General features: G+C 68.5%; 52 protein-coding genes (1 of these 52 running past the window's edge). 25 read left to right on the top strand and 27 right to left on the bottom strand.

The features are described from left to right. Together ACAG26_RS02470 and ACAG26_RS02465 are read left to right on the top strand one after the other, a co-directional pair. Positions 1–260 carry the 3' portion of a hypothetical protein gene (locus tag ACAG26_RS02470; RefSeq protein ID WP_370478982.1) on the top strand. It extends 97 nt beyond the left edge of the window, so the window shows 260 of its 357 coding nt (coding positions 98–357); the start codon falls outside the window, past its left edge; the stop codon is at positions 258–260. A gap of 17 nt (positions 261–277) precedes the next feature. After that, positions 278–586 carry a DUF732 domain-containing protein gene (locus ACAG26_RS02465; RefSeq protein WP_370478980.1) on the top strand — a complete coding sequence of 103 codons (309 nt, stop codon included), beginning with the start codon at positions 278–280 and terminating at the stop codon, positions 584–586. Here the strand turns inward: ACAG26_RS02465 and ACAG26_RS02460 are convergent. The 15 genes from ACAG26_RS02460 to ACAG26_RS02390 form a co-directional block, all read right to left on the bottom strand. After that, positions 583–1,263: a hypothetical protein gene (locus tag ACAG26_RS02460; protein ID WP_370478977.1), complete on the bottom strand. Its 681-nt coding sequence runs from the start codon at positions 1,261–1,263 to the stop codon at positions 583–585. The genes ACAG26_RS02465 and ACAG26_RS02460 overlap by 4 nt on opposite strands. An 80-nt stretch (positions 1,264–1,343) precedes the next feature. Further along, entirely contained in the window at positions 1,344–2,249 is a 906-nt protein-coding gene (locus ACAG26_RS02455) for an MlaD family protein (protein WP_370478975.1), read from the bottom strand. Further along, on the bottom strand, positions 2,246–3,301 hold the full coding sequence (locus tag ACAG26_RS02450; RefSeq protein ID WP_370478972.1) for an MlaD family protein: 1,056 nt from the start codon (positions 3,299–3,301) through the stop codon (positions 2,246–2,248). Before ACAG26_RS02450 ends, ACAG26_RS02455 begins: the two co-directional genes overlap by 4 nt. Beyond that, positions 3,298–4,458, bottom strand: coding sequence for an MlaD family protein (locus ACAG26_RS02445; protein ID WP_370478969.1), 1,161 nt, complete (start codon positions 4,456–4,458; stop codon positions 3,298–3,300). The genes ACAG26_RS02450 and ACAG26_RS02445 overlap by 4 nt, the downstream gene beginning before the upstream one ends. A 1-nt stretch (position 4,459) precedes the next feature. Then, positions 4,460–5,482, bottom strand: coding sequence for an MlaD family protein (locus ACAG26_RS02440; protein ID WP_370478967.1), 1,023 nt, complete (start codon positions 5,480–5,482; stop codon positions 4,460–4,462). Continuing rightward, positions 5,479–6,489 carry an MlaD family protein gene (locus ACAG26_RS02435; RefSeq protein WP_370478964.1) on the bottom strand — a complete coding sequence of 337 codons (1,011 nt, stop codon included), beginning with the start codon at positions 6,487–6,489 and terminating at the stop codon, positions 5,479–5,481. Before ACAG26_RS02435 ends, ACAG26_RS02440 begins: the two co-directional genes overlap by 4 nt. Next, complete coding sequence (locus ACAG26_RS02430; RefSeq protein ID WP_370478962.1) at positions 6,486–7,517, bottom strand: MlaD family protein; 1,032 nt, start codon at positions 7,515–7,517, stop codon at positions 6,486–6,488. Before ACAG26_RS02430 ends, ACAG26_RS02435 begins: the two co-directional genes overlap by 4 nt. A 3-nt stretch (positions 7,518–7,520) precedes the next feature. After that, the gene (locus ACAG26_RS02425) at positions 7,521–8,393 is read right to left on the bottom strand and encodes an MlaE family ABC transporter permease (RefSeq protein ID WP_370478959.1); all 873 of its coding nucleotides are present in this window, start codon (positions 8,391–8,393) and stop codon (positions 7,521–7,523) included. Further along, on the bottom strand, positions 8,393–9,250 hold the full coding sequence (locus ACAG26_RS02420) for an MlaE family ABC transporter permease (protein WP_370479599.1): 858 nt from the start codon (positions 9,248–9,250) through the stop codon (positions 8,393–8,395). The genes ACAG26_RS02425 and ACAG26_RS02420 overlap by 1 nt, the downstream gene beginning before the upstream one ends. Before the next feature lie 101 nt (positions 9,251–9,351). Further along, on the bottom strand, positions 9,352–10,359 hold the full coding sequence (locus ACAG26_RS02415; protein WP_370478956.1) for an alpha/beta hydrolase: 1,008 nt from the start codon (positions 10,357–10,359) through the stop codon (positions 9,352–9,354). Between the two features lie 83 nt (positions 10,360–10,442). After that, a complete protein-coding gene (locus ACAG26_RS02410; RefSeq protein WP_370478954.1) occupies positions 10,443–12,008 on the bottom strand; it encodes a flavin-containing monooxygenase in 1,566 nt (521 codons plus the stop codon). Further along, entirely contained in the window at positions 12,005–12,868 is an 864-nt protein-coding gene (locus tag ACAG26_RS02405; RefSeq protein ID WP_370478951.1) for an SDR family NAD(P)-dependent oxidoreductase, read from the bottom strand. Before ACAG26_RS02405 ends, ACAG26_RS02410 begins: the two co-directional genes overlap by 4 nt. Beyond that, a complete protein-coding gene (locus ACAG26_RS02400) occupies positions 12,865–14,427 on the bottom strand; it encodes a flavin-containing monooxygenase (RefSeq protein WP_370478949.1) in 1,563 nt (520 codons plus the stop codon). The genes ACAG26_RS02405 and ACAG26_RS02400 overlap by 4 nt, the downstream gene beginning before the upstream one ends. A 23-nt stretch (positions 14,428–14,450) precedes the next feature. Further along, a complete protein-coding gene (locus tag ACAG26_RS02395) occupies positions 14,451–15,005 on the bottom strand; it encodes an SRPBCC family protein (RefSeq protein WP_370478946.1) in 555 nt (184 codons plus the stop codon). Further along, positions 14,995–16,551 (bottom strand): flavin-containing monooxygenase, encoded by a 1,557-nt coding sequence (locus ACAG26_RS02390; protein WP_370478944.1) that lies wholly within the window; start codon positions 16,549–16,551, stop codon positions 14,995–14,997. Before ACAG26_RS02390 ends, ACAG26_RS02395 begins: the two co-directional genes overlap by 11 nt. Positions 16,552–16,700: 149 nt before the next feature. On the opposite strand from ACAG26_RS02390, the gene ACAG26_RS02385 reads away from it, so the two are divergent. Next, positions 16,701–17,399 (top strand): TetR/AcrR family transcriptional regulator, encoded by a 699-nt coding sequence (locus ACAG26_RS02385; protein WP_370478941.1) that lies wholly within the window; start codon positions 16,701–16,703, stop codon positions 17,397–17,399. A 7-nt stretch (positions 17,400–17,406) separates the two neighbouring features. On the opposite strand, the gene ACAG26_RS02380 is transcribed toward ACAG26_RS02385, so the two are convergent. Both ACAG26_RS02380 and ACAG26_RS02375 read right to left on the bottom strand, forming a co-directional pair. After that, a complete protein-coding gene (locus ACAG26_RS02380; protein WP_370478938.1) occupies positions 17,407–18,003 on the bottom strand; it encodes a TetR/AcrR family transcriptional regulator in 597 nt (198 codons plus the stop codon). Continuing rightward, entirely contained in the window at positions 18,000–18,692 is a 693-nt protein-coding gene (locus ACAG26_RS02375; protein WP_370478935.1) for a TetR/AcrR family transcriptional regulator, read from the bottom strand. Before ACAG26_RS02375 ends, ACAG26_RS02380 begins: the two co-directional genes overlap by 4 nt. A gap of 14 nt (positions 18,693–18,706) precedes the next feature. On the opposite strand from ACAG26_RS02375, the gene ACAG26_RS02370 reads away from it, so the two are divergent. After that, entirely contained in the window at positions 18,707–20,191 is a 1,485-nt protein-coding gene (locus tag ACAG26_RS02370; RefSeq protein ID WP_370478931.1) for an ABC1 kinase family protein, read from the top strand. Here the strand turns inward: ACAG26_RS02370 and ACAG26_RS02365 are convergent. From ACAG26_RS02365 to ACAG26_RS02355, 3 genes are read right to left on the bottom strand one after another with little or no spacing between them, the layout of a single operon-like run. Next, a complete protein-coding gene (locus ACAG26_RS02365; RefSeq protein WP_370478928.1) occupies positions 20,176–20,802 on the bottom strand; it encodes a lactate utilization protein C in 627 nt (208 codons plus the stop codon). The two genes, ACAG26_RS02370 and ACAG26_RS02365, sit on opposite strands and share 16 nt — an antisense overlap. Then, a complete protein-coding gene (locus tag ACAG26_RS02360; RefSeq protein ID WP_370478924.1) occupies positions 20,799–22,295 on the bottom strand; it encodes a lactate utilization protein B in 1,497 nt (498 codons plus the stop codon). The genes ACAG26_RS02365 and ACAG26_RS02360 overlap by 4 nt, the downstream gene beginning before the upstream one ends. Continuing rightward, positions 22,292–23,095 carry a (Fe-S)-binding protein gene (locus ACAG26_RS02355; RefSeq protein ID WP_370478922.1) on the bottom strand — a complete coding sequence of 268 codons (804 nt, stop codon included), beginning with the start codon at positions 23,093–23,095 and terminating at the stop codon, positions 22,292–22,294. The genes ACAG26_RS02360 and ACAG26_RS02355 overlap by 4 nt, the downstream gene beginning before the upstream one ends. 200 nt (positions 23,096–23,295) lie before the next feature. Between ACAG26_RS02355 and ACAG26_RS02350 the strand changes: the two genes are divergently transcribed. The 5 genes from ACAG26_RS02350 (at position 23,296) to ACAG26_RS02330 (ending at position 34,044) form a co-directional block, all read left to right on the top strand. Continuing rightward, the gene (locus ACAG26_RS02350; protein ID WP_370478920.1) at positions 23,296–24,588 is read left to right on the top strand and encodes a lipase family protein; all 1,293 of its coding nucleotides are present in this window, start codon (positions 23,296–23,298) and stop codon (positions 24,586–24,588) included. Between the two features lie 98 nt (positions 24,589–24,686). Further along, positions 24,687–25,241, top strand: coding sequence for a TetR/AcrR family transcriptional regulator (locus ACAG26_RS02345; RefSeq protein ID WP_370479597.1), 555 nt, complete (start codon positions 24,687–24,689; stop codon positions 25,239–25,241). Positions 25,242–25,646: 405 nt separating this feature from the next. Beyond that, complete coding sequence (locus ACAG26_RS02340) at positions 25,647–29,132, top strand: DNA-directed RNA polymerase subunit beta (RefSeq protein WP_370478917.1); 3,486 nt, start codon at positions 25,647–25,649, stop codon at positions 29,130–29,132. Between the two features lie 36 nt (positions 29,133–29,168). Next, the gene (locus ACAG26_RS02335; protein WP_370478915.1) at positions 29,169–33,119 is read left to right on the top strand and encodes a DNA-directed RNA polymerase subunit beta'; all 3,951 of its coding nucleotides are present in this window, start codon (positions 29,169–29,171) and stop codon (positions 33,117–33,119) included. A 172-nt stretch (positions 33,120–33,291) separates the two neighbouring features. Beyond that, entirely contained in the window at positions 33,292–34,044 is a 753-nt protein-coding gene (locus ACAG26_RS02330) for a deoxyribonuclease IV (protein WP_370478913.1), read from the top strand. On the opposite strand, the gene ACAG26_RS02325 is transcribed toward ACAG26_RS02330, so the two are convergent. Continuing rightward, on the bottom strand, positions 34,041–34,925 hold the full coding sequence (locus ACAG26_RS02325) for a LysR family transcriptional regulator (RefSeq protein WP_370478909.1): 885 nt from the start codon (positions 34,923–34,925) through the stop codon (positions 34,041–34,043). The genes ACAG26_RS02330 and ACAG26_RS02325 overlap by 4 nt on opposite strands. Positions 34,926–35,019: 94 nt before the next feature. Between ACAG26_RS02325 and ACAG26_RS02320 the strand changes: the two genes are divergently transcribed. The 5 genes from ACAG26_RS02320 to ACAG26_RS02300 all read left to right on the top strand — a co-directional run bounded on the left by ACAG26_RS02320 (position 35,020) and on the right by ACAG26_RS02300 (position 40,705). Next, entirely contained in the window at positions 35,020–36,480 is a 1,461-nt protein-coding gene (locus ACAG26_RS02320; protein WP_370478907.1) for a malate:quinone oxidoreductase, read from the top strand. Positions 36,481–36,530: 50 nt separating this feature from the next. Then, complete coding sequence (locus ACAG26_RS02315; RefSeq protein WP_370478905.1) at positions 36,531–38,159, top strand: acyl-CoA dehydrogenase family protein; 1,629 nt, start codon at positions 36,531–36,533, stop codon at positions 38,157–38,159. A gap of 49 nt (positions 38,160–38,208) precedes the next feature. Further along, positions 38,209–39,147 carry a crotonase/enoyl-CoA hydratase family protein gene (locus tag ACAG26_RS02310; protein WP_370478902.1) on the top strand — a complete coding sequence of 313 codons (939 nt, stop codon included), beginning with the start codon at positions 38,209–38,211 and terminating at the stop codon, positions 39,145–39,147. Between the two features lie 80 nt (positions 39,148–39,227). Next, complete coding sequence (locus tag ACAG26_RS02305; protein ID WP_370479594.1) at positions 39,228–39,944, top strand: PaaX family transcriptional regulator C-terminal domain-containing protein; 717 nt, start codon at positions 39,228–39,230, stop codon at positions 39,942–39,944. Then, on the top strand, positions 39,941–40,705 hold the full coding sequence (locus ACAG26_RS02300; protein WP_370478900.1) for a crotonase/enoyl-CoA hydratase family protein: 765 nt from the start codon (positions 39,941–39,943) through the stop codon (positions 40,703–40,705). Before ACAG26_RS02305 ends, ACAG26_RS02300 begins: the two co-directional genes overlap by 4 nt. Positions 40,706–40,852: 147 nt before the next feature. Here ACAG26_RS02300 and ACAG26_RS02295 read toward each other — a convergent pair whose 3' ends face one another. Both ACAG26_RS02295 and ACAG26_RS02290 read right to left on the bottom strand, forming a co-directional pair. Beyond that, complete coding sequence (locus tag ACAG26_RS02295) at positions 40,853–41,263, bottom strand: DUF3060 domain-containing protein (protein WP_370478898.1); 411 nt, start codon at positions 41,261–41,263, stop codon at positions 40,853–40,855. A gap of 40 nt (positions 41,264–41,303) precedes the next feature. Further along, positions 41,304–41,678 carry a DUF3060 domain-containing protein gene (locus ACAG26_RS02290; protein ID WP_370478896.1) on the bottom strand — a complete coding sequence of 125 codons (375 nt, stop codon included), beginning with the start codon at positions 41,676–41,678 and terminating at the stop codon, positions 41,304–41,306. Between the two features lie 186 nt (positions 41,679–41,864). Between ACAG26_RS02290 and ACAG26_RS02285 the strand changes: the two genes are divergently transcribed. From ACAG26_RS02285 to ACAG26_RS02255, 7 genes are all read left to right on the top strand, one after another. Further along, the gene (locus tag ACAG26_RS02285) at positions 41,865–42,494 is read left to right on the top strand and encodes a TetR/AcrR family transcriptional regulator (protein ID WP_370478893.1); all 630 of its coding nucleotides are present in this window, start codon (positions 41,865–41,867) and stop codon (positions 42,492–42,494) included. A 75-nt stretch (positions 42,495–42,569) separates the two neighbouring features. Next, on the top strand, positions 42,570–43,688 hold the full coding sequence (locus ACAG26_RS02280) for a mechanosensitive ion channel family protein (protein WP_370478891.1): 1,119 nt from the start codon (positions 42,570–42,572) through the stop codon (positions 43,686–43,688). A 254-nt stretch (positions 43,689–43,942) separates the two neighbouring features. Further along, positions 43,943–44,317 (top strand): 30S ribosomal protein S12, encoded by a 375-nt coding sequence (gene rpsL / locus ACAG26_RS02275; protein WP_007167812.1) that lies wholly within the window; start codon positions 43,943–43,945, stop codon positions 44,315–44,317. After that, a complete protein-coding gene (gene rpsG / locus ACAG26_RS02270) occupies positions 44,317–44,787 on the top strand; it encodes a 30S ribosomal protein S7 (protein ID WP_071024158.1) in 471 nt (156 codons plus the stop codon). Before rpsL ends, rpsG begins: the two co-directional genes overlap by 1 nt. A 104-nt stretch (positions 44,788–44,891) precedes the next feature. Beyond that, positions 44,892–46,997 carry an elongation factor G gene (fusA, locus tag ACAG26_RS02265; protein ID WP_370478887.1) on the top strand — a complete coding sequence of 702 codons (2,106 nt, stop codon included), beginning with the start codon at positions 44,892–44,894 and terminating at the stop codon, positions 46,995–46,997. 82 nt (positions 46,998–47,079) lie between these two features. After that, on the top strand, positions 47,080–48,270 hold the full coding sequence (gene tuf / locus ACAG26_RS02260; protein WP_071024155.1) for an elongation factor Tu: 1,191 nt from the start codon (positions 47,080–47,082) through the stop codon (positions 48,268–48,270). A gap of 191 nt (positions 48,271–48,461) precedes the next feature. After that, positions 48,462–49,286 (top strand): mycofactocin-coupled SDR family oxidoreductase, encoded by an 825-nt coding sequence (locus tag ACAG26_RS02255; protein WP_370478884.1) that lies wholly within the window; start codon positions 48,462–48,464, stop codon positions 49,284–49,286. Positions 49,287–49,391: 105 nt separating this feature from the next. On the opposite strand, the gene ddaH is transcribed toward ACAG26_RS02255, so the two are convergent. Continuing rightward, positions 49,392–50,249 (bottom strand): dimethylargininase, encoded by an 858-nt coding sequence (ddaH, locus tag ACAG26_RS02250; RefSeq protein WP_370478882.1) that lies wholly within the window; start codon positions 50,247–50,249, stop codon positions 49,392–49,394. Positions 50,250–50,354: 105 nt separating this feature from the next. Here ddaH and ACAG26_RS02245 point away from each other — a divergent pair, with 105 nt between their 5' ends. The 4 genes from ACAG26_RS02245 (at position 50,355) to ACAG26_RS02230 (ending at position 53,927) form a co-directional block, all read left to right on the top strand. Then, positions 50,355–51,551: an NAD(P)/FAD-dependent oxidoreductase gene (locus tag ACAG26_RS02245; RefSeq protein ID WP_370478880.1), complete on the top strand. Its 1,197-nt coding sequence runs from the start codon at positions 50,355–50,357 to the stop codon at positions 51,549–51,551. A gap of 198 nt (positions 51,552–51,749) precedes the next feature. Beyond that, positions 51,750–52,247 (top strand): hypothetical protein, encoded by a 498-nt coding sequence (locus ACAG26_RS02240; RefSeq protein WP_370478878.1) that lies wholly within the window; start codon positions 51,750–51,752, stop codon positions 52,245–52,247. Between the two features lie 46 nt (positions 52,248–52,293). Further along, positions 52,294–53,457, top strand: a complete 1,164-nt coding sequence (locus ACAG26_RS02235; protein ID WP_370478876.1) for a glutathionylspermidine synthase family protein — start codon at positions 52,294–52,296, stop codon at positions 53,455–53,457. Positions 53,458–53,471: 14 nt separating this feature from the next. Further along, a complete protein-coding gene (locus ACAG26_RS02230; protein WP_071024146.1) occupies positions 53,472–53,927 on the top strand; it encodes a DUF350 domain-containing protein in 456 nt (151 codons plus the stop codon). A 9-nt stretch (positions 53,928–53,936) separates the two neighbouring features. Here ACAG26_RS02230 and speD read toward each other — a convergent pair whose 3' ends face one another. From speD to ACAG26_RS02215, 3 genes are all read right to left on the bottom strand, one after another. Then, on the bottom strand, positions 53,937–55,130 hold the full coding sequence (gene speD, locus ACAG26_RS02225) for an adenosylmethionine decarboxylase (RefSeq protein WP_370478874.1): 1,194 nt from the start codon (positions 55,128–55,130) through the stop codon (positions 53,937–53,939). Next, a complete protein-coding gene (locus tag ACAG26_RS02220; RefSeq protein ID WP_370478871.1) occupies positions 55,111–56,208 on the bottom strand; it encodes a type III PLP-dependent enzyme in 1,098 nt (365 codons plus the stop codon). The genes speD and ACAG26_RS02220 overlap by 20 nt, the downstream gene beginning before the upstream one ends. 100 nt (positions 56,209–56,308) lie before the next feature. Further along, entirely contained in the window at positions 56,309–57,430 is a 1,122-nt protein-coding gene (locus ACAG26_RS02215) for a VOC family protein (protein ID WP_370478869.1), read from the bottom strand. Positions 57,431–57,671 lie beyond the last annotated feature (241 nt).

The raw sequence follows: 57,671 nt of genomic DNA, 5'->3' as shown, positions 1-57,671 counted from the left end.
TGCCGGCGGCGGATCGGCTCGAAACCGCCTTTAACCTGATTACCGCCGACCCGCCGCCGAACCTGGGCACTCAGGTGCAGACCGCGCAGAGTCCGCTGTTCGGGTTGACCAGCCCGGCCGCGATCGATCTGCGGATCTGGTCGAGCACGGTGGCCGATCAGCTCAACGGCGCCAACCCCTATCACGCGGCGGGTCTGGACAGCGATCTGCGCCACGCCCGACAGGCGTTGGTCGAGGCCCGCGAATTCTGTGCGCCGTAACGGAAGGGACCACGTCAGTGATCCGATGGCTCGTCGCGGCGCTGATGGCGCCGACCCTGCTGGTGTTCGCCGCACCGGCGGGCGCCACCCCCGAGGACGACTACCTCAACATCTTGAGCACCACGCCGGGGGCAGTCACGGTGAACTCGTTCAGCGGTCCGCTTCTGATCCAGACCGGGTACGCGATGTGCGCGGAGCTGCGCCGGGGCGCGAGCCCGGACGCGGCGGCGCGACAGCCCTACCCCGGCGCCACCCATAGTGACCTGCTGCGGCTGGAATCCGTCGCGCGGCAGACGCTGTGCCCGGACATGGTGGGTGCGCGCTAGCGCCCCGGGGTCGACGGCGCGGGCCCGGCACCCAGCTCGGGTAGTACACCCTGACCTTCGGTGGGGGTGTGGCTGCCGGGCTTGGGGCCGATATCGGAAACCTGCCAGGTGTCGCCGACCTTGTTGACGGTGACCTGCAGCAGCATCACCGACACCCGAGGCTCCGGGTTCTGCAGATTGCGGGTGGTCTGGTAGGCCGACACCACCACCTCGTACATATCGCCGGGCTGCGCGACCGGATCGGTGGCCACCACTTCGCCGGTCGAGGACACCTGAGCTTGCAGCATCAAGCTCTTCAAAAACCCGGTGGCGTTGACGAATTTGTCCTTCAACGTCGTCGAGACCCCGTCCTCGACCGCGCGGAAGAACGCGTCGGGGTCCTCGAAGCTGTAGGTCAGGGATTTCAGCGCATAGTCTTTCGCCAACTGCGCCACGGCGGTGCGATCGGCCTCGACCTGCCGCATCCGGGCCAACTCGGCTGCGGTGCTGTGGTATCTCAGATAACCGAACACCCCGCCGGCGATGATCGCGGCCGTCACCAGGACCGCCGCCAGAACCCGCAGCCACCGCTTGCGGGCCCCGGTGGGGACGGTGTCCCGGTCGTCCGCGCCGGTCTGTGGGGTCTCGGCCTCATCGGACGTGCGTTCGTCGTCCACCGTCTCGACCGTATCCGTCATTTCGTCCTACCTTCCGATCACGGTTGTTGCCCTTCGGGCACCATCAGATGCACCCGCATGCCGCCGGAGTCGTTGAACGTCTACTCCCAAAAGTCCAGCCAATGCCCCGAGTCGACCTTGACGCCGCGCAGCGGTGCGGTCACCGGCTGCAGCACCGTGGCGAACGTGCCCAACGGACCGGACAGGTCATCGAGGTATTCGCTGATCCTGCCCACGAGGTCGCCGACGGGTTCGTCCGCACCCAGCACGCCCTGGCCGGTGTAGGAGATGCCCTCAAAGGAGTGAATCAGCCGGACGAAGGCGGGCACCGCCGACGGCAGCAGCGTGCCGGTCTCGCTGAACACCTGCCCAACGTGCAGATCACCCATCCCGGTCGTCAGCGTCGACACGTTGCTGAACAACGTTGCCAGCAATTGTTTGTCGTCGCGGACCACATTGGCGAACAACCCGGCCGTGCTGGCCAGCGAGTCGAGGGTGGCGTCGTTGTCGGCGAACGCCGCCGACACGTTGGACGCCACGGTGCGGATATCGTCGGGGTTGAGCGCGGCGAACAACGCCTGCACCTTGGTCAGCAAGTCGCTGACGGTCACCGTCGGCGCCACCTGATCCGCCGGAATCTGGGCGCCGTCGGTGAAGTACGGCGGTGCGATGACCTTTGGGGTGAAGTTGATGAACTGCTCCCCGGCGACCGACAGGTTCTGCACGCTGACCTCGCTGCTGGCCGGGACCGGATGCTGCGCGTCGAGGTCGATGGATACCGCCAGGCCGGTGCGGGTGGTTTGGATGCCGGTCACTCGGCCCACCCGGACACCGCGCATCGTGACCTGCGAGGTCGGCAGCAGGCCGCCGGAGGTGTTCAGCATCAGCGTCACCCGGGTGACCTGTTTGGTCGGGCCCATATCGAGGACCCCCAGCGACATGTATCCCGCCCCCAGCGTGGCCAGCAGCGCCAAGATCGCCAGGGTGATGCCGGCGTTGAACTTCATGGCATCAGCCCCATTGTCTGCATTGCCCGGATCAGGTCGTCGGCCGTCGGGCTGGGGTTGATGCCCAGCGACCCGTCCGGCGGATGGATCTGCGACACGGTGTATTTCGGTCCGCCGTTGCCGAAGAAGGGGACGAGCTTGTCGCGGACCAGCGCCACCACTTTGTCGGCGACGACCGGGATCGTGGTGTCGGCGGTGGCGACGGTCGCGACGAACGGCGAGATGAACGACAGCATCTGCATCAGGTCCGGCATCAGCGGGTTGAGCAAGTCCCCGCCCGCCGTGCCGATGCCGCGGGCGTCGACGATGAGTTGAACGATGCTCAGCACCACGCTGGATAGGCCTTGCAGCTTCGGTGGCCCCTCGGTGACCAGCCGGTCGAAGGTATCGGTGTTGGCCGCCAGGCTGTCGCTGATGTTTTCCATGCTGGCCAGGATCGCGTCCACGGTGTCCTGGTTGGCGGCCAAGTCGTTGAGCACGCCGGTCAGCTTGTTTTTGATCCGGATGAGTTCGGCCGGGTCCTTCGGGAAGGCTTTATTGAGGTCGAGCACCGTCTGCTGCAGCGTCCCGATCGCCCCGCCGGTGACCAGGTTCGATGCCGAGCGGAGCGCATCCTCGACATTGTCGGCCGGCACCGTGTTGCGCAACGGGACGGTGTCGCCGTCGCGCAGCGTCTCCGGGGTGGGGTGTTCCGGCGGAAACAGTGCGATATAGATGTCGCCGAGGATGGTGGCCTGCCGCAGTTCGGCCCGGATGTTCTGCGGCAGTTGCACATCGCCGGACATATCCACATAGGCCACCGCGGTATCACCGACCAGCTGCACGCGGTCCAGCACCCCGACCTGCACGCCGCCGGAGTCCACTTTCGCGCGGGCGGGCAGGTTCAACACGCTGGAGAACTCGATTCCGATGGTGTACTTGCCGACCGGCACAAACGCGCCGGGCACCGGCAGCCGGGTGGGGTCCAGCGAACAGGCCGGCGCCAAACCGATGGCCAGACCGGCCAGCAGCACCGCGGCAGCCCTGAGAACGCTTCGGAGTCGTCGCATCATGGTGACAGCGCCGCCCCCATGATGAGGTCGGTCAAGCCGAGGGTGACCGGGTCCGACGCCGTGCCGGGTGCGCAGGCCGCGCCGGCGCCGGGCACGTCGCGCTGGGTCAGGTTGGCGCAGATCGCACTGGCCTGCGACGGTGTAATCGCCACATGCGGGGGGATATAGGTGATGTTGTGGGTGCCCCACACCGGCTCGTAGATGTCGGACAACCAGTTGATCACCGGCGGCAATGTGGCGATGAAGCTCAGGATGTGCGGGGTGTAGGCGCCCAGCAGATCCCGGATCCACGGGATCAGCTTGTCGCCGATGTTGTGGTAGGCGCGCGGCGCGAACCGGTTCAGGGCGTCGACCAGGATCGGCACCAGGTGGTTGAGATGCTCCAGCGCGGAGGCGAAATTATCCGACAGGCCGGTGATCAGGTCGGTGGTGTCGGGCAGCGTCTGCACCAGCGTGGTGAAGGTGTCCCAATGCTTGAGCCAACCCGAGGCCAGGAGTTCGGAGTTCTCGAACAGCTTGCGGTAGTCGTCGTCGGCCTTATACGGGTCGCCGAGCATGGTGACCAGATCCCGCAGCGTTTGGTTGAGCGCGGGGCCGGTGCTGTCCAGGGAGCGGCTGGCCGCCGCCAGACTGTCGTTGATGGCTTGCACGCCGGGGGCTTTCGCCGGGTCCTGGCCGGATTGCGCGTCGAGGATGTCGTCGCTGAGTTTGCCCAGCGCGGAGAAGGTTTCGCTGACCCCGATCGGGGTTTTGGTGGCGTCCAACGGGATGCAGTGGTCACCAGCGAATTTCGCCCCGCCACCGTAGGGTTTGGTGAGTTCGACGTGCCGGTCGGTCACGATCGACTGGGAATACGTGACGGCGCCGACGTCGTCGGGCAGATCGAGGTCGGCGGGCACGGTGAAGTCGACCCGCACGTGGTCGGGTTGGTTGGCGACGGCGGTCACCGAACCAACCTCGATGCCCAGCAGCATCACCTTGTTGCCCGGGTACAGCCCGATCGCGTCGGTGAATTCGGCGCACAGCGCACGGGTGTCGGTGAACCTGGGCAGCACTACCGTCGCCCCGATTGCGACGGCTGCGTTGAACCCGGTCGCGACCAGCGCCACCAGCACCAGCCCGCGCCGAGTCCGCAACCATCGCCAGATCCGGGTCATGTCAGCACTGCCTGATGAGGTGCGGAAGGCAGAGGTCCTGCCCTGGTACCAGGAAGTGGCCCTCGTCGATGGTGATCCCGTTGCCGGACAGCATCGGCCACACGATTTCCAAGGTCTGGCCCAGGTTGATCGCCGCCTTGCCGAGCCGGTCGGGGTGGGCGACGAGTGTGTCGATCATGTCGTCGATCCCGTTGACGATCGGTGCGACCTCACGGCCGTAGAACACCATGAAGCGGTCGATCATCCGCGCCAGTTCGTCGAGCGCGGTGAAATATTCGACGATATCGACGGCCTTGGCGGTGTACGTCCTTCCGAGCAGCGCGAGCTGTTCGGTCAGGGTGACGATCTGGCTGCGGCCGGCGACCATGGCGCTGATGCCGTTGTTGGCGAAGTCCAGGCCCTTGTGGAAGTCGGTGGTCATCTTGCTCAACGACTCGGTCAGCGCGTGCGCGGAGGCCAGGAGGTCGCGCAGCGCGTCGGGGTGTCTGTTGGCGGCGTTGGCGACCTCGGTGAAGGTGTCGTGGATGACGTGACCGTTGACCTCCTTGACCAGCGGGGTGGCGGTTTGGATGATGTCGCTGATCTCGAACGGAGTGCTGGTGTTCTGCGCGGGCAGCACCGTGCGGCCCAGCGGAATGTCGCCTTTGGGGTCCAGTGCCACGTAGTGACCGCCCAACGGGGTCAACATCTTGACCTCCAGCGTGGACTCCGAGCCCACCGGCACCGAGTGCTCAACGTCGAAGGTCATCTCGACCTCGGTGCCGCGCAGCCGAATGCCGGTGACCGCGCCGACGTTGATGCCCGCGATCCGGACCTCGTCGCCGGGGCGTACCCCGCCGGCGGTGCTCAGATGCGCGGTGTAACTGGCCTTTCCGGTCGGATGGAGGTACGCCAAACCGGTGGCGGCTAGGGCCGCGACGATGACGGCCAGCGCGATGATCCCGTGTCGGCGGTTGCGCGCCGCCGCGGCGTTTTCATCGAGCACCACCGGCCCCTTGCGGCGCATCCGTTCCCCCAACCTCATGGTTGGCACACCACCAGGTTCTGTTGCGCGAACGACACCTGCCCGATGCCGGGCAGGGTGACCTCGCCGTGCGAGCAGGTGAACTTCGGTTTGGCCGGCTGGTCGTCGACGATTGAGTCACGCATCCCCTGGATCAGGGACGGCACCAGCGAGAGGCCCGCGATGATGGTGGGGGTTTGCGGCCACATCCGGCTCAGCAGGTCGTAGAGCGGTGTCGTGGTGCCGTCAAAGATGCGTTCGATGTATTGCAGCAGATGCACGGCGTTGCGGAACGTCGGCAACTCTTGGTCGACCGAGTCGCTGAACTCCTGGGCTTTGGAGGTGAATTTCGCCAGGACGTCGTTGAGGGTGGCGATCAGCCGGAACAACTGCTGCGACTTACCGCCGAGATCGCGAGAGATTTGCGCGAGGTTGCCGATCAACACCTTCAGCACGGTTTGGCGGTCGACGGCCAACTCCGACAGCGCGTCCAGGTCGTGCAGGAACGGCCCCACCCCGGTCTCGTCACCCTGAATGACCCGCAGCAGGTTCTCGCCGAACTGGTTGAACTGGGCGGGGTCAAGCGTTTGGAAGATCGGCCGGAACCCGTTGAACAGTCTGGTGACATCGAACGACGGGATGGTCCGCTCGAGGGGGATTTCCGCACCGGCGGGCAGCCGCCGGCCGCTGGCCGGTTGAATGAGCTCCACGTAGCGCTGGCCGAGCAGATTCTGGTAGCGGACCGCGGCGGAGGTGTCTGGGTACAGCGCGTGGTCGGCAAGCACGGTGAAATCGACCTTGGCGCGGCGGCCGTCGAGCCGGATCGTCTCCACCTTGCCCACCTGCACACCGGAAATCCGGACGTCGTCGCCGACGAACAGCCCGGACACGTCGGAGAAGGTCGCGTGGTACCGGGCGACCGCGCCGGTGACCGGGCTGCGCAGGGCGGTGATCACGATGACCGCGCACACCACGCTGACCGCGGTGAACACGGTCAGCCACAGCACCGCCTTGGTGATGCTTCTCATCGGCCACCTCCGGGTGCCGGCGGCAGCGCGGCGGCCAGCCCGGGCACCGCGTCCAAGATGACTTCGATCTGCATGCGGACCCGGCCGTCCTGGAAGGGAAATGCAGCGCTGGTGCGGTCGAGCAGGCCGGATAGCCGGTCATAGGACGGCGCCAGGCTGCCGAACAGATACGCCGACGGCACCGACAGGTTCATGATCGAGGCAACCAATGGAACCAGCCACGGCAGGTGCTTGGCCAGCAGCCCGCCGACGTCGCCCAGCAGCCGGCCGGCCTGGTGCAGCACGTCGGTCGTCCGCTGTGCCCCACCGGGTTCGCCCAAGAACTGCAATCCGTCGAGCAACTCGTTGAGCAACCCGACCAGCGGGACAAAGTCGTTGAGACCGTTGACCAGTCCCGCCATCACGGCCAGGGTCTGCGAGAACGGCACGGTTTGCGCGTCGGCCAGGATCTTCGCGAAGTCGACGATCGACTTCGCGACCGGTTCGGTCAGATCACCATGCCGGCGCAGCACCGCAACGATGTGGTTGACATCCGGCGAATCGACGATCTGGCCGATGCGCTGGCCCTGCCGCAGCAGCCCGGTGATCGACGCGGCCTGCACCCCGGCACCCATCACCAAGGTCTGGTTCGGCCGCAGCCGCGGGCCCACCCCACCGCTGACCAACTCGACCACCGCGCTGCCGAACACATTCGACGACGTGAATTGGGCTTGGGTATCGGCGGTTAGCGCGGCGGCCTGGCGCGGATCGAGCTCCACGGTCATCCGCTGCTTGTTGTACCCGGCCGACTCCAGCGACGTCACCGTTCCGATTGCCAGCCCATGAAATTTCACCTCCGCGCCCGGGGCTAACCCCTCGCCGATGGTGTTGGCCAGCACGGTCAGTTTGAAGGTGTCGTGATAGCGGCCGGTGGCCAGCTGAGACAACCCGGTGGCGGCGACGGTCACCACCACCGCCACGATCAGGCCGCGGATCCGCAGGGCGCGGGTGCTGGCGCCGCGTCCGCTGGGATCGTGAAAACTCGGCATCGGTTACCCCGATATCTGCACGCCGGCGTTGTTGCCCCAGAACAGCAGCGTGAGCACCATATCGGTGACCACGACGATGATCAGGCTGGCGCGGATCGCCCGGCCCGAGGCCTGACCCACCCCCTCGGGGCCGCCGGTGGCGTAGTAGCCCTGATAGCCGTGGATGGCGATGATCAGCGTGACGAAAATGGCCGCCTTGCCCACCGAGAACAGCACATCGGAGGGCTGGATGAACGAGTCGAAGTAGTGGTAGTAGGTGCCCGAGGACTGGCCGTGCACCACGTTGACCACCAGCGCGCAGGACAGGTAGCTCAGGATCAGCGTCAACAGGTACAGCGGAACGATGGTGATCATGCCGGCGATCACTCGGGTGGTCACCACGAACGGGATCGACCGGATCGCCTGAGCTTCCAGCGCGTCGATTTCCTCCGAGATCCGCATCGCCCCGATCTCGGCGGTCATCCGGGTGCCGGCCTGGGCGGCGAAACCGATCGCGGCGATCATCGGCGCCATCTCCCGGGTGTTGGCGTAGGCGGAGATGAACCCGGTGAGCGGCCCCATGCCAACCATGTTCAGCGCCGAATACCCTTCGATGCCTACCGATCCGCCGACCGCGGCACCCAAGAACACCAGCACGCCGATGGTGCCGCCACCCACGATCAGCGAGCCGTTGCCCCAGATCATGTCGACCAGCAGCGCCCCGGTTTGGCGCCGGTAGTGTCGGAGGGTGCGCGGGATCGCGCCGAGCACCTGCGCACCGAACGTGGCCTGGTGCCCGAGCCGATCCAGTAGCGACATCGGGACGCCGGCGACCGCGGTCGGCACCCGCAGTGCGGCGGGCAGGCCGTGCGGCAGGTGGCGCGACGGGGTGGCCATCAGCCGAGCCTGGTCGGCATGAACATGGTGACCAGCTGAGTGATCACCACGTTGAGGATGAACACCGCGACCACCCCGATGACCACGGCGGCGTTGACCGCGTCGGCCACTCCGCGGGCGCCGCCGTGCGCCTCCAGGCCGCGTTGGCAGGCCACTAGGATCACCACCACCCCGAACAGCCAGGTTTTTCCCAGCGCCACCCCCACATCGGCGATGGTGGCGAACGACGCGAACGAGGCGATGTAGCTGCCCGGGGTGCCGGACTGAAAGCCGACGTTGATCAGGTAGCCGGCCCCCAGCCCCATGAAGATGATGAAAAAACACAACACCGGCGCCACGAACACGATCGCGGCTAGCCGCGGGGTGACCAGCCGCTGCACCGGGTTGATGCCCATCACCTTCAGCGCGTCCACCTCTTCGCGGATAGTGCGCGCACCCAGATCGGTCGTGACCGCCGAGCCGGCCGCCCCGCCGAGCAGCAGCGCGGCCACGATCGGCGCCCCCTGCCGGATCACGCCCAACCCACCGGCCGCCCCCGAGATCGAAGTCGCGCCGACCTGCGCGATGAGGCTGCCCACCTGCACGGCCACGATCACCCCAAACGGAATGGACACCAGCAGCGCCGGGATCGCGGTGACGCTGACGATGAACCAGGCCTGGTTGACGGTGTCGCGCCAGGGATGACGCAACCGGATCAGGTCTGCCACCAGGAAGGTGAGGGACTGCGCGGCCAGATCCAGGAACCGGCCGAGGGATTGCAGCGACGAATCGCTCTGGGTGATGGCGAATCGCAGCGGCCTGCCCAGCAGCGCCAGGAGCTGATCACCCTGGGCCGGCTGGTCCTGGGCGGTGGCGATCGCGGCGTCGGCGTCACTGGGTGCGCCCGCGTCGATAGCGGCCTCGGGCGAGGTGGTGCGCACCCCGCTCGCCGTGGCGGCCGCTACCCGCGTGCCCGCACTCAACGACGGCCTCCTCCCACGCCAACCCTGGTGCGGCGCAGGAAATCACCGATTTCTGCCACCGCACGGCGGGCCGGCGCCAGTACCGGTGCGGCCGCCTGGAACACGTGGAACTGGCCTTCCCACACCTGCAGTTCGCACGGCACCCCGGCGGCCGCGATACCGGTCGCGAGCTCCTCGGCGCCGTCGCGCAGCACCTCCCGGGTGCCGACCTGAATCAGCGTGGGCGGCAGGCCGGTCAGGTCGGCGCCCGCCAACCGCGGCAGCGGCAGCGCGGCGCCCGGCGGGCCGGGCTTAGTGGCGAGCTTGCGGCTTAGCGCCGCCACGCTCGCCCCGGTCAGCAGCGGGTCGCGGGCGCCATCGGCCACCGGGAGATTGGGGTCGACTGAGGTCATCGGGGACATCAGCACGGCGGCGGCGGGCTGGCCCAGCCCCAGCCGGGCCACGGTGAGCGCGGTGGCCACGGTGAGGTAACCGCCGGCCGAGTCGCCGACAATGCTGATGTCGCCCGGCGCGTATCCCCGAGCCAGTAGCGCGCGGAATCCGTCGACCGCGTCGTCGAGGGCTTCACTCAGGCCGTGCTGCGGCAACTGCCGGTAGTCGATTGCCAGGGCTGGCTGACCCGCGGCGCGCGCCACGTCGGCCACCAGTCGGCGGTGGGTGCGCAACCCGCAGGTGATGAAGCCACCGCCATGCAGGTAGAGGAGCACGGAGGTGGGATCGCCCAGCGCCGTCCGCGGTGTCAGCAACTCCGCGCGGCAGTGCGGCAGGACGACCTGACGGCGGGTCACCCGACGCGGGCGCGGCAGCAGCAGCGCCGCGCGGTCAACCCAGCCGAACGGCCACCGCGCGTTGGGGAAGCGGGCGAACAGCGCGATCACCGGGCGCACGAAAACCGCCAGCAGCCCGGCCAGGATGACCGAGATCGCCCCCGGTCCGGGGAACCGGGTCAGCTCCGGCGACGCGTTGTCGGTGCGTTCGGCCGGTGTGCCGGCGACCAAGGACATGGGCCCCCCTCGCGATTGTTCGAGTCTGCTATTTAGGTGACTGATATGTCACTCCGGCGAGTAAACCATAGTTGTGGCCCCTGTCACAGCCCGTTTTGGCCACCTTCGCGGCAACGCGACTGGTAGACGTAATCGTCGAGGTCGAAGGTCTTCGACGCCCGGGTGGACTGGTAGGCCGTGGTGGGCCGCAGGAACGAGAAGTCGCCGTTTCTGTCGATGTAGTAGCTGTTGGCGTCGGCGCAAGCGCGCCCGTGCACCAACGTCTGCGAGCCGCGCCGGTCGACGAATCGGTGGAACCGCTCGTGGGCCGGCCGGGATATCTCTACCGCGGTGGCGCCACGGTGCAGCGTTTCCTCGATCACCCGCAGCGCGTGCCGTGACGCGTTTTCCACCATCACATGCCAGGAACTGCCCGACCACGCGTAGGGTCCGAAGACCATGAAGGTGTTCGGCAATCCGGGCATCGACACCCCCTCGTAGGCGGCGGCGCGTTGGGTCTCGTAGAAGGCCGCCAGGTCGAAGCCGTCCCGGCCCTTGACCGGCCGCTGCCGATACACCAGCGGGCTATTGGACATCTCGAAGCCGGTCGCCAACACCAGCACGTCGATCTCGCGTTCCGCGCCGCCACGGGTGCGGATCCCGGTGGCGGTGACGCACTCGATCGGGTCGGTGATCAGCGCGACGTGGTCACGGGTGAAGGTTTTGTAGTAGATGTTCGACACGCTGGGGCGTTTACACCCGAATCCGTAACTCGGGGTGAGCTTCTTGCGCAACTCCCGGTCGCGGACCTGGGTGAACAGGTAGGCCCGGCACGCCCACGCCGGGATGCGGGCCAGCGGCGCGATCTGCTTGCCGTAGACGGTGATGGCGACCAGCCCGACCTCTACCACCGCGGCGACCAGACCGCGGATCAGCGTCTGCAGGAACGGCAGCGCATGGAACGCGGCCTGCACCGCGGTGGGGATTGCGAAGTCCGGTTTGGCGAAGACCCAGATCGCCCGGCGCTGGTAGACGTCGAGCCGGGCCGCCGTCTTCGCCAACTGGGGGACCACCTGGATCGCGGTCGCCCCGGTGCCGATCACCGCGATCCGCTGACCGGCCGGGTCGAAAGCGTCATCCCAGCGCTGGGTTTGGATCACCTTGCCGGTGAAGTCCTCCAGCCCCGGGATGTCCGGGACGCGCGGCTCCACGAAGGCGCCGGTGGCCGTGATCACGAATCGCGCGGTCACGGTGGAACCGTCATCCAGCGTCAACACCCACACGTGGTTGTCTTCGTCCCAGTCGCGGCGCATCACCTCGGTGCCCAGCCGGAGGCGGTCACGAAGGCGGTACTTCTCGACCAGGTGGGTGATGTAGCCGCGGACCTCCGCACCCTTGGGGAAGGTGCGTGACCACCACGGGTACTTCTCGAACGAGAACTGGTAGACGATACCCGGAATGTCCACGGCCACATCGGGGTAGCGGTTGGCATACCAGGTTCCGCCGATGTCGCCGGCGCGTTCGAAAATGGTGCAGTCGGTGTAACCGGCGCGCTGCAGCTGGATCGCCGCCCCCAGCCCGCCGATCCCGGCGCCGATGATGGCGACCAGCATGTCCGGCTGCTGTCGCGGCGCGGTGGTGTCCGGTGACGATTCCGCGGTGGTGCTCATGGCAGCTGCTCCTGCGTGTTGGCGGCGATGCGCGCGTCATAGTCGGCGCGGGCCGCGCGGTCGATCGGCCCCATGGTGCGGTCGGCGTTGACGATGCGCCGGCCGGCCAGCCACAGCCGCTCCGGGACCAGGTTCGCCAGGCTCAACAGGGTGGCCAGCCCGATCGGCACCCCGGCCAGCGGTGGCCGACGCCGCACCGTCGACTCGATCCGGCGCGCCACCACGCTCGGCGGCAGCACGCCGAGCCGGATGATTCCCAACGGGATACCGTCCACCAGCTGGGTGTTGATCGCCGACGGCAGCACCGCGGTCACCGAAACCCCGTGCGGGCGCAGTTCCTCGCGCAGGCTGCGGCTGAACGCGGTGGCGGCGTGTTTGGCCGCCGTATAGCCGGCTAGCCCGGCGGAATGGATCTTCCCGGCCGCCGAGGTGACGTTGACGATGTGCCCGTGGCCGCGGGCGATCATCCGCGGGGCGAGGATCCGCGCGGCGGTCATGTGGGCGAAGACGTTGACCTCGAAGCACGCCCGGGTCACCGCGTCGGGTTCGTCGAGGAACGCGCCGATCGGCATGATCCCGGCGTTGTTGACCAGGATGTCGATCGCACCGCACTCGCGTTCCACCGCGTCGACAAAGGCCGCGAAGCTGTCCGGGTCGGTGACGTCGAGCCGGTAGCCGCGGGCCCGGTCGCCGAGGCGGTCGGCGGCCGCCCGCGCCGCGTCGCCGTCGAGGTCGCCGACCGCGACGTGGGCGCCGCGGCGCGCGAACCGGGTGGCGACGGCGAAGCCGATGCCCCGCGCCGCACCGGTGATGGCGACGACCGCCCCGGCGACCGGGATCGGGGGATAGGGCCGGCTCATCGGGCCTGCCCCGACTGTGCGACCAGGGTCGGTGCGGTGTCCGCCGCCCGCAGCCGACGCCAGGTGTAGTCCGCAAACGGGTAGCTGGTCGCGGCCCGCCGGGATTGCAGCGCGGTGGTGGGCCGAATGTAGGGCATGTCGCCCTGGGAGTTCACGTAATAGGTGCGCACCCCCTTGTTGCGCACACCGAAGTAGTGGGCGATGTTGCGGCCCTGACGGGTGATCTTCGCGTGGTAGCGGCGTTGCGCCTCGGCCGTGACCTCCACCACCTGCACACCGCGACGACGCGCCTCACCGATCGCGCGAACCGCGTGTGCCGCCGACGATTCGACCATGAAGTGCCATCCGGTGCCGGTCCAGGAGTAGGGGCCGACCAGGATCCACCGGTTCGGCAACCCGTGGACCGCGACGCTTTCGTAGGCCTGCAGTTTGTGGGTGGCGTAGAACTCACCCAGGTCGAAGCCGTCCACGCCGACGACCATGCCCTGCTTGTAGGTTTCCGGGTCGGAGAACAGCTCATAGCCCACCGCGACCACCAACGCGTCCAGCTCGTGTTCCCGTCCGTCGGCGGTCCGCACCCCGCGGGGGGTGATCTCGGTGATCGCGTCGTCGACCAGGGCGACGTTGTCGCGGTTGAACGCCTGCAGGAACGTATTGGACAACGTGGGGCGCTTGGCCAGCAACCCATACCGTGGGGTCAGCGCGCGCCGGGTGCGCCGGTCGCGCACGGCGGCCCGCAGATAACCGCGGTAGACGGTGCGGGCCCCGGAATCCATCAGCGCCGCCACCGGTTTCGCGATCGCCGGCGGCGTGTAGATCAGCAGTCGGGTCATGGTCTCCACCAGCAGCAGCGCCGCCCCGGACAACGCCGCCTGGGTTGCGCGCCGGCCCAGGATCGGCCGCAGCCGGGGCCCGATCGCGAAATCCGGTTTCGGCCAGCACCACACCGGGGTGCGCTGGAACACCGCCAGCGACCGCACCCGCTTGGCGATCGCCGGGGTGATCTGGACCGAGCTCGCCCCGGTGCCGATCACCCCGACCCGCTTGCCGTCCAGGTCGTAGTCGTGGTCCCAGTCGGTGGGCCGCAAGATCTTGCCGGCGAAGGTGTCGAACCCCGGGATGCCCGGGTCGGTTTTGGGGTTGATGAACGCGCCGACGGCGCTGAGCACAAACCGGGCGGTGACCTCGTCGCCGGAGTCGGTGCGCAGCCGCCAGCATTCGGCGTCGTGGTCCCACACCTCGGCGACCACGCCCGCCCCGAACCTGAGGTGCGCATCCAGGCCGTGCTCGCGGGCGACGCCGCAGTGGTAGGCCTTGACCTCCGCGCCCGTCGGGAACATCCGGGACCAGTTGGGGTTCTTGGCGAACGAGTACTGGTAGGTGAAGCTGGGCACGTCCACCCCGATGCCCGGGTAGTCGTTGTCGCGCCAGCTTCCGGCCGGCTCGGCGGCACGTTCCAGGATGACGAAATCGTGTATGCCGGCGTTGAGCAGCCGCACACCGGCGCCGATGCCGGCCGGCCCGGCGCCGATCACGGCGACGGTGTATTGCGGGTTCATCGGCGGTCCCTCTCGGTTGGCGGTCATCGGGTTCCAGGGGTGATCGCGGGCGGGGCCTGGCACGGCAACTCGCGCTCTAAGCCGCCCAGGCCGAACCAGAACACCGGCGTCATTACGGCCGCCAGCGGACGTAGCGCGAACCCGATGCCCGGAATCCGGCGCAGGTAGCGCGGCGCGCAGGCCAGCGTCCAGTCCACCGTCGCGCCGGCGCCGGCCGGTTCGACCCGGTATTCCTCGCACCAGGAGCCGAAAAACGGCCAGGTGGCGTCGGTCGCGGTGTAGCGCATCGTCATCCGCGGCGCATCGAACTCGATGATCTGTTCGTGCTGGGCGTAGATCAGCCACTTGTGGATGTGCATTTGGAAATCGCGGACCACGCCCGCGGCCGGGTCGGTGGCTGCGGGGTAGCGGCAGCCCCACACCGTCGGCAGCCAGGACCACATCCGGCTGTCCGCGATGACCCCCCAAACGTGTTCTGGCGGCGCCGCGAAGGTCCGGCGCACATGGGTGACGAACGGCGCGGTGGCGAAGAACGCGTCGGCGTGGTCCGCGGTGATGGGTGCGGCGTCAAACCGCATGCTCGACCTCCAGCGCCGGCACGCTCAGTCGGCTGAACGTGTAGTCGGAGATCGGGAATCGCACGCTGCGCCGGCGGGACTGCAGCACCGTCCAGGGCCGCACGTACGGGGTGTCCCCGTGCGAGTTGATGAAGTAGCTGTTGGACCCCGCGCAGTTGACGGTGAAATAGCGCTGCAGGTTGGCACCGCTGCGCCGCAGACCCGCTTGGAACCGGCGCAGCGCGTCCCAGGTGACCTCGACGCGGGTCGCGTCCTGCTCGCGGGTGAGGTGGATCACGGCGGCGATGTGCCGCATCGCGTTCTCCAGGATGTAGTGGAAGCTGGTGCCGGTCCAAGAGTAGGGCCCGACCATCATGAACCGGTTCGGCAGCTCGGGCACCGTCACGCTCTGATAGGCCTGCAGACCCTCGCGGTGATAGAATTCGGCCAAATCGAATCCGTTGGCCCCGACCACGGTTCCGGTGCGGTAGGTCTCCGGGTCGGAGAACATCTCGTAGCCGGTGGCCAGCACCAGGGCGTCGATGCGGCGGTGTATCCCGGCGGAATCGACGATGCCGTCGGGGGTGATGTGGTCAATCCCGGTGCTGATCAGGGACACGTTGGGCCGATTGAAGGTGGGCAGGTAGTCACCGCCGAGGGTGCCGCGGGTGCACCCGGCGCCGAACCGGGGGCGTAGTTGGCGGCGCACAGTGCGGTCGCGCACCTTGTAGCGCAGCCAGCCCAGGTAGAGCAGCAGCGCGACGCGGTCGAAAACCGTTGCACCCACTCGAAATAGTGGTGTGGGCGTGTAGATCAGCACCCGCAGGCCGGCCTCGATGAACAGCAGCGCGATCCAGTTCAGCGCGTTGGCGAACCGTCGCCGGGCCAGCAGCCGACGCAGCAGGACCGGATAGGCGAAGTCGGGTTTGGGAAAGTACCACTGCGGGGTGCGCTGGTAGACGTCGAGCTGGGCGACCTCACCGGCGATCGATGGGGCGATCTGCACGGTGGAGCTGCCGACGCCGATGATGCCGACCCGTTTGCCGCGCAGGTCGAGATGGTGTTGCCATCGCGAGGGAATCAGCACCGGCCCGGCGAAACTGTCGAGCCCGGGGATATCGGGTTGCGTTTTCGGGTTGATGTAGGCACCGATCGCACTGATGACGAAACGTGCGGTGATCACCTCGCCGTTGCCAAGGTGCAACTGCCACAAGTGGTTATCGTCATCGAAGACCTCACGCTGCACGCAGGTGTTGAACCTGGCGTGTCGGTCAAGCTCATGCGTGGCAGCCAACTCGAGCAGGTACCGCTGAATCTCGTTGCCGCTGGCAAAGAACCGCCGCCAGTCTCCGGTGGGGGCGAAGGAGAACTGGTAGGCGATCGTCGGGATGTCGGCGCCCACCCCGGGGTAGGTGTTGCGCAGCCAGGTGCCGCCGAATCCCTCGTCGCGGTCGATGATCACGAAATCGTGCACACCGGTCTCGCGGAGTTTGACCGCCGCGCAGATGCCGCCGAAGCCGGCGCCGATGATGGCCACCTCGTAGTTGGGTACGCGGTCTGGCTGCACCGTGTTCCTTCCGCCGGGTGGGGATTCACCGAACTCATCGGACACCGACAAATAATCGGACTGATGTGTCAATCTGTCAAGCGGTGGTGCCGTGCGCGGGCGGTTTGGCCGGGCCGGAAAATCCGGAACGGTCGACTACGATTGCCTCCGTGTCGACGGATGCAGCCTCAGCGCGCGGGCGGCTGCCCGCGTTGACCGGGGATGCCCGGGTCGATCGCTGGCGTGAGCACCGCGCCGCGGTGCGGGCCGAACTGATTGAGGCGACGCTGCGCGCGATCGAGGAGTACGGGCCCGACCTGTCCATTGACGACGTCGTCAAGACGGCGGGGGTGCCGCGGCCCAAGCTCTATCGGTTCTTCGACGACAAGGACACGCTGTTTGCCGCGGTCGCCGAACGCGTGCAGGAGTTGATCATCGAGCGGGTGGTGCCGCGGTTCGACATCTCCGGCACCGCGGCACAGCTGGTTCGCTCCGGGTTGACCGCCTACGTCGATCTGGTTGACGAGCGGCCCAACGTTTTTCGGTTTCTGGTCGGATCACATTTCCGGGAGGAGCGTTCGGCGGCGGAGCTGATCGACAGCGGCCGGCCGCTCTCGGACGCGACGGTGGCGGTGTGGGCTGAGGTGATCCGCGCGCGCGACGGGGACGCCGCGGATCTGGAATACGTCGTCGACGCCGCGCTGGGGGCGGTGGCGCTTGGTGTGCTGCGCTGGCTCAATACCCCGACGATCGGCAAGGACGCGCTGATCGACCAGCTGGCCACGTTCCTGTGGGGTGCGTTGTCGGCAACCGCGGCAGCGCGTGGGGTGGTCCTGGACCCCGACGAGAAGCTGTTCCCGGCCGACTGAGTCGTTGTCAGTGGCGAGCCAGGCCGGCGCGCAGGAACTCGGCGATCTGGGTGATGACGTGCTCGAGCCCGCCGGGCAGCGGGGCGCCGCCCTGGGCGGGCAGCAGCACCACCAGGCTCATCGCGACCATGACCTCGCCGAGCACCTTGGTGTCCAATCCCGGCCGCAGGAACCCGGCCTGCACGCCGTGCTCGACCTGCTGCCGCCAGTCCTGGGCCACCGAGTCGACGATCTCGATGACCCGGGCGGTCAATGCGTCATCGATGGCGGCGGCGTCGAACACGATCAACGACACCAGCCGGTTGTTGGTCACCGCGAACTCATACAACGCCCGCAGCGGAGCCGTCATCGCGTCCAGAAACTCGTCGATGGTGCCGGCCGGCTCCGACGGTGGCGTGAGCTGTGGACCCAGCGACTCCAACCCGAAATCGATGGCCGCGTCGAGGATTTCGCGTTTGTTGGTGAAGTAGTTGTAGAACGAGCCGTGGCTGACGCCGGCGGCGGCGACGATGTCGGCGACCGCGCTGTTGCGGTACCCGCGGGTGGTGAACACCTCGAAGGCGGCCTCGGCCAGCTGGGCCCGCCGATCCGGGGCTGCGGTCATCGCGGACTCTCGGGTGGGGCGAGTAGCGCATGCTGGACGAAGTCGGCGATGGCATCCCGGTACCGCGCACGGGCCGCCGGGTCCACCCGCCCCAGCACCTCCCGCAGCCCCGACGGCAGCAGGGTCTTGGTCACCAGCAGCCCGCACACCTGCGGGTCGGCGCCCGGCCGCAGCAGCCCGGCCTCGGCGGCGTCCTCGCACAATCGGGCCGTCATCCGTGCGACGGTGGACTCCAGGCCGAGGATCCGCAACTTGAGTTCCTCATCCATCGCGGCCGCCTCGACCGCCACCAGCGACAGCAACTCCGGGCGCCTGCCGAACAGCTCGGTCAGGGCATCCACCGCGGCGTCGAAGCGTTCGATCAGCTCGGTGCGGGTGGTCGGCGGTTCGTCGAGGTGCAGCGCCGGTTCGGCGGCGCCGATGACCTCTTCCACCGAATAGTCGAACACCAAGTCCAGCAGTTCCCGTTTGCTGGGCACGTACCGGTACAGGGTGCCCTGGCCGATGCCGGCGTGGCGCGCGATGTCGGCCATGGTGGTGGCCGCATACCCGCGTTCGGTGAACACGGCCACCGCCGAGGAGATGATCTGGGCGCGGCGGCGGTCCTCCAGGCCGGGGCTGGGGGGACGGCCGCGGCCCCGGCGCGGCGGCGCGGCGGTCTCGCCGTGGCGCTCCGCACCGAGGGTCACCATGACCTCCTCTGATGCCAATCTCGATGCTGTGCCACTATGAATCCGAATTGCCCGACTGGGTTGTCAGGACTGCATCCAAATTTAGCACCAACGGGGGAGGGGCGGCCGCGTTGTCCGATGACCAGACGCCGCTGCCGACGTCGCGGGTGAGCCGGGGCGCCGCGCTGGGCAGGCTCGCCGCCAAGCAGACGCTGCGCCGAGTGGTGATCAAGGCGGGATCCATCGCGGTGTCGGAGACACGGCGCGCGGCGATGCTGGACGCCGCCGACCAGCGGATGGCCCGCGATTTTGTCGCCGTGCTGGGCGATATGCGCGGGGCGGCGATGAAGATCGGCCAGCTGCTGTCCTTCATCGACCTGGGCATCGTCGACGAGCGCTCGCGGGAGAGTTTCAGCCGTCAGCTGTCCCAACTGCAGGGCTCGATCGACGCGATGCCGTTCGAGGTGCTGCGCCCGGTCATCGAAGCCGAATTGGGGCCGGTGGATAAGGCGTTCGCGTCGTTCGAAACCCACGCCTTCGCCGCGGCCTCGATCGGCCAGGTGTACCGGGCCCGCACCCACGACGGCCGGGCGGTGGCCGTCAAGGTGCAGTATCCCGGGGTGCGGACCGCGGTGCGTGCCGACCTGAAGAACCTGGCGCTGTTCTTGCGGATGTGGAAGTCCCGGGTGCCGACCATCGCCGCCCAGGAATTCCTCGACGAGATCACGGGGGAGCTGTCCCGTGAACTGGACTACCGGCAGGAATTTGCCAACCAGGCACGGCTGGCGCAGCGCTTCGCCGACCACCCGTTCATTCACGTGCCGGCGCCGCTGCCGGAGCTGTCGTCGGACTCGGTGCTGACCACCGAGTACGTCGACGGGCGCAGCGCCCAACAGGTGGCCGAGTTGCCCGCTGCCGAGCGCGACCGGGTCGGCGAGATCATCCATCGCTTTTATCTGGGGTCGCTGTTCCGCGACGGCGAATTCAACGGCGACGCACACCCCGGCAACTTCCTATACCTGCCCGATGGTCGGGTCGCCTTCCTGGATTTCGGGTTGTACAAGCGGATGACTCCCGACGCCGTCGAGGTGGAGCGCCGGGCCGCGCAACTGTGCATCGCCGCCGACGGCGACGGGCTGCGTGACCTGCTGGAGCAGCACGGGGTGCTGCGGCCCGACTCGACGGTCACCGCCGCGGAGTGCCTGCGCTACACCCTGGACGCGGCCGGCTGGAACTTCGTCGACGACTACGTGCGGGTCCAGCCCATTGATGTCAGCGCCGCGATGCTCGGCGTCGTCTACCCGGGCGCCCGGTCGTTTCAGTCGATGCGCAACGAGCGGCTGCCGCCGGAGCACCTGTTTTCGCGCCGGCTGGACTTTCTGGTGTTCGGCGCGATCAGCCACATCGGCGCCGGCGGCAACTGGTATCGGGTTGCCGCCGAATGGATCTACGGCGCGCCGCCGGTCACCGAGCTCGGTATTGCGGAGGCCAACTGGCGGGCTCAGCGCGGGTCGTAGACCACCACGTCCAGCGTGCGCGGACCGTGCACGCCGGTGACCCGCACCAGCTCGATGTCGACGGTCGCCGACGGGCCGGACACGAACGTCAGCGGCCGGGTCGGGTCCAGCCGGGCGATCGCGTCGGGCAGCGCCGGCACCACCTGGTCGGCGCGAAGGACCATCACCATCGCGTCGGGCAGCAGCGACAGCACCCGACGGCCCTGCCCCGCTGAGCCGTCGAGCACCACCGTCCCGGAGTCGGCCACCGCGACCGCCGCCGCGGTGACCACGGCGTCGGCGGCGGCGATCCGCTCGGTGGACAGCGGCGGATCGTCGCGGATCCACTCAAAACCGGTGTCCGGCAACCACTCCGGGTCCAGGCCCACCGGGACGATCACCCGCTGCAGCCCGCTCAGCGCCGCCGCCACGGCCGCCGCGACCCCATCGGGCGCGACCCGGTGCACCCGCACGCCGTAGTCGGCCAGCCGCTCACCCAGCAGCGCGACGGTCGCCGGGGCGCCCGCATCGCCGGTGGCCGGGTGGTAGCCGCGCTCCACCGGGGCCGGGGCGGGGTCGGTGCCGGCCAGCGCCCGACGCACCCGCGCCAGCACCAGGTCGCGGTCGCTCATCGGGTGCCGCCGTCGGTGCGGGCCCACCAGGCCCGGAAACTTTCGGCCGGCGGGTCGGGCAGATCGCGTGCGCCGAACCAGCCGGCGAACCCGGGCACCGCGGTGATGCCGCGCTCGTTGCGGAACGCCTTGCGGGACAACGCGGCAGCGCGCTCGGCGGCGCGGAACGCCAGCGGGTGACCGAACACCGCGGCGGTCGCCTTCATCGCCGCGCGTTCCGGGGACGGCGGCACCGCGCGTTCGGTGTCGACGACCTTGGCCCGCAGATGTTCCAGGATCGCCGGGATGGGGATCTCCACCGGGCAGGCGTCGGCGCAGGCGCCGCACAGCGACGACGCATACGGCAGTTCCCGGTCCACCGGATCGGTCAACCCGCGCAGCTGCGGGGACAGGATCGCCCCGATCGGCCCGGGATACACCGAGCCGTAGGCGTGCCCGCCGGCCCGCTCATACACCGGGCACACGTTGAGGCAGGCCGCGCAGCGGATGCAGCGCAGCGCGTCGCGGCCCACCTCGTCGCCCAGCACGTCGGTGCGGTGGTTATCCAGCAGCACGATATGCACCTCTTGCGGGCCGTCGCCGTCGTGCACCCCGGTCCACACCGAGGTGTACGGGTTCATCCGTTCCCCGGTGGCCGACCGGGCCAGCAGCTGCAGGTACACCTCGACGTCGCGCCAGCGGGGGATGACCTTCTCGATGCCGACCACGCTGATCAACGTGGTCGGCATGGTCACACACATCCGCCCGTTGCCCTCGGATTCCACCAGCAGCAGCGACCCGGTCTCGGCGACCGCGAAGTTCGCGCCGGTGACCGCCAGCGGCGTGGCCAAAAACTTCTCCCGCAGGTGCGCGCGGGCCGCGGCGGCCAGCTCGGCCGGGTCGTCCCCGAGGCCCGGCGGCGCGGGTTTCCCGAAGTGGCCCATATTGCGGGCGAAGATCTGCTGGACCTCCGCGCGGTTGCGGTGAATCGCCGGCACCACGATGTGCGACGGCAGGTCGGCGGACAGCTGCACGATCAGCTCGGCCAGGTCGGTTTCGTAGCCGTCGATCCCGGCCGCCGCCAGCGCCTCCACCAGCCCGATCTCCGCGGTCGCCATCGACTTGGCCTTGACGAGCTCGGTGACGCCGTGCGCGACCGCCAGCTCGGTGACGATCCGGTTGGCCGCCGCGGCGTCCGGCGCCCAGTGCACGGTGGCCCCCGCCGCCGTCGCGGCCGCCTCGAACTGCTCCAGGTAGCGGTCCAGGTGGCGCAGCGTCTCATCCTTGATCGCCGCGCCGGCGCGGCGCAGCTGCGCCCAGTCATCCTTGTCGGCCACCAGCCGGTCGCGTTTGGCCCGGATGGTGCGGGTCGCTCGGGTCAGGTTGGTGCGCTGCTGGCTGTTGCGCAGCTGGTGCGGCGCCGCCTCCGGGAACGGCGGCATGCCCAGGAACTCGTCTTGCGGCGGGACGGCCGCGGCGGCCGCGGCGATCCGCGCCTCGGGCGAGGCGGTCATGGGCGCCCACCGCCGTGCTGGCGCACCGGCCGCTGCACCTCGGGCACCGGCTCGCCGGTGTCGAACGGGTCGGCGCGGGTGGCTGCCAGGATCTCGGCGTAGTGCAGCGGGCGCATGCCCGAGCGGCCCCGCGACAAGAACCCGCCGATGTGCATCAGACAGGAGTTGTCGGCGGCGGTGAGCACCTCGGCGCCGGTGCCCAGCGCGGCGACGGCCTTGTCGGTGCCCATCGCGATCGAGGTGTCGGCGTTGCGCAGCGCGAAGGTGCCGCCGAACCCGCAGCACTCCTCGGCCTCGGGCAACTCGACCAAATCGATGCCCTCCACCGCGCGCAGCAGCGTGGTCGGCCGGTCCCCGATCCGCAGCATGCGCAGGGTGTGACAGGTCGGGTGGTAGGTGACCCGGTGCGGGAAGTACGAGCCGGTGTCGGTCACCGCCAGCACGTCGATCAGCAGCTCGGACAGCTCGTACAGCCGCGGAGTGATGCTGGCCACCCGCCGGGCCAGGCCGGGGGAGCGGGCCCGGTCGGCCAGCACCGGGTAGTAGTCCTTGACCATCGCCGCGCAGGACCCGGACGCGGCGAGCACCGCGTCGTAGCCGTCGAAGGTGGTGCAGAACCGCTGCGCCAACGGCACACAGTCGTCCTGGTAGCCGGTGTTGAAGTGCATCTGGCCGCAGCAGGTCTGCTGCGCCGGGAAGTCGACCTGGTGTCCCAGCCGCCGCAGCAGCCGCACCATCGCCTTACCGGTCTGCGGGTACATGACGTCGTTGAAACAGGCGATGAACAGGGCGATCCGCACAGCGGAGTTCCTTTCGGCGCGACTCACCTCACAGTATCGCGGGCCCACCGCCCGCCCCGGGATCCCGGCGCGCCCGGTGGCGGGGATCGGCCGGGCCACACCGCCTGCCCGGCCGGGGAAATACCCGCCCGAAACCCCTCGACTCTAAAAAATTAGAGCCCGCCATTATTTGCTCGATATCGGGTTGTTACTGTCCGGTAATGCGCAATTTCTTGGGGGTCTGCACCGCCCTGCTGCTGGCGGGTTCGGCGGTGTTCGCCACGGCCACCGCGGCCGCGGACGACGGCGGGGATGAGCCCCAGTACGCGGCGTTCTACCTGCCGCCGGACCCGCTGCCGGCGGGCCAGCCCGGTGACGTGATCCGCGCGGAGCCGTCCCGGCTGGTGTTGGAGCCGTCCGGCCAGTTGGGTGCCTTTGTGGCCACCGGCACCCGGCTCATGTATCGCAGCACCGATGCGCGGGGCAACCCGACCGCGGTCACCGGAACCTACTTCGAACCGGACAACCCGTGGCCGGGCAACGGGCCGCGGCCGCTGATCGCCTACGCGCCCGGCACGCAAGGCCAAGGCAACCAGTGCGCGCCGTCGCGACAGTTCAACCAGGGCATCCACTACTCCGGCGGGTGGGACATCACGTTCAACTACGAGGAGCTGTTCGTCGCCACCCTGGTGGCGCGCGGGTTCGCGGTCGTGATGACCGACTACGAGGGACTGGGCACCCCACCCATGCACACCTACGTGAACCGCCTCGCCGAGGGCCAGGCCGTGCTGGACGCCGCCCGCGCGGCCCTGCGGCTGCCGGGAACGTCGCTGGATCCGCACGGCCCGGTGGCGTTTTGGGGGTACTCGCAGGGCGGCGGGGCGACCGCCTCGGCCGCCGAGCTGGCCCCCGCCTACGCCCCGGAACTCCACGTGGTCGGCACCTACGCCGGCGCACCCCCGGCCGACCTCAAGGAGCTGCTTCCCTACGCCGACGGCAGCGCCCTGGTCGGCGTGGTCGGCTACGCGCTCAACGGCGTCATCGCCGCCTATCCGGAGGCCGCCGACGCGATCCGGGCCACGCTGACTCCGCGGGGTGCGGCGATGCTCGACTCGACGTCGCGGCAATGCATCGGCCAAACCATCATCGACTTCGCCTTCCGCCATCTGCAGCCCTACTTCAACCAGGACATCGGGCAACTGATCGACCAGGAGCCGTTCAACAGCCTGTTCGAGCTGCAGCGGCTGGGCCGCTACCGGCCCAACGCGCCGGTGTTGATCAACAGCAACCGCTACGACCCGCTGGTGCCGTGGACGGCGGCCAACCAGCTCGGCCGCGACTGGTGCGCGATGGGCGCCGACATCGAATTCCGCACCAACGAGGAACCGCCGTTCCTCAACAAGCTCGTCGTCAACCACGCGTTGCCGATGCTGGTGGATGGTGAGCCGGCTATGCAATGGATCGCCGACCGGTTCAACGGCCTGCCCACCACCCCCAACTGCGGCGAGTTTTGAGGCGGGCCGCCCCGCGGGCGGTGAATATACTGCGGGTCATTGCCGCACGTAGAAAACCCAATGCTCAAGAGCGGCGCCGGCAGCTGTGCGACGCCGCCATCGAACTTCTGGGCAGGGATGGTGCCCGCGGGCTCAGCCACCCCAAGGTCGACGACCTGGCCGGGGTTCCCCCGGGCAGCACCTCGTTTTACTTCCGCACCCGGCATGCGCTGCTGCAGGGCGTCGCGACCCGGCTGACCGAACTCGACGTCGCCGACCTGTCCCAGGCGGCCGGGCTCGGCGACCACGCCGGCACCGCCGGGTTGGCGGAGCTGGTGATGATCTCGGCGACCGAACCCTGGCTGACCCGAGCCAAGGCCCGATACGAGTTGGCGTTGCACGCCAGCCGCGACCCCGACCTGGGGGCCACGCTGCAGCAGGCCACCACCCGCTTCCGGGAGCTGGCCCGCGACGTGGTGGCGCACTGGCATCCCGAGGACGCCCGACCCGCCCCCGCGCTCATCGACGAGCAAGCCGCCGCGGTGCTGACCTACATCAACGGGGTGATGATGAGCTTCGTCACCGGCGGCCCGGTCGTTAGCGGCGCCGAGCAGCTTGAGCGCCTGATCCGGGCCATCATCACCGCCGTTGGCGAGGATCACACCAAGTCGTAGCGGCCTGCGGAATCCCGCCCCGCGCGGCGGCCGGCTAGCCCGGCGGCGCTGGGCTTCGTCCACAAACTCGGCGCGTCACCTCTTGACGGACGGGCCCAAACGGGCCAGTCTGTTGGGCAGCATGAGTGCACGGGTAGGACAGGACGCCAGCCAGCGCCGATATATCCCTGTGCACGGCGGTTGAGGAATGCGCGGTCCTGCGCTATTGTTGGACGTTGCGCTGGCTACCTCCTGCCCACCTCACCTGCACCCGACACCGTGGTCCTAGTCTGAGTCGTTCGCGCTCAGCGATTGTGTGCGTGCGTGAGATCCGGACAGTTCGTCCGCCAGCCGAACCGACGCAGATATCGCGGCGACCCGAGTCCGCTGGCTCGCTAGTCGCATGAGGTGCTGGAAGGATGCATCTTGGCAGTCTCCCGCCAGAGCAAGTCCGCTGAAACTACTAGCTCCAATTCCTCCGTACCCGGAGCCCCTAACCGCATTTCCTTCGCCAAGCTCCGTGAACCGCTCGAGGTTCCCGGCCTGCTCGACGTGCAGACCGACTCGTTCCAGTGGCTGATCGGCGCCCCGCAGTGGCGGGAAAAGGCGGCCGCCCGCGGCGACAGCCAACCGGTCGGCGGTCTGGAAGAGGTGCTCGCCGAGCTGTCCCCGATCGAGGACTTCTCCGGCTCGATGTCGCTGTCGTTCTCCGACCCCCGCTTCGACGAGGTCAAGGCCCCGGTCGACGAGTGCCGCGACAAGGACATGACGTATGCGGCCCCGCTGTTCGTCACCGCGGAGTTCATCAACAACAACACCGGCGAGATCAAGAGCCAGACGGTGTTCATGGGTGACTTCCCGATGATGACCGAGAAGGGCACCTTCATCATCAACGGCACCGAGCGTGTCGTCGTCTCCCAGCTGGTGCGCTCGCCCGGTGTCTACTTCGACGAGAGCATCGACAAGTCCACCGAGAAGACGCTGCACTCGGTGAAGGTGATCCCGGGCCGCGGCGCCTGGCTGGAGTTCGACGTCGACAAGCGCGACACCGTCGGGGTCCGCATCGACCGCAAGCGCCGCCAGCCGGTCACCGTGCTGCTCAAGGCGCTGGGCTGGACCAGTGAGCAGATCAGCGAGCGGTTCGGTTTCTCCGAGATCATGATGTCGACGCTGGAGAAGGACAACACCGCCAACACCGACGAGGCGCTGCTGGACATCTACCGCAAGCTGCGTCCGGGCGAGCCGCCGACCAAGGAGTCCGCGCAGACCCTACTGGAGAACCTGTTCTTCAAGGACAAGCGCTACGACCTGGCCCGGGTGGGTCGCTACAAGGTCAACAAGAAGCTGGGTCTGCCGCCGGCCGAGACCAACTCGACCACGCTGACCGAAGAGGACATCGTCGCCACCATCGAGTACCTGGTCCGGCTGCACGAGGGCCAGACCACGATGACGGTGCCCGGCGGCACCGAGGTGCCCGTCGAGGTCGACGACATCGACCACTTCGGCAACCGGCGGCTGCGCACCGTGGGTGAGCTGATCCAAAACCAGATCCGGGTCGGGCTGTCCCGCATGGAGCGGGTGGTCCGCGAGCGGATGACCACCCAGGACGTCGAGGCCATCACGCCGCAGACGCTGATCAACATCCGCCCGGTGGTTGCGGCCATCAAGGAGTTCTTCGGCACCAGCCAGCTGTCCCAGTTCATGGACCAGAACAACCCGCTGTCGGGTCTGACCCACAAGCGCCGCCTGTCGGCGCTGGGTCCCGGTGGTCTGTCCCGGGAGCGCGCCGGGCTGGAGGTCCGTGACGTGCACCCGTCCCACTACGGCCGGATGTGTCCGATCGAGACCCCGGAAGGCCCCAACATCGGTCTGATCGGGTCGCTGTCGGTGTACGCCCGGGTCAACCCGTTCGGGTTCATCGAGACCCCGTACCGCAAGGTCGTCGACGGGGTGGTCACCGACGAGATCGTCTACCTGACCGCCGACGAGGAGGACCGCCACGTGGTGGCGCAGGCCAACTCGCCGATCGACGCCGACGGCCGGTTCAGCGAGGACCGCGTGCTGGTGCGCCGGAAGGCCGGCGAGGTCGAGTACGTGTCGAGCGCCGAGGTCGACTTCATGGACGTCTCGCCGCGCCAGATGGTGTCGGTGGCCACCGCGATGATTCCGTTCCTCGAGCACGACGACGCCAACCGTGCCCTGATGGGCGCCAACATGCAGCGCCAGGCGGTTCCGCTGGTGCGTAGCGAGGCGCCCCTGGTCGGTACCGGCATGGAGCTGCGCGCCGCGATCGACGCCGGCGACGTCGTCGTCGCCGACAAGGCCGGCGTCATCGAGGAGGTGTCCGCGGACTACGTCACGGTGATGGCCGACGACGGCACCCGGCAGACCTACCGGATGCGCAAGTTCGCCCGCTCCAACCACGGCACCTGCGCCAACCAGCGCCCGATCGTGGACACCGGGCAGCGCGTCGAGGCCGGCCAGGTCATCGCCGACGGGCCGTGCACCGAGAACGGTGAGATGGCGCTCGGCAAGAACCTGCTGGTGGCGGTCATGCCGTGGGAGGGCCACAACTACGAGGACGCGATCATCCTGTCCAACCGGCTGGTGGAGGAGGACGTGCTGACCTCGATTCACATCGAGGAGCACGAGATCGACGCCCGCGACACCAAGCTGGGCGCGGAGGAGATCACCCGGGACATCCCGAACGTCTCCGACGAGGTGCTGGCCGACCTCGACGAGCGCGGCATCGTCCGCATCGGCGCGGAGGTCCGCGACGGCGACATCCTGGTCGGCAAGGTCACCCCGAAGGGGGAGACCGAGCTGACCCCCGAGGAGCGGCTGCTGCGGGCGATCTTCGGGGAGAAGGCCCGCGAGGTCCGCGACACCTCGCTGAAGGTGCCGCACGGCGAGTCCGGCAAGGTGATCGGCATCCGGGTGTTCTCCCGCGAGGACGACGACGAGCTGCCGGCCGGGGTCAACGAGCTGGTCCGGGTGTACGTGGCCCAGAAGCGCAAGATCTCCGACGGTGACAAGCTGGCCGGCCGGCACGGCAACAAGGGTGTGATCGGCAAGATCCTGCCGGTCGAGGACATGCCGTTCCTGCCGGACGGCACCCCGGTGGACATCATCCTGAACACCCACGGGGTGCCGCGACGGATGAACATCGGTCAGATCCTGGAAACCCACCTGGGCTGGATCGCCAAGACCGGCTGGAAGATCGACGGCCAGCCCGACTGGGCGTCGCGGTTGCCGAAGGAGCTGCTGGAGTCGACGCCGGAGTCGCTGGTGTCCACGCCGGTGTTCGACGGTGCCCGCGAGGAGGAGCTGCAGGGGCTGCTGTCCTCCACGCTGCCCAGCCGCGACGGCGAGGTGCTGGTCGACGGTGACGGCAAGGCGCGGCTGTTCGACGGCCGCTCCGGGGAGCCGTTCCCGTACCCGGTGACCGTCGGCTACATGTACATCATGAAGCTGCACCACCTGGTCGACGACAAGATCCACGCCCGGTCCACCGGCCCGTACTCGATGATCACCCAGCAGCCGCTGGGCGGTAAGGCGCAGTTCGGTGGCCAGCGGTTCGGGGAGATGGAGTGCTGGGCCATGCAGGCCTACGGCGCGGCGTACACGCTGCAGGAGCTGCTGACCATCAAGTCCGACGACACCGTCGGGCGGGTCAAGGTCTACGAGGCGATCGTCAAGGGCGAGAACATCCCCGAGCCGGGCATCCCCGAGTCGTTCAAGGTGCTGCTCAAAGAGCTGCAGTCGCTGTGCCTCAACGTCGAGGTGCTGTCGTCCGACGGCGCGGCGATCGAATTGCGTGAGGGCGAGGACGAGGACCTGGAGCGCGCGGCCGCGAACCTGGGGATCAACTTGTCCCGCAACGAATCCGCCTCTGTTGAGGATTTGGCCTAAATTGTTTTCTAGTCCCGCAAGGGGAAAGGGAGTTACGTGTTAGACGTCAACTTCTTCGATGAACTCCGCATCGGCCTGGCCACCGCCGAGGACATTCGGCAGTGGTCCTACGGCGAGGTCAAGAAGCCGGAGACCATCAACTACCGCACGCTCAAGCCGGAGAAGGACGGCCTGTTCTGCGAGAAGATCTTCGGGCCGACCCGCGACTGGGAGTGCTACTGCGGTAAGTACAAGCGGGTCCGGTTCAAGGGCATCATCTGTGAGCGCTGTGGCGTGGAGGTGACCCGGGCCAAGGTGCGTCGTGAGCGGATGGGCCACATCGAGCTGGCCGCCCCGGTCACCCACATCTGGTACTTCAAGGGTGTGCCCTCGCGCCTCGGGTACCTGCTGGACCTGGCGCCCAAGGATCTCGAGAAGATCATCTACTTCGCCGCCTACGTGATCACCGCCGTCGACGACGAGATGCGGCACAACGAGCTGTCCACGCTCGAGGCCGAGATGGTGGTCGAGAAGAAGGCGGTGGAGGACCAGCGCGACGCCGACCTGGAGGCCCGGGCCCAAAAGCTGGAGGCCGACATGGCCGAGCTGGAGGCCGAGGGCGCCAAAGCCGATGTGCGGCGCAAGGTTCGCGACGGCGGTGAGCGCGAGATGCGCCAGCTGCGCGACCGGGCCCAGCGCGAGCTGGACCGGCTGGAGGACATCTGGACCACCTTCACCAAGCTGGCCCCCAAGCAGCTGATCGTCGACGAGAACCTGTACCGGGAGCTGGTCGACCGCTACGGCGAGTACTTCACCGGTGCGATGGGCGCGGAGTCGATCCAGAAGCTGATCGAGAACTTCGACATCGACGCCGAAGCCGACACGCTGCGCGAGGTCATCCGGAACGGTAAGGGCCAGAAGAAGCTTCGCGCGTTGAAGCGTTTGAAGGTGGTTGCGGCGTTCCAGCAGTCGGGCAACTCGCCGATGGGCATGGTGCTCGACGCGGTGCCGGTGATCCCGCCGGAGCTGCGGCCGATGGTGCAGCTCGACGGTGGCCGGTTCGCCACGAGTGACCTCAACGACCTGTACCGCCGGGTGATCAACCGCAACAACCGGTTGAAGCGGCTGATCGACCTGGGTGCGCCCGAGATCATCGTCAACAACGAGAAGCGGATGCTGCAGGAGTCCGTGGACGCGCTGTTCGACAACGGTCGTCGCGGCCGTCCGGTCACCGGGCCGGGTAACCGCCCGCTGAAGTCGTTGAGCGACCTGCTCAAGGGTAAGCAGGGCCGGTTCCGCCAGAACCTGCTCGGTAAGCGTGTCGACTACTCGGGCCGTTCGGTCATCGTGGTCGGCCCGCAGCTCAAGCTGCACCAGTGCGGTCTGCCCAAGCTGATGGCCCTGGAGCTGTTCAAGCCGTTCGTGATGAAGCGGCTGGTCGACCTCAACCACGCGCAGAACATCAAGAGCGCCAAGCGGATGGTGGAGCGGCAGCGCCCGCAGGTGTGGGACGTCCTCGAAGAGGTCATCGCCGAGCACCCGGTGCTGCTCAACCGCGCCCCCACCCTGCACCGACTGGGTATCCAGGCCTTCGAGCCGCAGCTGGTGGAGGGCAAGGCCATTCAGCTGCACCCGCTGGTGTGTGAGGCGTTCAACGCCGACTTCGACGGTGACCAGATGGCGGTGCACCTGCCGTTGAGTGCGGAGGCGCAGGCCGAGGCCCGCATCCTGATGCTGTCGTCGAACAACATCCTGTCGCCGGCCTCGGGTCGCCCGCTGGCCATGCCGCGGCTGGACATGGTGACCGGGTTGTACTACCTGACCACCGAGGTGCCCGGCGACACCGGCGAATACGTGGCCGCCGCCAAGGACCGTCCCGAGCACGGCGTGTACGCCTCGCCGGCCGAGGCGATCATGGCGATGGACCGCGGCGCGCTTTCCGTGCGGGCCAAGATCAAGGTGCGGCTGTCGCAGCTGCGCCCGCCGGCCGAGCTGGAGACCGAGCTGTTCGGTGTCAACGGCTGGCGGCCGGGCGACTCCTGGGTGGCCGAAACCACCTTGGGCCGGGTGATGTTCAACGAGCTGCTGCCGATGGGCTACCCGTTCGTGAACAAGCAGATGCACAAGAAGGTGCAGGCCACCATCATCAACGATCTGGCTGAGCGCTACCCGATGATCGTGGTCGCCCAGACCGTCGACAAGCTCAAGGACGCCGGCTTCTACTGGGCCACCCGGTCCGGGGTGACGGTGTCGATGGCCGACGTGCTGGTGCCGCCGCGCAAGAAGGAGATCCTCGACGCCTACGAGGAGCGCGCTGACAAGGTCGAAAAGCAGTTCCAGCGTGGTGCGTTGAACCACGACGAGCGCAACGAGGCGCTGGTGGAGATCTGGAAGGAAGCCACCGAAGAGGTCGGTCAGGCGCTGCGGGACCACTACCCGGCCGACAACCCGATCATCACGATCGTGGAGTCCGGCGCCACCGGTAACTTCACCCAAACCCGGACACTGGCCGGGATGAAGGGTCTGGTGACCAACCCCAAGGGTGAGTTCATCCCGCGGCCGATCAAGTCCAGCTTCCGTGAGGGCCTGACGGTGTTGGAGTACTTCATCAACACCCACGGCGCGCGAAAGGGTCTGGCCGACACCGCGTTGCGTACCGCCGACTCGGGGTACCTGACCCGTCGTCTGGTCGACGTGTCCCAGGACGTGATCGTGCGCGAGCACGACTGCGGCACCGAGCGCGGCATCGTCGTCGAGCTGGCCGAGCGTCAGCCCGACGGCACCTTGATCCGCGACCCGTTCATCGAAACCTCGGCGTACGCGCGGACCTTGGCCACCGATGCGGCCGATGAGAAGGGCAACGTTGTCGTCGAGCGCGGCCACGACCTGGGCGACCCGGCGATCGAGGCGCTGCTGGCGGCCGGCATCACGAGCGTCAAGGTGCGGTCGGTGCTGACCTGCACCACCGGCACCGGGGTGTGCGCGACCTGCTACGGCCGGTCGATGGCCACCGGCAAGCTGGTCGACATCGGTGAGGCCGTCGGGATCGTTGCCGCGCAGTCCATCGGTGAGCCCGGTACCCAGCTGACCATGCGTACCTTCCACCAGGGTGGTGTCGGTGAGGACATCACCGGTGGTCTGCCGCGGGTGCAGGAGCTGTTCGAGGCTCGGGTGCCGCGCGGGAAGGCGCCGATCGCCGACGTGTCCGGCCGGGTCCGGTTGGAGGAGGGCGAGAAGTTCTACAAGATCACCATCGTCCCCGACGACGGCGGCGAGGAAGTGGTCTACGACAAGCTCTCCAAGCGTCAGCGGCTGCGGGTGTTCAAGCACGACGACGGGACCGAGCGGCTGCTGACCGACGGTGACCACGTCGAGGTGGGCCAGCAGCTGATGGAAGGCTCCGCCGACCCGCACGAGGTGCTGCGCGTGCAGGGCCCCCGCGAGGTGCAGATCCACCTGGTCAAGGAGGTCCAGCAGGTCTACCGGGCCCAGGGTGTGTCGATCCACGACAAGCACATCGAGGTGATCGTCCGGCAGATGCTGCGCCGGGTGACCATCATCGACTCGGGGTCCACGGAGTTCCTGCCCGGTTCGCTGACCGAGCGGGCCGAGTTCGAGGCCGAGAACCGTCGGGTGGTGGCCGAGGGCGGCGAGCCCGCCGCCGGCCGCCCGGTGCTGATGGGGATCACCAAGGCGTCGCTGGCCACCGACTCGTGGCTGAGCGCGGCGTCGTTCCAGGAGACCACCCGGGTGCTGACCGATGCGGCGATCAACTGCCGCAGCGACCGGCTGCAGGGTCTGAAGGAGAACGTGATCATCGGTAAGTTGATCCCGGCCGGGACCGGGATCAACCGGTACCGCAACATCGCGGTGCAGCCGACCGAGGAGGCCCGGGCCGCCGCGTACACGATCCCGAGCTACGAGGATCAGTACTACAGCCCGGACTTCGGCCAGGCCACCGGTGCCGCGGTCCCGCTGGACGACTACGGCTACTCCGACTACCGGTAGCGTTAGTCCCGCGAGCAGACGCAAAAGCCCCCATTTCGGCGTCGAAATGGGGGCTTTTGCGTCTGCGGTAGGCCGCGAGTGGCACTCTGGCGACAGCGCTGCGGCGTGTCGCGTCGCCAGAGTGCCACTCGACGGGGTTGGCTGGCCGCCCGGCGAGACTAGACTCGCCAGAGTGCTTATCGGTTCGCATGTCAGCCCGGTCGATCCGCTGGCCGCCGCCGCGGCCGACGGCGCCGACGTGGTGCAGATCTTTCTGGGCAACCCGCAAAGCTGGAAGGCCCCCAAACCGCGCGACGACGCCGCCGCGCTGCGCGAATCCAGCCTGCCGATCTACGTCCACGCCCCGTACCTGATCAACGTCGCCTCGGCCAACAACCGGGTCCGCATCCCGTCGCGCAAGATCCTGCAGCAGACCTGCGACGCCGCCGCCGACATCGCGGCCGCGGCGGTGATCGTGCACGGCGGGCACGCCGACGACAACGACTTCCAGGCCGGATTCGAGCGGTGGCGCAAAGCGCTCGACCAGCTGGAATCCGACGTCCCGGTGTACCTGGAGAACACCGCCGGCGGCGACCACGCGATGGCCCGCCACTTCGACACCATCGGCCGGCTGTGGGACCACATCGGCGACACCGGCATCGGTTTCTGCCTGGACACCTGCCACACCTGGGCCGCCGGGGAGGCGCTGCTGGACGCGGTGGACCGCATCAAGGCCATCACCGGGCGCATCGATTTGGTGCACTGCAACGACTCCAAGGACGCCGCCGGCTCCGGCCGGGACCGGCACGCGAATTTCGGTACCGGCCAGATCGATCCGCAGCTGCTGGTCGCGGTCGTCACCGCCGCCGACGCCCCGGTGATCTGCGAAACCGCCGAGGAAGGCCGCAAAGACGACATCGCCTTTCTGCGGGAACACGTCGGCTAGCCGAAGCCGCGCCGCAGGAAGTCCAGCAGGCGGCGGCTGGCCGGGGTGACCGCGGTGGGCCCCCAGGCCAGGGCGATCTCGCGCCGATAGGTATCCGGGCTGAGCGGGAGCTCGGCCGTGTGCGGGGTGCGGCGTTCGTCGTGCGGCAACAGTGCGATCCCCAGCCCGCGCCCGACCAGCTCGCGGATGGTGCCGAATTCGGTGATCTCCACCGCAATCTGCGGGCTGAAACCCGCGTCGGCGCACCAGGTTTCGGTCACCTGACGCAGATCGTAACTGGTCGGGTTGGCGATGAACGGTTCGTCACGCAGCTCGTCCAGCCGTAGCCGCCGGCGTGCGGTCAGCCGGTGGGAGGCGGGCAGCACCGCGTGGATCGGCTGCGTCCCGATCACCGTGTGCCGCACCCCGTCCGGCGGCGGGATCACCACCGCCACATCGAGGTCGCCGGCCCGCAGATCCGCGGTCAGCTCCGAGCCGTGGGCCTGTTTGATGCCCAGCCGGATTCCCGGCGCACGGCGGTGAAAGTCGGCGATCAGGGCCGGTATCCGACCCGAGCCCATGGTGAGCGGGAAGCCGAACCGCACCGCGCCGTGTTCGGGATCGGCTTCCCCTGCGACGGTCTCGATGCTGGCCTCCAGGGCGCGCAGCGGGTCGCGGGTCCGGTCGGCCAGCTCGACGGCCGCGGGCGTCAACCGCACCGTCCGGCCGTCCTGGATGATCAGCCGCACCCCGAGCGCCTTTTGCAGGGCGTGAATGCGCCGGCTCATTGACGACTGGGGGATCCCGAGGTTCTCGGCGGCGCGGGTCATGTGCCCGTCGTGGTTGGCCAGCTCCTCCAGGGCGCGCAGCTGCGGTGCCAACTGCCCCATCCATCGATCCATATACGCATGGTAATCAACACAACATTCATTGGACGGATCGAATGATCGCGGGTGATCCTGGGTTCATCAGCCCGCAGCAGAAAGGCGCTCGCCCATGACCACCATCCAGCCCACATCCGCGGACTACGACGCCGTGCTGATCGGCGGGGGCATCATGTCGGCGACGTTGGCGGCGATGCTGAGCCTGCTCGAACCGGGCTGGCGGATCGTGGTGATCGAGCGGGCCGCCGACATCGCCACCGAGAGCAGCGATCCGTGGAACAACGCCGGCACCGGTCATGCCGGCTACTGCGAGCTCAACTACGACGCCACCGCGGCCGCGCGGACGTCGCGCCAGTTCCACCTGTCCCGGCAATGGTGGGCGCACCTGGTGCGGCAGGGGCTGCTCGACCCGGACGCGTTCATCCATGCCGCCCCGCACCTGGATCTGGTCTTCGGCGCCCGCGACGCGGCCTACCTGCGCCACCGCTTCCAGACGCTGATCACCGATCCGCTGTTCGCCGACCTGGAATTCAGCGACGACCCGGCCACGATTGCGCGGTGGGCGCCGCTGGTGATGGCGGGCCGCACTCCGCACGAGCAGGTGGCCGCCACGCGGCACCCGGCCGGCACCGATGTCGACTTCGGGGCGCTCACCCGCGCCCTGACCGGCCTCGTCACCGGCAATGGAGGTCGGCTGCTCCTCGGCCACGAGGTGCGCACGCTGCGCCAAAACACCGACGGCAGCTGGCTGATCGGCGGCCGAAACACCGCGACCCGCCGCCGATTTGAGCTCCGGGGCGGATTCGTGTTCGTCGGGGCGGGCGGCTACGCGCTGCGGCTGCTGCAGCGTGCGCGGCTGCCGCAGGTGCGCGGTTACGGGGTGCTGCCGGTCGGCGCGGCGTTCCTGCGCTGCGCCGACCCGCAGGTGGTCGCCCGGCACCGGGTCAAGGTGTACGGCCAGCCGCCCGCCGGTGCGCCACCGATGTCGGTGCCGCATCTGGACCACCGCATCGTCAACGGGCAGCCGCAGCTGTTGTTCGGGCCGTACCCGACGTTCAGCACCAAACTGCTCAAACACGGCAGGCTCACCGACGTGTTCACCACCCTGCGGTGGCGCAACCTGCCGGTGCTGGTGGCCGCGCTCGCGCAGAACCGCGGATTGCTGCGGTACCTGATCACCGAACTGCTGCGGCCGCGGCGGGGGAAGTTCGCGCAGCTGCGCCGCTTTTACCCGACCGCCGACCCGCGGCAGTGGGAACTGGTGTCCGCGGGTCAACGCGCCCAATTGGTCACCCCCGACCCCGAACGCATCGGTGCCCTGCGCTGGGGCACCGAGCTGGTCGCCGCCGCCGACGGCAGCATCGCGGGACTGCTGGGCGCATCACCCGGAGCGTCGACGGCGGTGCCGATCATGCTGACCGCGCTGCAACGCTGCTTCCCCGACCGGTGGGCGCGGTCCTGGCGCGCCCGGCTCGAGGCCGCCATCCCGGGCCATGCCCTCGACGAGCCGTGGGGCAGCCGCACCGTCGACGACAGCTTCACCAGCACCGCGTCGGCGCTAGGCCTCACCTGACGAGCTATTACACCTCTTGTGCAGATGTCGGAAAAATGTAACATTGGTGCATGCCCGACACACACACCGTCACCAACCAGGTCCCCCCGCTGGAGGGCCATAACCCGGCGTCGTCGCCGGTGCTGATCGAGGCCCTGATCCGCGAGGGCGGCCAGTGGGGCGTCGACGAGGTCACCGAACTCGGCGCCATTTCCGGTTCCCGGCAGGCGCAACGCTGGGGCGAGTTGGCCGACCGCAACCGGCCGATCCTGCACACCCACGATGCCACCGGGCACCGCATCGACGAAGTCGAATACGACCCGGCCTACCACGAGCTGATGCGCACCGCGATCGCCCACGGCCTGCACGCCGCCCCGTGGGCCGACGACCGGGCCGGCGCGCACGTGGTCCGCGCCGCCAAGACCGCGGTGTGGACGGCCGAACCCGGGCACATGTGCCCGATCTCGATGACCTACGCCGTCGTGCCCGCGCTGCGCTACAACCCGGAGCTGGCCGCGGTCTATGAGCCGCTGCTGACCAGTCGCGGCTACGACCCCGAGCTGAAGGTGCCCACCACCAAGGTCGGGATCACCGCGGGCATGTCGATGACCGAAAAGCAGGGCGGCTCCGACGTGCGTGCCGGCACCACCGCGGCGGTGCCCAACGCGGACGGCAGCTACTCGCTGACCGGGCACAAGTGGTTCACCTCCGCGCCGATGTGCGACGTCTTCCTGGTGCTGGCGCAAGCCCCCGGCGGGCTGAGCTGCTTCCTTTTGCCGCGGGTGCTGCCCGACGGCACCCGCAACCGAATGTTCTTGCAGCGGTTGAAGGACAAACTCGGTAACCACGCCAACGCCTCGTCGGAGGTCGAGTACGACGGCGCGATCGCCTGGCTGGTCGGTGAGGAGGGTCGCGGGGTGGCCACCATCATCGAGATGGTGAACCTGACCCGGCTGGACTGTACGCTGGGCAGCGCCACCAGCATGCGCTCCGGGCTGACCCGCGCCATCTACCACACCCAGCACCGAAAAGCATTCGGCGACTACCTGATCGACCAACCGTTGATGCGCAACGTGCTGGCCGACCTGGCGGTGGAGGCCGAGGCCGCCACCATGGTGGCGATGCGGATGGCCGGGGCCACCGACGCCGCGATCCGCGGTGACGAACGCGAGGGGCTGCTGCGCCGCATCGGGCTGGCGGCGGCCAAGTACTGGGTGTGCAAGCGCTCCACCCCGCACGCCGCCGAGGCGCTGGAATGCCTGGGCGGCAACGGCTACATCGAGGACTCGCTGATGCCCCGGCTGTACCGGGAGGCGCCGCTGATGGGGATCTGGGAAGGCTCCGGCAACGTCAGCGCACTGGATACGTTGCGCGCCATGGTAACTCGGCCCGAATCCATCGAGACGCTGTTCGACGAGCTGGGTGCCACCGCCGGCCAGGACCGCCGGCTGGACGCCCACGTCGCCAAGCTGCGGCCGCAACTCGACGACCTGGACACCATCCAGTACCGGGCCCGCCAGATCGCCGAGAACATCTGCCTGGCGCTGCAAGGGTCGCTGCTGGTGCGGCACGGCCACCCCGCGGTGGCCGAGGCGTTTTTGGCCACCCGGCTGGGCGGCGACTGGGGCGGCGCGTTCGGCACGCTGCCCACCGGTCTGGACGTGGCGTCGATCCTGGAACGGGCGCTGGTCAAGGGATGACGCACGCCGGCGACGATGCAGAGCGCAGCGATGAGGAGGAGCGGCGCCGATGACCCACGCGATCAGGCCGGTCGACTTCGACAACCTCAAAACGATGACCTACGAGGTCACCGACCGAGTCGCCCGGATCACGTTCAACCGGCCCGAGAAGGGCAACGCGATCATCGCCGACACCCCGCTGGAGCTGTCCGCGCTCGTCGAGCGCGCCGACCTGGACCCCGATGTGCACGTGATCCTGGTGTCGGGCCGCGGCGAAGGCTTTTGCGCCGGTTTCGATCTCAGCGCCTACGCCGAGGGCTCGTCGTCGGCCGGGGGCGGCGGCACCTATAAGGGCACCGTGCTGGACGGCAAAACCCAGGCGGTCAACCACCTGCCCAACCAGCCGTGGGATCCGATGATCGACTACCAGATGATGAGCCGATTCGTGCGTGGCTTCTCGTCGCTGCTGCACGCCGACAAACCGACCGTCGTCAAGATCCACGGCTACTGCGTGGCCGGCGGCACCGACATCGCGCTGCACGCCGACCAGGTGATCGCCGCCGCCGACGCCAAGATCGGCTACCCGCCCACCCGGGTGTGGGGGGTGCCCGCCGCCGGGCTGTGGGCGCACCGGCTCGGCGACCAACGCGCCAAACGGCTGCTGCTGACCGGGGATTGCATCACCGGCGCGCAGGCCGCCGACTGGGGGCTGGCCGTGGAGGCCCCCGACCCGGCCGACCTCGATGAGCGCACCGAACGGCTGGTCGAGCGGATCGCGGCGATGCCGGTCAACCAGCTGATCATGGTCAAGCTGGCGCTCAACGCGCCGCTGCTCCAGCAGGGGGTCGCCACCAGTCAGATGGTCAGCACCGTGTTCGACGGCGTGGCCCGGCACACTCCCGAGGGGCACGCGTTTGTCGCCGACGCGGTGGCGCACGGTTTCCGCGATGCGGTGCGGCACCGCGACGAGCCGTTCGGCGACTACGGGCGCACCGCCTCCCAGGTGTAGCCGTGTCGCCCCTCCCCGCGAGCAGACGCAAAAGCCCCCAATTGGCCGCCGAATCGGGGGCTTTTGCGTCTGCTCGCCCACTGGCGCGGATGACGGCGCGGTCGGTGGTGCTGTCGGTGCTGCTCGGCGCCCACCCGGCTTGGGCCAGCGCGGCCGAACTCGTCCGGCTGACCGCCGATTTCGGCATCAAGGAGTCGACGCTGCGGGTGGCGCTGACCCGGATGGTCGGCGCCGGCGACCTGATCCGATCGGCCGACGGCTACCGGCTCTCGGAGCGACTGCTGGCCCGGCAACGCCGCCAGGACGACGCCATGCACCCGCGCACCCGCGACTGGAGCGGGCAGTGGACCATGCTGGTGATCACCAGTGTCGGCACCGACGCCCGCACCCGGTCGGCGCTGCGAACCACCCTGCAGCACAAACGCTTTGCCGAACTGCGCGAAGGCGTGTGGCTGCGCCCGGACAACCTGGACATCGAGCTGGAACCCGATGCCCGATCCCGGCTGCGGGTCTTGACCGCGCACGACGACGCGCCGGCCGCGCTGGCCGGTCAGCTGTGGGACCTGCCGGGCTGGGCGCGCGCCGGCGCGGAACTGCTCGACGCCATGGCCGTCGCCGACGACGTCCCGGCGCGCTTCGTGATCGCGGCCGCCATCGTGCGCCATCTGCTCACCGACCCGGTGCTGCCCGACGCGCTGCTCCCGCCCGGCTGGCCGGGCGCACGCCTGCGGGCCGCCTACACCGACTTCGCCGCGGAACTTAGCCAGCGGCGCGACCATGCAATGGAGGCAACATGACTGATCCGGTGCGGGTGGAACGCAACGGCCCGGTGGCCACGGTGATCCTCAACCGACCCGAAGCACGCAACGCCGTCAACGGGCCCACCGCCGCGGCGCTGTTCGCCGCGTTCGACGAATTCGACCGCGACGACACCGCCGCGGTGGCGGTGCTGTGGGGTGACGGCGGAACCTTTTGCGCCGGCGCGGATCTCAAGGCAATCGGCACCCCCGACGGCAACCCCGCACACCGCACCGGGCCGGGTCCGATGGGCCCGACGCGGATGGTGCTGTCCAAACCGGTGATCGCCGCGGTCAGCGGCTACGCGGTCGCCGGCGGCCTGGAGTTGGCGTTGTGGTGCGACCTGCGGGTCGCCGAGGAGGACGCGGTGTTCGGGGTGTTCTGCCGGCGGTGGGGGGTGCCGCTGATCGACGGCGGCACCGTCCGGTTGCCGCGGCTGATCGGGCACAGCCGCGCGATGGACATGATCCTGACCGGCCGCGCGGTCGGCGCCGCCGAAGCCCACGCCTTCGGCCTGGCCAACCGCGTGGTGCCGAAAGGTCAGGCCCGCGCCGCCGCCGAGGAGCTGGCCGCCCAACTGGCCGCGCTGCCGCAGCAGTGCCTGCGTTCGGACCGGATGTCGCAGCTGCACCAGTGGGGGAGGCCCGAATCCGAGGCGATGGACTACGAATTCGCCAGCCTGTCCCGGGTCGCGGCCGAATCCCTGGCCGGCGCGCAGCGCTTCGCCGCCGGCGCCGGCCGGCACGGCACCCCGGCCTGACACCCGGCGCCGCGCCCCGCCGCGGCGCCGAACGTGCGGCTAGGGCGGAGATTTCGCCGATTTTCCGCCCTCAGCGCACGTTCGGCGCAAAAGCCAAAAGCCAAAAGCCAAAAGCCAAAAGCCAAAGGCGCCAAAAGCCGAGAAGGATCAGCCCTTGTTGACGGTGTTGCCCGAGCCGTGGTCGTCGACCTTCGGGTCGCCGTTCTTGTAGGTGACGGTGTTGTTCATCCCGACGACGGTGAGCGACTCGTCGATCTTGTCGATGGTGATCTTGTTGTCCGCGCCGGCGACCCGCACCGTCTTACAGCTGCCGGTGACGGTCAGGGTGTTGTTGGAACCCCCCACATCCAGGGTCTTGCCGTCGGCGCAATCCAACTCGGCGGTGGTGCCGAACGAGCCGTAGTTGAGCGTGTCGCCGATCTCGAATTGGGCCGTCGTCTTCTTCGACGAGCTGCTGCCCGAGGCTTCCGGGTTGGTGGTCTTGGAACCGCCGCAACCGGCCAGGCCGATGACGGCCGCTACAACACCGACGACGATCACCGGGACATGGGTGCGCATCCGTGTGTCCTCCTTGCTCGATGGTTTAGGGCTCGATGGTTTAGGTCGGAACCCGCATGATCCGGTTGGTCATGGCCAGCTGGCGGCCGATGTCGGCGATATACGGGTCACCATTGTGGTAATACACCGTCTGGTCGTAGCCGTACACGGTGATGTCGTTGACGACGGTGTCGGCGATGACGACGTTGGACGACCCTTGGGTGGTCACCGCCCAGCAGGTGCCCAACGCGGTGATGACGTTCTGCGAGCCGTTGATCAGCAGCGTGGAGTCGTTGCAGTCCAGTGTCTGCACGATGCCCTGCCCGACGATGTGGGTGTCACCGTTTTTGGCATGCGCGGTGGGGGTGCTGGTGGGCAGCGATGGGATGGCCACCGCACCGACGGCCAGCGCCGCGCCCAGCGTCTTCCATTTCACGCCTGTGCCCCTCTCGTGATCCGTTCGGTGGGAGCCTACGTCCATCGGTGCGGGCGCGGACGACTTCACCCGAGGAATCCTTCGCCCCGCGCCGGGGTCCGCGTCGGTTGCCGCGCGGGCCCGCCGCGTCAACTAGAGTTCTTCGTCGATCGACCGTCCGGTCATCTCAACCGAAGGGCGACCGCCATGACAGCACGGCCAGAACCGCAGCCAGCGGGCGGCCGCCCGCGCGTGGGCGGGAAGGGGCCCGGCCGCTCGGTCAAGCTGAGCCGCGACGCCATCGTCAACGCCGCGCTGACCTTCCTGGACCGGGAAAGCTGGGACGCGCTGACCATCAACGCCCTGGCGACGCAGCTGGGCACCAAGGGCCCGTCGCTGTACAACCACGTGCACAGCCTCGACGACCTGCGCCGCGCGGTGCGGATGCGGGTCATCGACGACATCATCGGCATGTTGAACCGGGTCGGGGAGGGCCGTTCCCGCGACGACGCCGTGTTGGTGATGGCCGGCGCCTACCGCAGCTACGCCCACCACCACCCCGGGCGGTACTCGGCGTTCACCCGGATGCCGCTGGGCGGCGACGACCCCGAATACACCGCCGCGACCCGGGCGGCGGCCGCGCCGGTGATCGCGGTGCTGTCGTCCTACGGGCTAGAAGGCGACGAGGCGTTTTATGCGGCGCTGGAGTTCTGGTCGGCCATGCACGGTTTCGTGCTGCTGGAGATGACCGGCGTGATGGACGGCCTGGACACCGACGCGGTGTTCTCCGACATGGTGCTGCGGTTGGCGACCGGCCTGCAGCACCGCAGCGAGTAACCGCCGCCCCTGACGGATCCGGGGATTTCTGTAAACTCGGTGGGGCATCTGAACCCGGCCCGCGGAGCTGATCCCATGCCCGAGGAGTTCGAGCTCGAATCCCTCACCCACCTTGCCGTGATCCTGGCCTGGCTGGCCGGGGCCGTCGCCGTCGCGTACCTGCTGGGCTGGGGGTTGTCCTGGCTGCTGCAGCGCGTCGGGCGGCGCAGCGGACTGCTCACCGACGTCGCCGCCCTGACCCGGCGGCCGGTGCGCGCCACCCTGATGGTGATCGCGGCGCGCGCGGCGCTCGACGCCACCATCGCCGCGTCGGTGTCCTGGCGGGGCGCACTCGATCACCTGCTGCACATCCTGGTGATCGCCGCGCTGACCTGGCTGCTGGCCGCCCTGGTGCTGGTGGTGGAGCGCCGCGCCCTGGTCCGGTTCGCCGGCGGCGCGGCCGGCATGGCCGACGCCGACCGGCAGCGGCGCCGGATCCGCACCCAGGTCACCACGCTGCGTCGGCTCACCATCGCCGTCGTCGTCGTCCTCGGCGCGGCGGCGGCGCTGATGACCTTCCCGTCGTTCACCCAGCTCGGCAAGACGCTGTTCGCCTCGGCCGGCGTGCTGTCGGTGGTCGCCGGCCTGGCCGCCCAGACCTCGCTGGGGTCGGTGTTCGCCGGGATGCAGATCTCGTTTTCCGACGCGATCCGGGTCGGCGACGTCGTGGTGCTCGAAGGCCAGTGGGGCCGCATCGAGGAGATCACGCTGACCTACGTGGTGGCCGCGTTGTGGGATGAGCGTCGCCTGGTGCTGCCGACCACCTACTTCACCACCACCCCGTTCGAGAACTGGACCCGGCACGCGACCGAACTGCTCGGCACCGTCGAGCTCGACGTCGATTTCACCGTCCCGCTCGAACCGATGCGGGCCGAGCTGGACCGGCTGCTGGCCGACACCGACCTGTGGGATGGCCGGGCCGCGTCGCTGCAGGTGACCGACGCCGTCGGCGGGTTGCTGCGGGTGCGGATCCTGGTCAGCGCACCCGACTCCGGGGCGCTGTTCAGCTTGCGCTGCGCGGTCCGAGAAGGCATGGTCGACTGGTTGCGGCGCACCCATCCGGGCGCGCTGCCGCGGTGGCGGGTCGAACCGCCGCGGCCCGGTTTGGGGGCGGAACTCGTCGGCGCGACGCGGGGTCGGGGAGCCGCGGAATAGCGCCGCGACCGCTGCTTTGACCTGCCGGAGTGGCGGCGGGTATTGTGGTAGCTCGTGCCTGGCCGCTTGCGGCGCGTTTGGTGACATAAGACGCGCACGCCGGGCCAATTCGCATGTCCAGTGTGCAACGGAGCGAGTCCGTCACCGGCGCATGCGACACACCCGGACGCGGGGTAAAGCGGCCGGACATAACTGCAGTACACAGACTTGAAGCCGGATAGAGACGTCCAACGCACAACACAGGAAGCTGGTAGATGCCAACCATTCAGCAGCTGGTCCGCAAGGGTCGCCGCGACAAGATCGCCAAGGTCAAGACCGCGGCCCTCAAGGGCAGCCCGCAGCGTCGGGGCGTGTGCACGCGTGTGTACACCACCACCCCTAAGAAGCCGAACTCGGCGCTTCGGAAGGTTGCGCGTGTCAAGCTGACCAGCCAGGTCGAGGTCACCGCCTACATCCCGGGCGAGGGGCACAACCTGCAGGAGCACTCGATGGTGCTGGTGCGTGGCGGCCGGGTGAAGGACCTGCCCGGTGTGCGGTACAAGATCATCCGCGGCTCGCTGGACACCCAGGGTGTCAAGAACCGCAAGCAGGCTCGCAGCCGTTACGGCGCCAAGAAGGAGAAGAGCTAATGCCGCGCAAGGGGCCCGCGCCGAAGCGTCCGCTGGTCAATGACCCGGTCTACGGATCGCAACTGGTCACCCAGCTGGTCAACAAGGTGTTGCTGCAGGGGAAGAAATCGCTGGCCGAGCGCATTGTGTATGGCGCGCTCGAACAGGCCCGGGACAAGACCGGCACCGACCCGGTGGTGACCCTCAAGCGTGCGATGGACAACGTCAAGCCCTCCCTGGAGGTGCGCAGCCGCCGCGTCGGTGGTGCCACCTATCAGGTGCCGGTCGAGGTGCGGCCCGAGCGCTCCACCACGCTGGCGCTGCGTTGGCTGGTCAGCTTCTCGCGGCAGCGTCGGGAAAAGACGATGGTCGAGCGGCTGGCGAACGAGATCCTCGACGCCAGCAACGGCCTGGGGGCCTCCGTCAAGCGGCGTGAGGACACCCACAAGATGGCCGAGGCGAACCGGGCCTTCGCGCACTACCGCTGGTGATGTCCATCGCTGGCGGTGCCGTAGGCGCTTAGTCGGCGACAACCGACCGTGGCCGCCGCCGGCGACAACAGCAACCTAGTAACCGAAAGAGTGGGAAGACTTCTGTGGCACAGAAGGACGTGCTGACCGACCTGAGCAAGGTCCGCAACATCGGCATCATGGCGCACATCGATGCCGGTAAGACGACGACGACCGAGCGGATCCTGTACTACACCGGCGTCAACTACAAGATCGGTGAGACGCACGACGGCGCCTCCACCACCGACTGGATGGAACAGGAGCAGGAGCGCGGGATCACCATCACCTCCGCGGCGGTGACCTGCTTCTGGAACGACAACCAGATCAACATCATCGACACCCCGGGCCACGTCGACTTCACCGTCGAGGTGGAGCGCAGCCTGCGGGTGCTCGACGGCGCGGTCGCGGTGTTCGACGGCAAAGAGGGTGTGGAGCCGCAGTCCGAGCAGGTGTGGCGCCAGGCCGACAAGTACGACGTGCCGCGGATCTGCTTCGTCAACAAGATGGACAAGATCGGCGCCGACTTCTACTTCACCGTGCGCACCATCGAGGAGCGCCTCGGCGCCAAGCCGCTGGTGATCCAGTTGCCGATCGGCGCCGAAAGCGAGTTCGAGGGCATCGTCGACCTGGTCGAGATGAACGCCAAGGTGTGGCGCGGCGAGACCAAGCTCGGGGAGAAGTACGAGGTCACCGAGATCCCCGCCGACCTGGCCGAGAAGGCCGAGGACTACCGCAACCAGCTGCTGGAGGCCGTCGCCGAGACCGACGAGGAGCTGCTGGAGAAGTACCTGGGCGGCGAGGAACTGTCCGTCGCCGAGATCAAGGGCGCCATCCGCAAGCTGACGGTGGCCTCCGAGCTGTACCCGGTGCTGTGCGGCAGCGCGTTCAAGAACAAGGGCGTGCAGCCGATGCTCGACGCGGTCATCGACTACCTGCCCTCGCCGCTGGACGTCGAGTCCGTGCAGGGGCACGTGCCGGGCAAAGAAGACGAGATCATCACCCGCAAGCCCAGCACCGACGAGCCGTTCTCCGCGCTGGCGTTCAAGATCGCCGTGCACCCGTTCTTCGGCAAGCTGACCTACGTGCGGGTGTACTCCGGCAAGGTCGACTCCGGGGCGCAGGTCATCAACGCGACCAAGGGCAAAAAGGAGCGGCTGGGCAAGCTGTTCCAGATGCACGCCAACAAGGAGAACCCCGTCGACACCGCGTCGGCCGGGCACATCTACGCGATGATCGGGCTGAAGGACACCACCACCGGCGACACGCTGTGCGACCCCAACGACCAGATCGTGCTGGAGTCGATGACGTTCCCGGACCCGGTCATCGAGGTGGCGATCGAGCCCAAGACCAAGAGCGACCAGGAGAAGCTGTCGCTGTCGATCCAGAAGCTCGCCGAGGAGGACCCGACCTTCAAGGTGCACCTGGACCAGGAGACCGGCCAGACCGTGATCGGCGGGATGGGTGAGCTGCACCTGGACATCCTGGTCGACCGGATGCGGCGCGAGTTCAAGGTCGAGGCCAACGTCGGTAAGCCGCAGGTGGCCTACAAGGAGACCATCAAGCGCTCGGTGCAAAACGTCGAGTTCACCCACAAGAAGCAGACCGGTGGGTCGGGCCAGTTCGCGAAGGTCATCATCAACCTTGACCCGTTCGTCGGCGAGGAGGGCGCGACCTACGAGTTCGAGAACAAGGTCACCGGTGGTCGTATCCCGCGCGAATACATCCCGTCGGTGGACGCCGGGGCGCAGGACGCCATGCAGTACGGCGTGCTGGCCGGCTACCCGCTGGTGAACCTGAAGGTCACCCTGCTCGACGGTCAGTACCACGACGTCGACTCGTCCGAGATGGCGTTTAAGATCGCTGGTTCGCAGGCGCTGAAAAAGGCTGCCGCAGCGGCGCAGCCGGTGATCCTGGAACCGATCATGGCCGTCGAGGTCACCACGCCCGAGGACTACATGGGCGACGTGATCGGCGACCTGAACTCCCGCCGTGGCCAGATCCAGGCCATGGAAGAGCGCAGCGGTGCGCGTGTCGTCAAGGCGCACGTGCCGTTGTCGGAGATGTTCGGCTACGTCGGCGACCTTCGGTCGAAGACCCAGGGCCGGGCGAATTACTCGATGGTGTTCGATTCCTACGCCGAGGTTCCGGCGCAGGTCTCGAAGGAGATCATCGCGAAGGCGACGGGCGAGTAGTTCGTCCTGGCCGCTACGGTGGCATAACTGAAAAGATCAACCCTGCTGTAACTCAGCACCTACAGTCCAGGAGGACACACAAGTGGCGAAGGCGAAGTTCGAGCGGACGAAGCCGCACGTCAACATCGGGACCATTGGTCACGTTGACCACGGCAAGACCACACTGACCGCGGCTATCACCAAGGTCCTGCACGACAAGTACCCCGATTTGAACGAGTCGCGCGCATTCGACCAGATCGACAATGCGCCCGAGGAGCGTCAGCGCGGTATCACCATCAACATCTCCCACGTGGAGTACCAGACCGACAAGCGGCACTACGCCCACGTCGACGCCCCGGGGCACGCCGACTACATCAAGAACATGATCACCGGTGCCGCCCAGATGGACGGTGCGATCCTGGTGGTCGCCGCCACCGACGGCCCGATGCCGCAGACCCGCGAGCACGTGCTGCTGGCCCGTCAGGTCGGGGTGCCCTACATCCTGGTCGCGCTGAACAAGTCCGACGCCGTCGACGACGAGGAGCTGCTGGAGCTCGTCGAGATGGAGGTCCGCGAGCTGCTGGGCGCCCAGGAGTTCGACGAGGAGGCCCCGGTGATCCGGGTGTCGGCGCTCAAGGCGCTCGAGGGCGACGAGAAGTGGGTCAAGTCCGTCGAGGAGCTGATGGCCGCGGTCGACGAGTCGATCCCGGACCCGGTCCGCGACACCGACAAGCCGTTCCTGATGCCGGTCGAGGACGTGTTCACCATCACCGGTCGTGGCACCGTGGTCACCGGTCGTGTCGAGCGTGGCGTGATCAACGTCAACGAGGAAGTCGAGATCGTCGGCATCCGCAACGAGACCACCAAGACCACCGTCACCGGTGTGGAGATGTTCCGCAAGCTGCTCGACCAGGGTCAGGCCGGTGACAACGTCGGTCTGCTGCTGCGTGGTATCAAGCGTGAGGACGTCGAGCGCGGCCAGGTCGTGGTCAAGCCCGGCACCACCACCCCGCACACCGAGTTCGAGGGCCAGGCCTACATCCTGTCCAAGGACGAGGGCGGCCGGCACACGCCGTTCTTCACCAACTACCGTCCGCAGTTCTACTTCCGCACCACCGACGTGACCGGTGTGGTGACGCTGCCGGAGGGCACCGAGATGGTGATGCCCGGTGACAACACCGAGATGAGCGTGAAGCTGATCCAGCCCGTCGCCATGGACGAGGGTCTGCGGTTCGCGATCCGTGAAGGTGGCCGCACCGTCGGCGCCGGTCGGGTCACCAAGATCATCAAGTAGTTCCTGCGCGAGCAGACGTAAAAGCCCCCCGGCACTTCGGTGTCGGGGGGCTTTTACGTCTTGTCGATGCGGGCACCCCTACGTTGAGCGGCATTCTCACGACGCGTCGCGGGCGTGTTGCGTCGTGAGAATGCCGCTCGACGCCAGCAGACGGTAGAACACGTTCCAATTCCGGCTGCTAGCCTCATCGGGTGACCACCAATGGTGCTTTGCAGGGTCGGGTCGCCTTCGTCACCGGCGCCGCCCGCGGTCAGGGACGTGCGCATGCGGTGCGGTTGGCGCGGGAGGGCGCCGACATCATCGCCTCGGATATCTGCGCGGCGGTGTCCGACACCATCACCTACCCGGCGGCCACCGCCGACGACCTCGCCGAGACCGTGCGCGCGGTCGAGGCCGAAGGCCGCAAGGTGCTGGCCCGTGAGGTCGACATCCGCGATGACGCGGCGCTGCGGCAACTGGTCGGCGACGGCGTCGAGCAGTTCGGCCGCCTCGACATCCTGGTCGCCAACGCCGGGGTGCTGAGCTGGGGCCGGCTGTGGGAGCTGTCCGACGACCAGTGGAACAGCGTCGTCGACGTCAACCTGACCGGCACCTGGCGCACCGTGCGCGCGGTGCTACCCGCGATGATCGACGCCGGCAACGGCGGGTCGGTGATCGTGGTCAGCTCGTCGGCCGGGTTGAAGGCCACCCCGGGCAACGGGCACTACGCGGCGACCAAGTACGGGCTGGTGGCGCTGACCAACACGCTGGCGCTGGAAGCCGCCGAGTTCGGGATCCGGGTCAACTCGATCCACCCGTACTCGGTCGACACCCCGATGATCGAACCGGACGCCATGATGACGGTGTTCGCCGAGCACCCGAGCTATGTGCACAGCTTCGCCCCGATGCCGCTGCAACCGAACGGATTCATGACCCCCGAGGAGGTGTCCGACGTCGTGGTCTGGCTGGCCGGGGATGGCTCGGGAACCTTGTCGGGCGCCCAGATCCCGGTCGACAAGGGCGTGCTGAAGTACTGAGCGCCCGCTACGGCGCGCCCACCGCGTTCAGATTGCGCTGAGGGCTGTGGCCGCGGGCTGATCCACGACCCGCACCGCAACCTCAGCGGGGCACGGCGACGCCGCTCACGAATACAGCTCCAGCGTGCAACACTTCGCCGCACCGCCGCCCTTGAGCAGCTCGGACACGTCCACCCCGATCGGCTCGAAGCCGGCCGCGCGCAGCTGATCGGCGAAGCCGACCGCCGCGGACGGGTGGATGACGTGGTAGCTGTCCGAGACCGCGTTGAGCCCAAACACGTTGGCGTCGGCGTCGGCGACCACGATCGCATCGGGAAACAACTCGACCAACCGCGCTCGGGCGTCGGCGCTGAAGGCCGGCGGATAGTAGGCGACGGTGGTGTCGTCGAGCACCGTCAGCGCGGTGTCCAGGTGGTAGAAGTGCGGGTTGACCAATTCGAGGCTGACCACCGGGATCCCCACGATCTCGGCGACTTCGCGGTGGGCGCGCACATCGGTGCGGAAACCCGTTCCGCCCAACAGCTTTCCGTCCGCCAACAACAGGTCGCCCTGTCCTTCGTTGACGTGGCGGGTGGACACCGGTCGATACCCGTTGGCCACCATCCACTGCCGGTAGGCGTCGGCCTCGCCGGCGCGTTGCGGGTATTTGAACCGGGTGACGATCGCGGTCTGGTCGATGATCAACCCGCCGTTGGCGGCGTAGACCATATCCGGCAGACCGTCCACCGGCTCCACCACGTCGACGGTGTGGCCCAGCTGGCGGTAGATGTCATACAGCTGCTTCCACTGCGCCATCGCGACCGCGGCGTCGACGGGCACCGCGGTGTCCATCCACGGGTTGATCTCGTAGCTGACCGCGAAGAACGTGGGCGGGGTCATCACGTAGTGCCGGGCCCGGGGATGCCGTCGCACCCGGTTCCCGCCGGACGCCGCCGTAGCCACCGGGTCGGCGCAGAACGGCATAGGCCCACGATATGGGGGCCGCCGGGCGCAATCAAACACCGACGAACCGCGCCGGGGCGGACGGGTAGTCGACCACGCCGCGCGGCGATCGTGTAGAAACGCCAGGTGACCAGTAGCGCGTTGGGGGACCGACCCACACATGGCATCGTGATCGTCGGCGGGGGCCTGGCAGCCGCCCGCACCGCCGAGCAACTGCGTCGGGCCGACTACCGCGGTCCGCTCACCATCGTCAGCGACGAGGTGCACCTGCCCTACGACCGGCCCCCGCTGTCCAAGGAAGTGCTGCACAGCGGGGTCGACGACGTCACGCTCAAACCGCGCGAGTTCTACGACGAGAACGACATCACCCTGCGGCTGGGGTCGGCCGCCACCGGCGTCGACACCGCCGCGCAAACCGTGACGCTGGCCGACGGCGCCGTGCTCGGCTACGACGAGCTCGTCATCGCGACCGGGCTGGTGCCGCGGCGCATCCCGGCCTTTCCCGACCTGGAGGGCATCCGGGTGCTGCGGTCCTTCGACGAGGGCCTGGCCCTGCGCCGGCACGCCTCGGCCGCGCGGCGGGCGGTGGTGATCGGCGCCGGGTTCATCGGCTGCGAGGTGGCCGCCAGCCTGCGGGCGCTGGGCGTCGCGGTGGTGCTGGTCGAGCCGCAGCCCGCGCCGCTGGCCTCGGTGCTCGGCGAGCAGATCGGCGGGCTGGTGACCCGGCTGCACCGCGCCGAAGGGGTCGACGTGCGCACCGGGGTCGGGGTGGCCGAAGTCCGCGGCGACGACCACGTCGACACCGTGGTGCTGACCGACGGCGCCGAGCTGTCCGCCGATTTGGTGGTGGTCGGCATCGGGTCGCGCCCGGCCACCGAATGGCTGGACGGCAGCGGTATCGAGGTCGACAACGGGGTGATCTGCGACGCCGCCGGACGCACCAGCGCCGCAGGTGTGTGGGCCCTCGGCGACGTGGCGTCCTGGCGGGACTCGGCCGGACACCAAGTGCGGGTGGAGCATTGGAGTAACGTCGCCGAACAGGCCCGGGTGGTGGTGCCCGCGCTGCTGGGCCAAGACACCGAACCCAAGGTGGTGGTTCCGTACTTCTGGAGCGACCAGTACGACGTCAAGATTCAGTGTCTGGGCGAACCGCACGCCACCGACACCGTGCACCTGGTGGAGGACGACGGCCGCAAGTTCCTGGCCTACTACGAGCGCGACGGTGCCGTGGTCGGGGTGGTCGGCGGCGGGATGCCGGCCAAGGTGATGAAAACCCGCGCCAAAATCGCCGCCGGCGCGCCGATCTCGGACGTCCTGGGCTAACCTGCGGCGCGACCGGCTGTCCGGGTGATCGCGGCCGATCCGGGTGTGGGAGACTGCCCGCGACGGGGACAGGACCGGATTCGAGGAGCGGGAGTGGGGTCCAACCAAGATCCACCGGCGGGGGACGACCGGTCTGACGATGCGACGACGCCCGCGGGCGGCGAGCCGCCGGCGGACGCGGAGCCGCCTCGCGGCAGCATGCGCTTTCAGGACGCCGCCAGCACCCAACCCCGCCCGCCCACCGTCGCCGAGGCCCGGGCCCGCGACAAGGCGCTGCGCAAACAGCAGGAGCTGGAGGAGGCGCGGCAGGCGGCCGAGGCCAAACGGCGGGAGCGCAACAGCCGACTCATGGGTGGGGCGGCCGTGGTCGGCGTGGTCGGGGTGGTCGCCGCGCTCGGGTACTGGGCGCTCTCGCCGAGCCGGGTCACCGCGCAATGCGTCCGCGACGACCCCTACGGGCAGCCGGTGATCGTCGAGGACAGCTACTGCACCAGCCACGGCGGCGGCCTCAACGGCTTCTTCTACTACGGTGGGCATCAGTACCGCTACTACTACGGCAGTTCCGGCGGCATCGGGTCGCACCCGGTGGGCGGCACCACCACCGCGCCGAAGGGGGCGACGATCACAACGAAGTCCGGCACCACCATTCACCGCGGCGGCTTCGGCAGCAAAATCGGCGGCAGCACCGGCTCGTGACCGCCGGCGACGATGCAGAGCGCAGCGATGAGGAGGAGCGGCGCTGGTGAAACGCGTTAGGATCCAGCCGCGGCGCAACTGGCCGGCGATCGTGGAATCCCAGGGACTGGTCTATGGCACCCCGGCGCGGGACGCGGCCGGTGCGGACCGGCCGTACTGGGACGAGTCGGTGTACTACGAATTCGACATGGACGAGGTGTTGGCCTTAGAGGCCGACGTCGAACTGCTGCACTCGATGTGCCTGAACGCCGTCGAGCAGGTGGTGCTCACCGAGCGGTACGCGGACTTCGGTCTGCCGGAATGGAGTTGGCAGCCGATCGCCGAATCGTGGTACCGCTCGGACCCGCACGTGTACGGCCGGTTCGATTTGCGTTACGACGCGCGGGGACCGGCCAAGCTGCTGGAATACAACGCCGACACCCCCACCACGTTGCTGGAGGCGGCAATCCTGCAGTGGCACTGGCTCACCGACCGCTTCCCCGACGACGACCAGTGGAATTCGTTGCACGATCAGCTGGTTGAGCGCTGGAAGGCCGTGCGGGAGCTGTTGCCCACCAGCGAATTACATTTCTCGTGGACCGGTGCGGAATGGACCGGCGAGGACCAGATCACCACCACCTATATGCAGGAGACCGCGGCGGAGGCCGGTTTCGAGACGGTCGGGTTGACGATCGAGGACGTCGGCTGGGACAGCGCGCTGGACCGGTTCGTCGACCTCGAAGAGGCGCCCATCCACGCCATGTTCAAGCTGTACCCCTGGGAATGGGTGCTCGACGACGAGTTCGGCAAACACGCGGTGGAGACGCTGCCGACCACGATGTGGATCGAGCCGCTGTGGAAGACGCTGCTGTCCAACAAGGCGATCCTGGCGGTGCTGTGGCAGATGTATCCCGGGCACCCCAACCTGCTGCCCGCCTACCTCGACGACCCGCACGAACTCACCGAATACGTCCGCAAACCCAAGCTGGGGCGGGAAGGCGCCAACATCACCGTCGTCGGCGCCGGCATGGAGACCGCCACCGGCGGCGTCTACGGCGAGGAAGGTTTTGTCTACCAACTGCTGGACCCGCTGCCGCAGTTCGACGACATGCGGCCGGCGCTGGGCGCCTGGATCGTCGGCGATTCGTCGGCGGGGCTGGGCATTCGGGAAACCTCCGGGCTGATCACCGACAACGGCGCCGCTTTCATCCCGCACCGCATCCCGAAATGAATGGAGTCGAATCGATGACCGCATCCATCGTGGCACTGCAGCCCGATTATTGGAGCTCCCTGGGTCGCGGGGTCAGCGCCATCGTGCTGTATGCCATCGTCGGGCTGGTGCTGATGATGGTCGGGTTCCAAGCGATCGACCTGGCCACGCCGGGGCCGCTGCGCAAGATGGTCGCCGCGGGGAAACCGAACGCCATCATCGTGGCCGCCGCCGGGATGGTGTCGATGGCGCTCATCGTGGTGGTGGCGATCTACTCGTCGTACGGGAAGCTGGCCGAGGGGCTGATCGCCACCGCCGTGTACGGGCTGGTCGGGATCGCCGCGCAGGTCGGGATGATGCGGATCGCGGCCTTGGTGATCGGGGTGGGCATGGACGCCTTGTTCGAGTCCGACCAGTACCGCAACGAGGTGCTCACGGTGGCCGCCGCCCAGTTCGCGCTCGGCATGGTGGTCGGGGTCGCGATCCTGTGACCCGCGGGGCTATTCCCCGCGCAGCGAGTGCGGGGCGATGATCGCGGCGTCCAGGGTGGCCGCGTCGATGGTGCGGGGCCGGTAGGGCAGCGTCGCCAACCGGGCCCGCATCGCCGCGGCCGGATCGTCGTGCGGGTGCGCGAGACCCGACAAGAACGCCCACTCGTGCTCATCGCTGCCGAAGTAGACGACGGTGCCGAAGGTGTCGTGAAAGCGTCGCCACGACCGGAGCAGGGTTTCGTTGCGCCACACCGTTGGACAGCCCGCCTGGCCGACCACGACGCCACCCAGCTCCCGGCATCGTTGCAGGAAGTCGACGCCGTAAAGCCGGTTGTGCTGGGCGGGTTCGGTGCGCTCGTCGGGCAGGTCGACCACCACCACGTCGTAGGGCTCGGTGGCGTCGGCGACGAAACCCCAGCCGTCGCGGTAGTGCACGGTGACCGGTCCGAGTCCGTTTTCGGCGCGGCGCAATTCGTCGGGCGAGTAGCCGTAGGGCAGGTGCTCGGCGCATAACCGGACCGCGTCGCGGTCGATGTCGACGTGGTCGACGTGCGTCGCGCCGGCCAGCACCGCGAGCTGGCTGAGCACCCCTTCGCCGGAGCCGATGATCAGCACCCGATCCAGCGTGGCGGCCAACAGCAACGCCGGCACCAGCAGCGCCTCGTGGTAGACGAGCTGGCTGAACGCCGTGCTCTGGCGTTCCCCGTCGCTGAACAGGGCCACCCCCTGGGTGGTTCGGCCGATCACCAGGTGCTGGTATTCGGTGTGCACATCGCAGAGCACGTCGGACAGCTGCCAGCTGCGGGTCAGGCCCGGGGCGATCGGCTCGACAATCTCGGTGCCCGCACCGCGATACACCGTCCGGATGTCGCCGTGCGTCGCGGCGAGCTGCTTGCCCAGCAGCTGCACCGCCCGCTGTGCGTCGGCGGTGTCGCCGCAGGTGAACACGTCGACGAACATGGCGCCGCGCTCCGGGTAGCTGTGCATCGAGGCGTGGGATTCGGTGAGCAGCGCGACGACGGTCACCCCGTGCGGTTCGAAGCGCTTGTCGATCATGTCGCACACGGTGGCCCCGGCGCCGACCAGCGCCTCGTGCAGGATGCGCCGCAGCTGCCCGACGTCGTCGGCCAGCGCCGGGTCTAGCCCGCGGAACTCGGCCAGCACGTGGCGCCCGCCAAAGCGGCTACCCGGTCCGGACTGCATTGGGTGCCTCCAGGAAATGTGTTGACAGCGGGGGAAACCCGTTGAAACCCGTCGACGCGTAGCTCGCAGTGTAGGCACCGGCGGCGTCGATGGTGACGGTGTCACCGGCGGCCAGCGTGACCGGCAGCGGGTAACGCTGGTAGAGCACGTCGTCGCCGTCGCAGGTCGGTCCGGCGACGACGGCGTCGCCGAGCGGGTCGTGGTCCCGGTCGGTGCGCAGCCGGTAGCGGATGTATTCGTTCTCGGTTTCGGCGAGCCCGCCGTAGCGGCCGACGTCCAGATACACCCAGCGGCGACCGTCGGTTCCGGTGCGTACCGCCACCACCTCGCACCGGATGGTGCCGGCCGACGCCACCAGCAGACGCCCGGGTTCGAGAACCAGATGCGGTGGGGCAGCGCCGAAGTGACGGGTCAGCGCCGCGGCGATGACCTCGGCGATGCTGGGCAGGTCCGGGGCGGCGGCGGTGTAGCCGATCGGGAAGCCGCCGCCGGCGTTGAGCGTGGTGAGGCCACCCACCGCCGCGAAGATGTCGGCGGCGTGCGCGATGCCGAGCTCCCATGCGCTGGGGTCGAGCTGCTGGGAGCCGACGTGGAACGCCACCCCGTCCGGGTGCAGGCCCAGGCTTCGTGCTTGCTGCAACAGCCGGACGGCCGCGTCGGGCGCGCAGCCGAACTTGTCGCCGAACGGCGTCACCGAGGCGGGAAACGCCAGCGCGACACGGCATTCCAGGTGCGCTCCGGGGGCGTGCGCGGCGAGCGCGGCCAGCCCGTCGTGGGTGTCGACCGCGAACCGCCGCACCCCGCGGGACCAGGCGTAGGCCACATCGGACGCTTTTTTGACGGTGTTGCCGAAAGTTTGGATGCCGCCGTCGATTCCGGCGTCCGTGCAGGCGTCGATTTCTCCGATGGAGGCGACGTCGAACGCGGCGCCGGCCGCGGCCAGCAGCCGCAGGATCGGCTCGGCCGGATTCGCCTTGACCGCGTAGCGGATCTCCGCGCCGGGCAGCGCGGCGCGCAGGGCGCGGAAATTTTCGCGCACCCGGCCGAGGTCGATCGTCAGATACGGCGAGTCGGGCACACGGCGCAGACTACCGTGCCGGGCCGCGGCCAGGTCGGCGAGCAGACGCAAAAGCCCCCGTTGCGGGCCGAAATACGGGGCTTTTGCGTCTGCTCGCGCGTTAGCGTGCGCCCAGGTAGAACCGGCCACCCTGGTCGTCGAGGCACTCGGCGGTCAGCCCGTAGGGCTGGCGGACCGGCTCCTGCAGCACGGTGCCTCCGGCCGCCCGGACCGCCGCGACCGCGGCGTTGATGTCCCCGACCGTCCACATCGGCACCGTGAGCGGCTGCGGGCTGCCGCCCGCGACCCCGGCCATCGGATGCACCGGTGCGATCTGCCAGCCGTCGTCGACGTTGCCCGGCGCAAAGGTCCAGCCCAGCACCCGGCCGTAGAAATCCCGGAAGCTGGCCGAATCCGGCACATGGTAGGTGACATACGCCAGCTCGCCGGGCCTGGATCCGTTGCGCGTCGGGCGTTTCTGCTCGCCGGAGGACTGATAGACGGCGAACGCACCACCCTGCGGATCGGTGGCATTGAGCACGGCGCCGTGGCCGAAGTCATAGGTTTGGCCGGGTTTGCCGCCCGCCTCGGCGATGGCGTGCCGGGCGGCGTCTAGATCGGCGACCGCATAACAGCAGAACAACGTGGCAAGTTCGCCGGCGGCGAAAATGCCCGTGGGCAGACCGGCATTCGTCACCTGATGCGAAGAGGCGTCATACGTCCAGCCCAGCACCTGGCCGTAGAACGCTGCCGCGCGGTCGGCGTCGGGCGTCCACACCGACACGTAGCCGATGTCGCCGTGCTGAATCGCCGTGCCCGATTCCGGTATCGGGCCGATCAGCATCCACCGGTGCCCGAACGGGTCGGCGATGGTGGCGATCCGGTTGCCGTAGTTCTCGTAGGCCTCGCGCAGTACCTGCGCGTCGTGTTCCCGCGCCCGCGTCAGGACGGTGTCGGTGTCGGGGACGGGCAGCATCAGGCTGACGGAGACCGCGTCCGCGGACGGTGCCCGCAGGCCGAACTCGGGGTATTCGTCGGCCAGGTAGAGCACGCCATCGCCGATCGCCAGCTCCGCGTGCCCGACCCGACCGTCGTCCATCACAATCGGCTCCCCAACGACGGTGCCGCCGAAGATCCCGGTGTACCAGTCGAGGGCGCGCCGCGCGTCGGTGACGGCAAGGTAGGGCAGCGCGGCGGCGCGGGGTGCCGTGGGCGCGTTGCCTTTCGCGGTCGGCTCGCTCATGACAACTCCTTGGGTTCCGGTGGTAGGGGAGAGTGCAGCGTGCGGCCGCGGGGCAAACGCCACATCGTGCTCATCCCCCTATCGTCGCGGCGGCGGGCGCATTATTTGGCGGTTTCCCGACACGAGCGTGCGCAGATCCGGTGATTTGCGTGGCGTGTCGACCGGGGACACCTTCGTAAGGGGTTTTTGTCAAGGGGTTGGGGGGCTGTGCCCCGGTCCTCGTCTCTACGTAGTTCGTCAA

This window comes from Mycobacterium sp. pUA109 (assembly GCF_041287095.1).
GTDB lineage: Bacteria > Actinomycetota > Actinomycetes > Mycobacteriales > Mycobacteriaceae > Mycobacterium.
Note: the sequence above shows the minus strand (reverse complement) of the source record. Positions and strands in the feature narration are given on the sequence as shown.

What these genes read in the sequence shown, in the direction of transcription:
- ACAG26_RS02460 (WP_370478977.1), bottom strand. Translation starts at nt 1,263, where the DNA reads ATGACGGATACGGTCGAGACGGTGGACGACGAACGCACGTCCGATGAG.
- ACAG26_RS02455 (WP_370478975.1), bottom strand. Translation starts at nt 2,249, where the DNA reads ATGAAGTTCAACGCCGGCATCACCCTGGCGATCTTGGCGCTGCTGGCC.
- ACAG26_RS02450 (WP_370478972.1), bottom strand. Translation starts at nt 3,301, where the DNA reads ATGATGCGACGACTCCGAAGCGTTCTCAGGGCTGCCGCGGTGCTGCTG.
- ACAG26_RS02445 (WP_370478969.1), bottom strand. Translation starts at nt 4,458, where the DNA reads ATGACCCGGATCTGGCGATGGTTGCGGACTCGGCGCGGGCTGGTGCTG.
- ACAG26_RS02440 (WP_370478967.1), bottom strand. Translation starts at nt 5,482, where the DNA reads ATGAGGTTGGGGGAACGGATGCGCCGCAAGGGGCCGGTGGTGCTCGAT.
- ACAG26_RS02435 (WP_370478964.1), bottom strand. Translation starts at nt 6,489, where the DNA reads ATGAGAAGCATCACCAAGGCGGTGCTGTGGCTGACCGTGTTCACCGCG.
- ACAG26_RS02430 (WP_370478962.1), bottom strand. Translation starts at nt 7,517, where the DNA reads ATGCCGAGTTTTCACGATCCCAGCGGACGCGGCGCCAGCACCCGCGCC.
- ACAG26_RS02425 (WP_370478959.1), bottom strand. Translation starts at nt 8,393, where the DNA reads ATGGCCACCCCGTCGCGCCACCTGCCGCACGGCCTGCCCGCCGCACTG.
- ACAG26_RS02415 (WP_370478956.1), bottom strand. Translation starts at nt 10,359, where the DNA reads ATGTCCTTGGTCGCCGGCACACCGGCCGAACGCACCGACAACGCGTCG.
- ACAG26_RS02410 (WP_370478954.1), bottom strand. Translation starts at nt 12,008, where the DNA reads ATGAGCACCACCGCGGAATCGTCACCGGACACCACCGCGCCGCGACAG.
- ACAG26_RS02405 (WP_370478951.1), bottom strand. Translation starts at nt 12,868, where the DNA reads ATGAGCCGGCCCTATCCCCCGATCCCGGTCGCCGGGGCGGTCGTCGCC.
- ACAG26_RS02400 (WP_370478949.1), bottom strand. Translation starts at nt 14,427, where the DNA reads ATGAACCCGCAATACACCGTCGCCGTGATCGGCGCCGGGCCGGCCGGC.
- ACAG26_RS02395 (WP_370478946.1), bottom strand. Translation starts at nt 15,005, where the DNA reads ATGCGGTTTGACGCCGCACCCATCACCGCGGACCACGCCGACGCGTTC.
- ACAG26_RS02380 (WP_370478938.1), bottom strand. Translation starts at nt 18,003, where the DNA reads ATGACCGCAGCCCCGGATCGGCGGGCCCAGCTGGCCGAGGCCGCCTTC.
- ACAG26_RS02370 (WP_370478931.1), top strand. Translation starts at nt 18,707, where the DNA reads ATGCCAATCTCGATGCTGTGCCACTATGAATCCGAATTGCCCGACTGG.
- ACAG26_RS02365 (WP_370478928.1), bottom strand. Translation starts at nt 20,802, where the DNA reads ATGAGCGACCGCGACCTGGTGCTGGCGCGGGTGCGTCGGGCGCTGGCC.
- ACAG26_RS02360 (WP_370478924.1), bottom strand. Translation starts at nt 22,295, where the DNA reads ATGACCGCCTCGCCCGAGGCGCGGATCGCCGCGGCCGCCGCGGCCGTC.
- ACAG26_RS02350 (WP_370478920.1), top strand. Translation starts at nt 23,296, where the DNA reads ATGCGCAATTTCTTGGGGGTCTGCACCGCCCTGCTGCTGGCGGGTTCG.
- ACAG26_RS02325 (WP_370478909.1), bottom strand. Translation starts at nt 34,925, where the DNA reads ATGGATCGATGGATGGGGCAGTTGGCACCGCAGCTGCGCGCCCTGGAG.
- ACAG26_RS02320 (WP_370478907.1), top strand. Translation starts at nt 35,020, where the DNA reads ATGACCACCATCCAGCCCACATCCGCGGACTACGACGCCGTGCTGATC.
- ACAG26_RS02315 (WP_370478905.1), top strand. Translation starts at nt 36,531, where the DNA reads ATGCCCGACACACACACCGTCACCAACCAGGTCCCCCCGCTGGAGGGC.
- ACAG26_RS02310 (WP_370478902.1), top strand. Translation starts at nt 38,209, where the DNA reads ATGACCCACGCGATCAGGCCGGTCGACTTCGACAACCTCAAAACGATG.
- ACAG26_RS02300 (WP_370478900.1), top strand. Translation starts at nt 39,941, where the DNA reads ATGACTGATCCGGTGCGGGTGGAACGCAACGGCCCGGTGGCCACGGTG.
- ACAG26_RS02295 (WP_370478898.1), bottom strand. Translation starts at nt 41,263, where the DNA reads ATGCGCACCCATGTCCCGGTGATCGTCGTCGGTGTTGTAGCGGCCGTC.
- ACAG26_RS02285 (WP_370478893.1), top strand. Translation starts at nt 41,865, where the DNA reads ATGACAGCACGGCCAGAACCGCAGCCAGCGGGCGGCCGCCCGCGCGTG.
- ACAG26_RS02280 (WP_370478891.1), top strand. Translation starts at nt 42,570, where the DNA reads ATGCCCGAGGAGTTCGAGCTCGAATCCCTCACCCACCTTGCCGTGATC.
- rpsL (WP_007167812.1), top strand. Translation starts at nt 43,943, where the DNA reads ATGCCAACCATTCAGCAGCTGGTCCGCAAGGGTCGCCGCGACAAGATC.
- rpsG (WP_071024158.1), top strand. Translation starts at nt 44,317, where the DNA reads ATGCCGCGCAAGGGGCCCGCGCCGAAGCGTCCGCTGGTCAATGACCCG.
- ddaH (WP_370478882.1), bottom strand. Translation starts at nt 50,249, where the DNA reads ATGCCGTTCTGCGCCGACCCGGTGGCTACGGCGGCGTCCGGCGGGAAC.
- ACAG26_RS02240 (WP_370478878.1), top strand. Translation starts at nt 51,750, where the DNA reads ATGCGCTTTCAGGACGCCGCCAGCACCCAACCCCGCCCGCCCACCGTC.
- ACAG26_RS02230 (WP_071024146.1), top strand. Translation starts at nt 53,472, where the DNA reads ATGACCGCATCCATCGTGGCACTGCAGCCCGATTATTGGAGCTCCCTG.
- speD (WP_370478874.1), bottom strand. Translation starts at nt 55,130, where the DNA reads ATGCAGTCCGGACCGGGTAGCCGCTTTGGCGGGCGCCACGTGCTGGCC.
- ACAG26_RS02215 (WP_370478869.1), bottom strand. Translation starts at nt 57,430, where the DNA reads ATGAGCGAGCCGACCGCGAAAGGCAACGCGCCCACGGCACCCCGCGCC.